Origin of the sequence: Blautia intestinihominis (genome assembly GCF_040096655.1) — a bacterium.
GTDB classification, from domain to species: domain Bacteria; phylum Bacillota; class Clostridia; order Lachnospirales; family Lachnospiraceae; genus Blautia_A; species Blautia_A intestinihominis.
This window is the reverse complement of the sequence record NZ_JBBMEI010000030.1, coordinates 1-47,465: the sequence shown is the minus strand read 5'-3', so window position 1 is coordinate 47,465 and position 47,465 is coordinate 1. Positions and strand designations below refer to the sequence as shown.

Annotated in this window: 43 protein-coding genes, 1 other RNA gene and 2 riboswitches; of the genes, 36 read left to right on the top strand and 8 right to left on the bottom strand. The window is 45.9% G+C overall.

From position 1 onward, the window contains the following. From WMO75_RS10690 to folE, 4 genes are all read right to left on the bottom strand, one after another. On the bottom strand, positions 1–135 hold a 135-nt coding region (locus tag WMO75_RS10690), incomplete at its 3' end, for a dihydroneopterin aldolase (protein ID WP_349078011.1). Continuing rightward, complete coding sequence (gene folP / locus WMO75_RS10685) at positions 135–950, bottom strand: dihydropteroate synthase (RefSeq protein WP_118698337.1); 816 nt, start codon at positions 948–950, stop codon at positions 135–137. The genes WMO75_RS10690 and folP, both read right to left, overlap by 1 nt. A gap of 13 nt (positions 951–963) precedes the next feature. Continuing rightward, the gene (locus WMO75_RS10680; RefSeq protein WP_022215590.1) at positions 964–1,443 is read right to left on the bottom strand and encodes an HD domain-containing protein; all 480 of its coding nucleotides are present in this window, start codon (positions 1,441–1,443) and stop codon (positions 964–966) included. 11 nt (positions 1,444–1,454) lie between these two features. After that, positions 1,455–2,012, bottom strand: a complete 558-nt coding sequence (folE, locus tag WMO75_RS10675; RefSeq protein ID WP_022215591.1) for a GTP cyclohydrolase I FolE — start codon at positions 2,010–2,012, stop codon at positions 1,455–1,457. A gap of 174 nt (positions 2,013–2,186) precedes the next feature. Beyond that, positions 2,187–2,283, bottom strand: a riboswitch (THF riboswitch). 284 nt (positions 2,284–2,567) lie between these two features. Between folE and WMO75_RS10670 the strand changes: the two genes are divergently transcribed. The 10 genes from WMO75_RS10670 (at position 2,568) to pap (ending at position 15,354) form a co-directional block, all read left to right on the top strand. After that, positions 2,568–3,143: an anthranilate synthase component II gene (locus WMO75_RS10670; RefSeq protein ID WP_118698335.1), complete on the top strand. Its 576-nt coding sequence runs from the start codon at positions 2,568–2,570 to the stop codon at positions 3,141–3,143. Positions 3,144–3,202: 59 nt separating this feature from the next. After that, positions 3,203–4,564 (top strand): aminodeoxychorismate synthase component I, encoded by a 1,362-nt coding sequence (gene pabB, locus WMO75_RS10665; RefSeq protein WP_118698334.1) that lies wholly within the window; start codon positions 3,203–3,205, stop codon positions 4,562–4,564. Between the two features lie 19 nt (positions 4,565–4,583). Then, the gene (locus WMO75_RS10660; RefSeq protein WP_118698333.1) at positions 4,584–5,330 is read left to right on the top strand and encodes an aminotransferase class IV; all 747 of its coding nucleotides are present in this window, start codon (positions 4,584–4,586) and stop codon (positions 5,328–5,330) included. Between the two features lie 144 nt (positions 5,331–5,474). Beyond that, entirely contained in the window at positions 5,475–5,963 is a 489-nt protein-coding gene (locus WMO75_RS10655; RefSeq protein ID WP_022215595.1) for a MarR family winged helix-turn-helix transcriptional regulator, read from the top strand. Further along, complete coding sequence (locus WMO75_RS10650) at positions 5,956–7,689, top strand: ABC transporter ATP-binding protein (protein ID WP_118698332.1); 1,734 nt, start codon at positions 5,956–5,958, stop codon at positions 7,687–7,689. Before WMO75_RS10655 ends, WMO75_RS10650 begins: the two co-directional genes overlap by 8 nt. Next, positions 7,682–9,580, top strand: a complete 1,899-nt coding sequence (locus WMO75_RS10645; protein ID WP_118698331.1) for an ABC transporter ATP-binding protein — start codon at positions 7,682–7,684, stop codon at positions 9,578–9,580. Before WMO75_RS10650 ends, WMO75_RS10645 begins: the two co-directional genes overlap by 8 nt. 239 nt (positions 9,581–9,819) lie before the next feature. Beyond that, complete coding sequence (locus WMO75_RS10640; protein WP_118698330.1) at positions 9,820–10,647, top strand: HAD family hydrolase; 828 nt, start codon at positions 9,820–9,822, stop codon at positions 10,645–10,647. A 194-nt stretch (positions 10,648–10,841) separates the two neighbouring features. Beyond that, positions 10,842–12,758 (top strand): PTS sucrose transporter subunit IIABC, encoded by a 1,917-nt coding sequence (locus WMO75_RS10635; protein ID WP_349078010.1) that lies wholly within the window; start codon positions 10,842–10,844, stop codon positions 12,756–12,758. A 129-nt stretch (positions 12,759–12,887) separates the two neighbouring features. Next, positions 12,888–13,859 carry a LacI family DNA-binding transcriptional regulator gene (locus WMO75_RS10630; protein ID WP_022215600.1) on the top strand — a complete coding sequence of 324 codons (972 nt, stop codon included), beginning with the start codon at positions 12,888–12,890 and terminating at the stop codon, positions 13,857–13,859. Between the two features lie 22 nt (positions 13,860–13,881). Then, on the top strand, positions 13,882–15,354 hold the full coding sequence (pap, locus tag WMO75_RS10625) for a polyphosphate:AMP phosphotransferase (RefSeq protein WP_227221760.1): 1,473 nt from the start codon (positions 13,882–13,884) through the stop codon (positions 15,352–15,354). 351 nt (positions 15,355–15,705) lie between these two features. Here pap and nrdR read toward each other — a convergent pair whose 3' ends face one another. After that, positions 15,706–16,158: a transcriptional regulator NrdR gene (gene nrdR / locus WMO75_RS10620; protein WP_022215602.1), complete on the bottom strand. Its 453-nt coding sequence runs from the start codon at positions 16,156–16,158 to the stop codon at positions 15,706–15,708. Between the two features lie 123 nt (positions 16,159–16,281). Here nrdR and WMO75_RS10615 point away from each other — a divergent pair, with 123 nt between their 5' ends. Continuing rightward, a complete protein-coding gene (locus tag WMO75_RS10615) occupies positions 16,282–16,533 on the top strand; it encodes a YlmC/YmxH family sporulation protein (protein ID WP_118251486.1) in 252 nt (83 codons plus the stop codon). A 116-nt stretch (positions 16,534–16,649) separates the two neighbouring features. Next, positions 16,650–17,429: an RNA polymerase sporulation sigma factor SigG gene (gene sigG, locus WMO75_RS10610; RefSeq protein WP_022215603.1), complete on the top strand. Its 780-nt coding sequence runs from the start codon at positions 16,650–16,652 to the stop codon at positions 17,427–17,429. Positions 17,430–17,494: 65 nt separating this feature from the next. On the opposite strand, the gene gdhA is transcribed toward sigG, so the two are convergent. Further along, the gene (gene gdhA, locus WMO75_RS10605) at positions 17,495–18,829 is read right to left on the bottom strand and encodes an NADP-specific glutamate dehydrogenase (RefSeq protein ID WP_022215604.1); all 1,335 of its coding nucleotides are present in this window, start codon (positions 18,827–18,829) and stop codon (positions 17,495–17,497) included. Positions 18,830–19,073: 244 nt separating this feature from the next. On the opposite strand from gdhA, the gene WMO75_RS10600 reads away from it, so the two are divergent. The 9 genes from WMO75_RS10600 (at position 19,074) to WMO75_RS10560 (ending at position 26,574) form a co-directional block, all read left to right on the top strand. Further along, positions 19,074–20,294, top strand: a complete 1,221-nt coding sequence (locus WMO75_RS10600; RefSeq protein WP_022215605.1) for an aminotransferase class I/II-fold pyridoxal phosphate-dependent enzyme — start codon at positions 19,074–19,076, stop codon at positions 20,292–20,294. Positions 20,295–20,468: 174 nt separating this feature from the next. Further along, positions 20,469–21,830, top strand: coding sequence for a citrate/2-methylcitrate synthase (locus tag WMO75_RS10595; RefSeq protein ID WP_022215606.1), 1,362 nt, complete (start codon positions 20,469–20,471; stop codon positions 21,828–21,830). Positions 21,831–21,843: 13 nt separating this feature from the next. Continuing rightward, on the top strand, positions 21,844–22,347 hold the full coding sequence (locus tag WMO75_RS10590; RefSeq protein ID WP_022215607.1) for a YqeG family HAD IIIA-type phosphatase: 504 nt from the start codon (positions 21,844–21,846) through the stop codon (positions 22,345–22,347). Further along, complete coding sequence (locus tag WMO75_RS10585; protein ID WP_022215608.1) at positions 22,344–22,856, top strand: shikimate kinase; 513 nt, start codon at positions 22,344–22,346, stop codon at positions 22,854–22,856. Before WMO75_RS10590 ends, WMO75_RS10585 begins: the two co-directional genes overlap by 4 nt. Before the next feature lie 74 nt (positions 22,857–22,930). Then, positions 22,931–23,488, top strand: a complete 558-nt coding sequence (efp, locus tag WMO75_RS10580) for an elongation factor P (protein ID WP_022215609.1) — start codon at positions 22,931–22,933, stop codon at positions 23,486–23,488. Positions 23,489–23,561: 73 nt separating this feature from the next. Beyond that, on the top strand, positions 23,562–24,569 hold the full coding sequence (locus tag WMO75_RS10575) for an aldo/keto reductase (RefSeq protein ID WP_022215610.1): 1,008 nt from the start codon (positions 23,562–23,564) through the stop codon (positions 24,567–24,569). Between the two features lie 39 nt (positions 24,570–24,608). Continuing rightward, a complete protein-coding gene (locus WMO75_RS10570) occupies positions 24,609–25,190 on the top strand; it encodes a nitroreductase family protein (protein WP_118251349.1) in 582 nt (193 codons plus the stop codon). A gap of 333 nt (positions 25,191–25,523) precedes the next feature. Next, positions 25,524–25,880 carry a CidA/LrgA family protein gene (locus WMO75_RS10565; RefSeq protein WP_022215612.1) on the top strand — a complete coding sequence of 119 codons (357 nt, stop codon included), beginning with the start codon at positions 25,524–25,526 and terminating at the stop codon, positions 25,878–25,880. Position 25,881: 1 nt separating this feature from the next. Continuing rightward, a complete protein-coding gene (locus tag WMO75_RS10560; RefSeq protein ID WP_022215613.1) occupies positions 25,882–26,574 on the top strand; it encodes an LrgB family protein in 693 nt (230 codons plus the stop codon). Positions 26,575–26,824: 250 nt separating this feature from the next. On the opposite strand, the gene putP is transcribed toward WMO75_RS10560, so the two are convergent. After that, positions 26,825–28,363, bottom strand: a complete 1,539-nt coding sequence (gene putP, locus WMO75_RS10555) for a sodium/proline symporter PutP (protein ID WP_118251350.1) — start codon at positions 28,361–28,363, stop codon at positions 26,825–26,827. A gap of 310 nt (positions 28,364–28,673) precedes the next feature. Between putP and WMO75_RS10550 the strand changes: the two genes are divergently transcribed. Then, positions 28,674–28,991 carry a hypothetical protein gene (locus WMO75_RS10550; protein WP_022215615.1) on the top strand — a complete coding sequence of 106 codons (318 nt, stop codon included), beginning with the start codon at positions 28,674–28,676 and terminating at the stop codon, positions 28,989–28,991. A 46-nt stretch (positions 28,992–29,037) separates the two neighbouring features. Then, a riboswitch (cyclic di-GMP riboswitch) is annotated at positions 29,038–29,127 on the top strand. Positions 29,128–29,257: 130 nt separating this feature from the next. On the opposite strand, the gene ssrA is transcribed toward WMO75_RS10550, so the two are convergent. Then, positions 29,258–29,606, bottom strand: a transfer-messenger RNA (tmRNA) gene (gene ssrA / locus WMO75_RS10545). A 225-nt stretch (positions 29,607–29,831) separates the two neighbouring features. On the opposite strand from ssrA, the gene WMO75_RS10540 reads away from it, so the two are divergent. The 14 genes from WMO75_RS10540 to WMO75_RS10475 form a co-directional block, all read left to right on the top strand. Then, positions 29,832–30,314, top strand: a complete 483-nt coding sequence (locus WMO75_RS10540) for a transcriptional repressor (protein WP_118251351.1) — start codon at positions 29,832–29,834, stop codon at positions 30,312–30,314. A gap of 236 nt (positions 30,315–30,550) precedes the next feature. Further along, the gene (locus tag WMO75_RS10535) at positions 30,551–30,865 is read left to right on the top strand and encodes a DUF6110 family protein (protein ID WP_118251352.1); all 315 of its coding nucleotides are present in this window, start codon (positions 30,551–30,553) and stop codon (positions 30,863–30,865) included. 74 nt (positions 30,866–30,939) lie between these two features. Next, positions 30,940–33,012 carry a heavy metal translocating P-type ATPase gene (locus tag WMO75_RS10530; RefSeq protein WP_022214553.1) on the top strand — a complete coding sequence of 691 codons (2,073 nt, stop codon included), beginning with the start codon at positions 30,940–30,942 and terminating at the stop codon, positions 33,010–33,012. Between the two features lie 245 nt (positions 33,013–33,257). Beyond that, positions 33,258–33,809, top strand: coding sequence for a DUF3793 family protein (locus WMO75_RS10525; protein WP_118251353.1), 552 nt, complete (start codon positions 33,258–33,260; stop codon positions 33,807–33,809). Between the two features lie 24 nt (positions 33,810–33,833). Beyond that, positions 33,834–34,256, top strand: coding sequence for a flavodoxin (locus WMO75_RS10520; protein WP_022214555.1), 423 nt, complete (start codon positions 33,834–33,836; stop codon positions 34,254–34,256). 27 nt (positions 34,257–34,283) lie between these two features. Continuing rightward, complete coding sequence (gene eno, locus WMO75_RS10515; protein WP_022214556.1) at positions 34,284–35,579, top strand: phosphopyruvate hydratase; 1,296 nt, start codon at positions 34,284–34,286, stop codon at positions 35,577–35,579. Positions 35,580–35,876: 297 nt separating this feature from the next. Beyond that, positions 35,877–37,532: a putative bifunctional diguanylate cyclase/phosphodiesterase gene (locus WMO75_RS10510; RefSeq protein ID WP_118251355.1), complete on the top strand. Its 1,656-nt coding sequence runs from the start codon at positions 35,877–35,879 to the stop codon at positions 37,530–37,532. 87 nt (positions 37,533–37,619) lie between these two features. Beyond that, positions 37,620–38,303 carry a response regulator transcription factor gene (locus WMO75_RS10505; RefSeq protein WP_022214558.1) on the top strand — a complete coding sequence of 228 codons (684 nt, stop codon included), beginning with the start codon at positions 37,620–37,622 and terminating at the stop codon, positions 38,301–38,303. Then, positions 38,300–39,832, top strand: coding sequence for a sensor histidine kinase (locus WMO75_RS10500; RefSeq protein WP_022214559.1), 1,533 nt, complete (start codon positions 38,300–38,302; stop codon positions 39,830–39,832). Before WMO75_RS10505 ends, WMO75_RS10500 begins: the two co-directional genes overlap by 4 nt. A gap of 100 nt (positions 39,833–39,932) precedes the next feature. Beyond that, positions 39,933–40,553, top strand: coding sequence for an imidazole glycerol phosphate synthase subunit HisH (gene hisH / locus WMO75_RS10495; RefSeq protein ID WP_022214560.1), 621 nt, complete (start codon positions 39,933–39,935; stop codon positions 40,551–40,553). 1 nt (position 40,554) lies between these two features. Next, positions 40,555–41,313: an imidazole glycerol phosphate synthase subunit HisF gene (gene hisF / locus WMO75_RS10490; protein WP_118698324.1), complete on the top strand. Its 759-nt coding sequence runs from the start codon at positions 40,555–40,557 to the stop codon at positions 41,311–41,313. 13 nt (positions 41,314–41,326) lie between these two features. Further along, positions 41,327–42,022, top strand: coding sequence for a uracil-DNA glycosylase (ung, locus tag WMO75_RS10485; RefSeq protein ID WP_022214562.1), 696 nt, complete (start codon positions 41,327–41,329; stop codon positions 42,020–42,022). A gap of 2 nt (positions 42,023–42,024) precedes the next feature. After that, a complete protein-coding gene (locus WMO75_RS10480; protein ID WP_173905004.1) occupies positions 42,025–43,641 on the top strand; it encodes a putative polysaccharide biosynthesis protein in 1,617 nt (538 codons plus the stop codon). Positions 43,642–43,885: 244 nt separating this feature from the next. Beyond that, positions 43,886–47,465 (top strand): acyl-CoA dehydratase activase-related protein (locus WMO75_RS10475; protein WP_349078009.1); only part of this gene is annotated, 3,580 nt, incomplete at its 3' end.

Here is a 47,465-nt window from a genome sequence, read left to right as displayed (position 1 = left end):
TCTGGTCAGGCCGGCCTTTCGGGTATCTGTGTAAAGAGTCGCAGATACGACAAATTTCTGTCCGAGTACATTTTCCTCCGGAAATACTCCGTGGTTTGCAAAAATCTCAAGGTTTCTGATCTCGATCTTATCCATTATTTTATGTTCCTTCCAAGAATTGCTTCAGTCATCAGTACGGCACGTTTGTTTTCTTTGACATCGTGGACGCGGATGAAAGCACAGCCCTTCATAACGCCGATGACGGAAGTGGCAATGGTACCTTCTACACGCTGGTCAACCGGGAGATCCAGAGCAAGACCGATCATGGACTTGCGGGAAGTTCCGAGCAGTACCGGGAATCCAAGGTGCTGGAAAAGTTCCAGATGGTTCATGGTCTCCAGGTTCATCTCGTAAGTTTTGCCGAAGCCTACACCCGGGTCGAGGATGATGCGCTCATCTTTGATGCCGGCTTTTCTTGCGATGTTGACACATTCCTGTGTCTCTGCAAGCATATCAATAAGGAAGTTATTGTATTCTGTGTTTGCCTTATTGTGCATCAGGCAGCAGGCAGCGTCGTGCTTTGCGATGACACCGGCCATTTCCGGGTCGTATTTGAGTCCCCAGACATCGTTTACAAGGTCTGCGCCTGCCTGAACAGCGACATCAGCAACGCTTCCTTTGTAAGTGTCAACGGAGATCGGCACGTCGAAATGCTTGCGGAGTGCCTCGATGACTGGAACGACACGGGCAGCTTCTTCCTCTGCACTGACCGGTGTATGGCCCGGACGGGTAGACTCGCCGCCGACATCCAGAATATCCGCACCGTCAGCGATCATGGCTTCTGCGTGCTTGAGGGCGTGATCCATGGTGTTCCATTTGCCGCCGTCTGAGAAGGAATCCGGTGTTACGTTGAGGATTCCCATGATATATGTTCTGTTAGTTACATCGAATTCACGATTTCCTATTTTCATGACAGGTTCTCCTTTAGTATTGAATTGTCATATTTTTTTTCTGCGGGGACCAGTAGCATTCTGGTTCTGCCACACAGAGAAAACAATTCCTGGATTTTTTGTCAGCTTCGTAGATGAGCTGGCTGAGCACTGGAACCTCATCACTGGAAGAACGGTGCTCGCGGATCGCAGAGAGGATCGCTTCTTTTTCTTCGGAAGAGAAGTCAAGGTCAGAAAGGATCGTTTCTGCAATGCGGGCACCTGCCTCGTCGTGAGGTGTCCCGACAGTATACTGTTCTGCACGGCCGATATCATGGAGAAGGGCAGTGCAGTAAATAAGTTCACGGGGACAGGAAATTCCACGTTCCAGTGAAAATATGTAAGCAAGACGTGCTACATCAAGGAAATGCTCCGGGGTGTGCCGGCAGAATATACGGTCTGCCTCAAGTTGGGTCAGTTCCTTAAGATTCTGCTGATAGAGGGGGTGTTCCCAGATTTCCTGGACTCTTTTCATCGCTGGCTCCATCAGTCTTTTACCATGGCGAGGAACTGTTTCTGGAGTTCGATATTATTCTTGAATTCGCCTCTGGTGATAACGGTCATGGTCTTGCTGCCTGGTTTCTTGATTCCGCGCATTGTCATGCAGGTGTGTTCTGCTTCAAGCATGACCATAACTCCCTTTGGTTCAAGAACACGATCCAGGGCATCTGCGATCTGAACAGTCAGTCGTTCCTGGATCTGCGGTCTTCTTGCATAAACGTCTACAGTACGGGCGAGCTTGCTGAGACCGGTTACTTTGCCATTCGGGATATAGGCAATGTGTGCCTTGCCGTAAAATGGCATCAGATGATGTTCGCACATGGAATAAAAAGTGATGTCCTTTTCGAGAACCATCTCGTTGTTCTCTACCTGGAACTGTTTCAGAAGATGCTGGTCAGCTTCTTCGTCCAGACCACCGTAGATTTCGGTGCACATACGTGCGATACGGTCTGGTGTATCTTTAAGTCCTTCACGGTCAGGATTTTCACCGATCCCTTCGAGAAGAAGACGGATCGCCTGTTCTACTTTTGCTTTGTCTACCATAAAAAATGACAACCTCCTTGAAATATAAATAAAAATTTACGATACCATGGAGATTGTCTTTTTTTTGTCGAGGTAATACTGTGATTTATAAAAGCAAAAAGATATCTCCAATTGTGATAGAACGTATGTCGAAAAACGTATCCCTACACAATATGAGATATCCTCTTATATTGTCGCAACGGGTGCGGACTCTATACCGTAAGACGTACTTTTCGTTTCAGCGACAACTCCCCATTCGCTGAACACTTGACGCATAAAGTCCTATTTTGCATATCATTCATTTCGAGTTTAGTATAGCATATATGCATGAGATATAAAAGATAAAATTTATCGAAAAAAGGCATCATTTTACAGCAAACTGATAAAAAAAAGACAATATTCGATGGAAAAAGATAAACCTTGACGGCAAGGGCTGGCTGTGGTAGCATAGAGTTACTTTATAGAAAAAAGAGATTCGCAGATTACGGACCGATCAGGGATAACGACTGTGTGCATTTTTTTGTGCGCGGTTGTTGTCCCTTTTTTTGTATGTTTTTAATGCAGGAGGGAACGCATATGTATTTGATGATCGATAATTATGATTCATTTGTATATAATCTCAAGGCTTACTTTGAGGAACTGGGACGAAAGATCCTGGTGCGGCGCAGTGACCAGATCACGATGGAGGAGATTGAGGAAATGAACCCGGAGGGGATCATCCTTTCCCCGGGACCGAAGCGTCCGTGGGATGCGGCTGTGTGTGTGGAGGCAGTCAGGAGATTTCAGGGAAGGATTCCGATCCTCGGAGTCTGCCTTGGACATCAGGTGCTTGGATTCTGCAGCGGTGCGTCTGTCCACAAGGGGGAGCGTCCGATGCATGGTAAGGTTACACCGCTCCACAACCAGGGAACGGGAGTTTTTGGCGGGCTTCCTGAGAAGTTTCGTGTGACGAGATATCATTCTCTGATCGTAGATAAGGAAAGTGTTCCATCAGAATGGCAGGTGGACGCTGTGGCAGAGGATGGAACTGTTATGGGAATCTCTCATAAGACACTGCCTTTGTACGGCGTGCAGTTCCACCCGGAGGCAGTTCTTACGGAGTATGGACATGAGATCCTTGAGAATTTCTGCCAGATCGCGGAGAGCGTGTGAGGATAGTATTATTATAAGAAATAACGGGATCGTGGTGATCGAATAGAAGGAGAAAAAATATGTACCATAAACAACGACAGATCAAAAAATTAACTACATATATACCGGCGGCAGAAACTTTCCGCGCGCTGGCATCGGAGCAGGATTGTGTATTCCTGGATTCTTCTCTGGTCAATGACCTTGGAAGATTTTCCATTATTGGAGCCTGCCCGTACCTCAAACTGGTGAAGGACGGGGAGAAATTTTTTATCAATGAAAAAGAAGAGACAGGGATCACCTTTGAAGATTATCTGCGAAACTACCTGAGAGATCATGTCGATCAGAATGAGAGTGAGCTTCCGCTGGTCTCCGGCGCAGTGGGATATTTTTCTTATGATTATGGGCGCAAACTGCAGGGCGTTCCGTCCGGGGAAAAAGCTCTCGTGAAGATCCCGGATGCCGTGCTGACCTTTTATGATGTTTATCTCATTGAGGACTGTCATCAGAAAGAAACATATCTGGTCGCAAATGGGATTACAGCGGATGCTTCTGAGAAGATCCGGGAAATGGAGCAGAAAATCCGGCAGCGGACAGAGAGAAAAGAAGAACAGAGAGTTCCTCACAATATCATCGTAACACCGAACTTCGAAAAAGAAGAATACAAAAAAGCCGTGGACGACATGATCCACTATATTATAGAAGGAGATATCTACATTACAAACATGACGCAGCAGCTTACCATCGAGAGTGATAAGGCTCCGCTGGATGTTTTTTATGACCTTCGCAAAAATAATCCGTCACCGTTCGGCGGATACATGGATTATGGCGATTTCCAGATCGTCTGCGCTTCCCCGGAACGTTTTCTCAAGATGAAAAAAGGTCACGTCAACACAAGACCGATCAAAGGTACACGAAAAAGAGGCGCGACTCTGGAAGAAGACCTTCTGATGCGTACCGAACTGGAAAACTCTGAGAAGGACAAGAGTGAACTCCTGATGATCGTCGATCTGGAACGAAATGACCTGAATCGGGTGTGTAAACCGGGCAGCGTGAAGGTGACAGAACTTTTTACAGTAGAAGAATACGCGACTGTTTTTCACCTCGTCTCTGACATCGAGGGAGCTCTGGAAGAGGGCAAAAACTTTGTAGACCTTCTGGAAGCAGCATTTCCAGGCGGGTCGATCACAGGGGCTCCGAAATATCGTGCGATGGAGATCATAGATGAACTTGAACATGGGAAGAGAAATCTGTATACTGGATCTATAGGATATCTGACCCTGGATGGAGACTGTGATTTCAATATCGTGATCCGCACTGCCCTTCACAAAGACGGGAAATATTTCCTCGGCGCAGGCGGCGGCATCACAGCGGAATCTGATCTGGAGTTTGAGTATGAGGAGACGCTCCAGAAAGCGAAGGCGATTCTGGAAGCGTTAAGATAAAAAAGTATGGGGGAACGGTATGGACATTAAATTAGATGAGGGGTTCCAGTTCGGACTGGGTGCATTTGAGACGATTGCAGTAGAAGAGGGAAGACCGATCCTGCTTGACCGTCATCTGAGGAGACTTGAGAGGGCGGCAGCGTTTTTTGGATTTGGCCCGGCTTCTGTGCGGGGTGTCACAGAAGAAGCGGTTCACAAATTTATCGCAGATCAGAGTGAAGAGGAAACACGGCACGGAGCGGTAAAGGTCGTTCTTTCCGGCGAAAACGTGCTCTTTCAGATGCGAGGCAATCCATATACAGAAGAAAAATATCTCCGGGGATTCGTAGCTGATATCAGTAAGGTGAAACGAAATGAAACCTCTCAGCTTGTGTACCACAAGACCCTGAACTATGGCGACTGCATCCTCGAAAAAAGAGCCGCCACAGCAGCCGGGATCCAGGAGAGAGTTTTTCTGAACACCAAAGGGCAGATCTGCGAGGGCGCGGTCAGCAATATTTTCTTTGTCCGCAAAAACAAAATCTACACTCCGCAGCTGAACTGTGGGCTTCTCCCGGGAATCCTGCGGGAGTACGTTCGTGAGAAGTTTGAAGTAAACGAAACAGTGATCTACCCGGAAGAACTGATGTATTATGACGAATGTTTTGTGACAAATTCCCTTATGGGAGTCATGCCTGTCTGCCAGCTTGGAAGCATCTGTTTCCCACACAGAACCCGGACCGACGAAGTCCGAACTCTATACGAAAGTCAGAAAATGTCCCTGTAAGGAGGGGCATTTTTTTGTGTACAAAAGTTCACACAAAAAAATAGATAAAACAACTTGACATTAAAAAATCATATTTGTATAATATCAAAAGTTAGGATGCGAACTAATTTAAGGAATCGGTGAAAGGGGGAACTCGCTGTTTCGATGAAAGAAACGGAAGAAAAACTGACAAATATGCACGTGGGAAGGCTGATCCATATGATGTCGCATCAGATGAAGCGGGATTCCAACAGTGTGGCATCGGCGATCGAGAACGATGAGCTGACGATCATGCAGAAACATGTGCTGAAATTTGTTCTTCTGGAGTCTCTCCACAGAGACCTTTATCAGAAGGATATTGAAGAAGAATTTCAGATCAGGAAATCCACAGTCACAGGGATCCTCAAACTCATGGAGAAACATGGGTATATTTACAGAGAAAGTGTAAAGAAGGATGCCAGGCTGAAACGGATCGTTCCGACTGCGAAAGCAGAAGAGATGCGGCCGAAGATCCTGGAACATATCCAGAAAACAGAGGCAAGGCTGATCGAAGGGATAGCCCCGGAGGATGTTCTGATCTGCAAAAAAGCATTGGGACAGATGCTGTGTAATCTGTCAGAAATGAATAAGGAGGAAAATCAAAAAGATGAATAAGACACTTTTTAAATCCATCAGAGAATACAAGAAGCAGTCCATGCTGGCTCCGATCCTTGTCATCCTCGAAGTACTGATGGAAGTGCTCATTCCTCTGGAGATGGCAAAGATCATCGACGTTGGTATCGCCAACGGTGATCTGGGATACATCGTACAGAGGGGGATCATCCTGGTCGCAATGGCGATGCTCGCGCTGTTTTTTGGCGTGCAGGCCGGAAATATGGCAGCAGTTGCAGCGGCAGGATATGCGAAAAATCTTCGTCACGATATTTTTTATAAGGTACAGGATTTTTCATTCAAAAACATTGACCATTTTTCCACATCCGGTCTGGTCACACGAATGACGACCGATATCACAAACGTACAGATGGCATACATGATGAGTATCCGTCTTCTGGCGAGAGCTCCGATCATGGTGATCTTATCCTGGGTCATGACACTTTTGATCAATGTCAAGATCGCACTTCTGTTCCTGGTCGTGATCCCGGTTCTCGGCGGCGCACTGATGTACATTGCAAAAAAAGCACATCCGCATTTTATCAAAGTATTTGACGAGTACGATGAGCTGAACAATTCCGTTCAGGAAAACGTCAACGCTGCCCGTGTAGTGAAAGCTTTTGTAAGAGAAGATTATGAGGTAAATAAATTCCATGGGGTATCCAAATACGTTTATACCCTGTTCACAAAGGCTGAAAAGATCGTTGCATGGAATGCGCCGACCATGCAGTTTATGATGTATGCGGTCGTTCTTCTGATCGCTGTGATCGGTGGACGCAGTATTGTGTTTGGAACCATGGAGACAGGTGAGCTGACAAGTGTGATCGTCTATGCACTGCAGATCCTGATGTCTCTGAATATGGTAACTTTTGTATTTGTCATGATCATGATCGCAGAGGCTTCTACAGACCGTATCACAGAGGTTCTTAATGAAGTGCCTGAGATGCAGGACAGATCTGATGCAGTCAGAGAAGTCCCGAGCGGCGATATCGTTTTTGACCATGTAAACTTCAGCTATGCCGGAGAGGGCGGAAATCTTTCGCTGAAAGATGTAAACCTTCATATTAAATCCGGACAGACAGTCGGAATCATCGGTGGAACAGGAAGTGCCAAATCCACACTGGTTCAGATGATCCCGAGACTTTACGATGTCACCGGCGGTGCAGTCAAAGTTGGCGGGATCGATGTAAGAGACTACAACCTGGAAGTGCTCCGTGATCAGGTATCCATGGTGCTCCAGAAAAACGTCCTTTTCTCTGGTTCCATCTACGAAAACATCCGTTGGGGTGATGAGCATGCTTCTGACGAAGAAGTAAGACGTGTATGTAAGCTGGCGCAGGCAGATGGTTTCGTTACAGAATTCCCGAATGGCTACGATACCATGATCGTTCAGGGTGGAAATAACGTTTCCGGTGGCCAGAAACAGCGACTCTGTATCGCACGTGCTCTTCTGAAAAAACCGAAGATCCTGATCCTTGACGATTCTACCAGTGCGGTAGATACCAAGACAGATGCCCTGATCCGTAAAGCTTTCCGCGAGGAGATCCCGGATACGACCAAGATCATCATTGCACAGCGTGTTTCTTCTATAGAAGATGCGGACCAGATCATTGTTCTGGATGGCGGCCAGATTGTCGGAGTGGGAACTTCCGAAGAACTTCTGAAGACAAATGAAATTTACAGAGAAGTATACGAATCTCAGGTGAAGGGAGGCGAAGAGGATGAGTAATAACAGCAAAAATAAAAAACCGCGAATGACAAAGAAAGATCTGCAGACAGCAAAGCGTCTTATGAAATATATGACAGGAAAATACAAATTTCAGTTTATCCTTGTATTTTTCTGTATCCTGATCAGTGCGGTGGCAACAACAGCAGTTTCTCTTTCTCTGAGATATCTTCTGGATGATTTTATCCTTCCTCTGATTGGACAGAAGAGCCCGGATTTCGCCGGACTTTATAAGGCGCTGACGGTTCTTGGATGTGTCTTCCTGGCAGGTGTTGCTGCGACTTTTATCTATACAAGGATGATGGTATATATCGGACAGGGCGTCTTAAAGAGAGTGCGAGACGATATGTTTGAACATATGCAGACTCTGCCGATCCGCTATTTTGACCAGAATACAAACGGTTCGATCATGAGTCTTTATACGAATGATACGGATACCCTGAGACAGATGATCAGCCAGGCGATCCCGCAGGCGCTGATGGCACTGTTTACGATTGTCGTTACCTTTATTTCCATGCTGGTTCTGAGCCCGCTGCTCACGATCCTGGCGGTTTTGATCATTTTCCTGATGCTGTTTGTCACAGGAAAGATCGGTGCAAAGAGTGGAAAATACTTCGTTCGACAGCAGATGTCCCTCGCAGATGTGACAGGTTTTGTCGAAGAGCGTATGAACGGACAGCGTGTTGTCAAAGTTTTTAACCATGAAAAGAAATCCGAAGAGGAATTTGACAAACTGAACGAGGCTCTTTTTGAGAGTGCGGCACAGGCGAACAAATACGGTAACATGATGGGACCGGTCATCGGAAACATCGGAAACCTGCAGTTTGTCCTGACAGCAGTTCTCGGCGGGATCCTTTCCGTTGCAGGAGTTGGGGGGATCACACTTGGTGTCATGGCTTCCTACCTGCAGTTTACCAAGAGCTTTACACAGCCGTTCATGCAGGTGGCACAGCAGTTTAACTCCATCGTCATGGCACTTGCCGGTGCAGAGCGTATCTTTAACCTGATCGATGAGAAGCCGGAGGATGACGAAGGTTATGTAACTCTCGTCAATGCGAAAAAAGATGCCAACGGAAACATCACAGAGTGCAAGGAGAGAACGGGCATGTGGGCATGGAAACATCCGCATTCCGCAGACGGTTCTGTATCTTACACAGAGCTCAAAGGTGATGTAAGGTTCGAAGATGTAACTTTTGGCTACAATGAGGACAAAACCATCCTCCACGACATCAGCCTCTATGCAAAACCGGGTCAGAAACTTGCATTCGTAGGTTCTACCGGAGCAGGAAAAACAACGATCACCAACCTGATCAACCGTTTCTACGATATCCAGGATGGAAAGATCCGTTATGATGGAATCAATATCACAAAGATCAAAAAAGACGACCTGAGACATTCCCTCGGTATCGTTCTTCAGGATACACACCTGTTTACCGGAACGATTCGTGACAACATCCGTTACGGTAAGCTGGATGCGACAGATGAGGAAATCTATGCAGCAGCCAAACTTGCCCATGCAGATCAGTTTATCCAGATGCTTCCGAAGGGATATGATACCATGTTAAGTGGTGACGGCGAGGAATTATCCCAGGGGCAGAGACAGCTTCTCTCCATTGCCAGGGCAGCCGTTGCAGACCCGCCGGTACTCATTCTTGATGAGGCAACTTCAAGCATCGATACCCGTACAGAGAACATTGTTCAGCAGGGTATGGACAACCTGATGAAAGGCCGTACCGTATTTGTTATCGCCCACAGACTTTCTACAATTCGAAACAGCGATGCGATCATTGTTCTGGAACACGGAAAGATCATCGAGAGAGGTGACCATAAGGACCTGATCAAGCAGAAAGGTACTTATTATCAGCTTTACACAGGAAAGCTGGAACTTTCATAAAAAAAATAAAAGATCATCCTACGACAAAGAGAAATGGCAGACGTTCTGTTCACGCAGGGCCAATGCCATTTCTTTTTTTGTTTTTATGAAACAGAAACGAAAACGATTTCATATATTACGCACAAAAAGATATTGAAAATATTATATAAAACGCCAGTTTACAAATATATCGACAAGAAATATAATGAAATTAATGAAAATGATTACATATTAATATAAAAGGGAGAAATGAAAGATCTATGAAACCAAAAGCTATTTTTCTGGATATTGATGGAACACTGACAGAGCCGGGAACCAATGTGCCTCCGGCTTCTGCCCTGGAAGCGATCAGGAGAGCACAGGAAGCAGGAAATTATGTTTTTCTCTGCACAGGACGCAATTATGCAATGCTGTCACCGCTTCTGAAATATGGATTTGACGGAGTTGTGGCAAGCTCCGGCGGATATGTGGTGTGCAGAGATGAAGTGATCTATGACAGCCCGATGACAGACGAAGAACGTGACCGCATGAGTCAGCTCCTGAAAGAAAACGGGATCTTTCGGACGATCGAGTGTGTGGAGGGAGCTTTTACAGATGACGGCTTCAAGAACTTCCTCAGAGAACACGCAAATGAAGGTGGAAACAGTGAAATGCTCCGCTGGCAGGAACAGATCGAGAAGGATCTGAATATCTTACCAATGGAAGCCTATAAGGGGCAGGCGGTATACAAGATGGTCGTTATGAGCCCGTCTATGGAAAGCCTTGAGATCTGCCGGGAAGAACTGAAGGATGATTTTTCCTTCTGTATCCAGGAGCCGAGAGGCGGGTTTGTAAACGGCGAGATCATAAGCCGCAGATTTGACAAAGGAACCGGTGTGCTGAAAGTATGTGAGCATCTGGGAATTTCCCTGGAAGATTCGGTCGGCTTCGGCGACAGTATGAATGACAAGGAAATGCTGGAAGTCGCAGGATTAAGTGTCTGCATGGAAAACGGCAGTGAGGAGATGAAGAAAATTGCTGACGTGATCTGCCCGTCCGTGACAGAAGATGGAATAAAAAAAGCATTTGAAAAATATCATTTAATGTAGTGCTTTTATGCGGTCCTTCAAAGACTGCATACAGGAGGTGAAAACGATTACAGAAATATGCACAAAAATGACCTTTGATGTTTGGCTGAAATGCCAGTTTACAAATGAAACAAAAAGGGTTATATTAAAAATACGAAATGTAAACGATTTCACACAAGAGCGCAAAGCAAAAACAAAGGAAAGAGGGAGAGAAAATGGCAATGGATTATGCAAAGTGTGCAAAAGAAATCTTTGATGCCGTTGGCGGCAGATCCAATCTTGTAAGTGCGGCACATTGTGCAACGAGACTGCGTCTGGTAACGGTAGACAACAGCAAGATCGATATGAAGAAACTTGAGAACATCGATGGTGTGAAAGGTGTTTTCAGTAACAACGGACAGCTTCAGCTCATCATCGGAACCGGCACAGTAAATAAGGTATACGATGAATTCCTCAAGGTCAGCGGAATGACCGCAGCGACCAAAGAAGAAGTGAAGGCAGCAGCGGTAGCGAAACAGCCGGTATTCAAACGAATGATCAAGGCACTGGGAGATGTTTTCGTGCCGATCCTTCCGGCGATCGTAGCATCTGGTCTTATGATGGGACTGGTAGAGGCACTTGGTAAGGCAATGCCTGCATTTGCAGGAAGCGACTGGTACGGGATCCTCGACCTGTTTTCAAACACAGCATTTACCTTCCTGCCGATCCTGATCGCAGTATCTGCGGCAAGAGTATTCGGCGGAAATATTTTCCTGGGTGCAGTCATCGGTATGATCATGATCCACCCGAACCTTATCAACGCATGGTCTGTAGCATCTATGGATGCAGCTGATATCCCGGTATGGCATCTGTTTGGATTTTCCATCAGACAGGTTGGATATCAGGGTCATGTAATTCCTGTTATCATCGCAGTATGGATCATGTGCAAGCTGGAGAACTGGCTGCATAAACATGTTCCGGAGATGATTGACCTTTTTGTAACGCCACTTTGTACCGTACTGATCACAGGTTTCCTTACCATCGGACTGATCGGACCGGTATTCTCCACAGCAGAAACTTATGTACTTGAGTTTGCATCATGGATCATCACAGTAGGACACGGAATCGGTGCAATGATCATGGGCGCGATCTATCCGCTTACTGTAGTCTGCGGTATCCACCACATGTACAACGTGATCGAAGCAGGTATGCTTGCTTCTGACGGCGTAAATATCTGGATGCCGATCGCATCCGCAGCAAACTTCGCACAGGGAGCTGCCTGCCTCGCAGTCGGCCTCAAAGCAAGAAACTACAAGACAAAATCAATCTCCATCCCGTCTGCATTATCCGCAGCACTTGGAATTACAGAACCGGCGATCTTCGGTGTAAACCTTCGTTTCATGAAACCTCTTGTATGTGGTATGGCAGGTGGTGCCGTTGGAGCCCTGCTTGGATCCATTTTCCACATTGGAGCAACTTCTTACGGAGTTACAGGAATCCCGGGATTCCTTACCACACTGGATTATTCCGCGCAGTATGCGATCATGCTGGCAGTTTCCTTCGCAGTAGCATTCGCACTGACCTGGTTCACCTGGAAAGAAGACCCGGAAGATGCCAAAGTGACAGCAGCAAAAACAGATGACGCTCCGACAGCAGAGCCGACAGCAACAGAAGAGACAGCAGAAGAAGTAACGGTAGACGGTACAGCAAAGAAACTGTATGCACCGATCCAGGGAACTATTGTTCCGAGAAATGAGATCCCGGATGATACGTTTGCAGCAGGCGTTCTCGGTAACGGTGTCGGAATCGACCCGGAAGAAGGCGTTGTCGTGGCTCCGTTTGACGGCGAGATCTCTTCTGTAACAGATACAAAACATGCAATCGGTATCACAGGACCGGCAGATATGGAAGTCCTGATCCATGTAGGTGTTGATACCGTAAACATGAAAGGTGACGGATTTGAGCTTCTGGTAGAAGAAGGACAGAAAGTCAAAGCAGGCCAGAAGCTGATGACTTTTGACATCGCAAAGATCAAAGCAGCCGGATACAGCCCGGTAGCGGCAGTGCTTCTGACAAACAGTGATGATTATCCGGAATTTAAAGTAGTAAAAACAGGAAAGACCCAGAGACTGGAAGAAGTCTTTACCGTATAAAATTAAATAATAAGTAAGAGAAGGCACTGTCAGATTCCTGGATTAGATCCGTATTTGACAGTGCCTTTTTTTTATGAAACGTGGTAACAAAAGCAAAATTGTGTTATACTACAGCAAAGGGGAAAAAGCATGAATATAAGTGAAATAGCAAAATTAGCAGGTGTGTCCAGTGCGGCAGTTTCTCGTTACTTTAACAACGGATATATTTCAGAAGAGAAGAAAGAGGCGATCCGCAAAGTTGTAGAGCAGACAGGCTATCGCCCTTCCATCCAGGCACAGACACTCCGTACCAAAAAAACAAAAATGATCGGTGTGATCGTACCAAAGATCGCATCCGCATCCATAGGCAAGATCGTAGAAGGAGTTCTCTCTGTACTGAATGAGAGCGGTTATCAGATGCTCCTCGCGGTGACACAGAACGATCCGAAGAAAGAACTGGAATATCTTTCTGCTTTTAACGACAAGCAGGTGGACGGCGTGATCCTCGCTGCGACAGTAGTGACCGCCGAGCATAAGAAGATCCTTAAGAACCTGTCTGTACCGGTGATCCTGGTAGGACAGCAGTATTCCGGCCATTGCTGTGTGTATCATGATGATTATCACGCTACCAGAGATCTCACAGAAGCCGTTCTCGATATGGGAAGGAAAAATCCGGGATATATCGGCGCGATCATGCAGGACAAGGCAGTTGGCGCAGAACGTTTTGGCGGTTATGAAGATGCTGTAAAAAAAGCCGGCATAGAGAAGGCGGCACAGCAGACGGTGATTTCTGCATTTACTTCTGATTCCGGTTATGAGAAGGCGGGAGAACTGCTTGCGAAGTATCCGGAGCTTGATGCAGTCATCTGTGCGACAGATACCATGGCTGCCGGAGCCGTCCGTTATCTGAGAGAGCATGGAAAGAAAGTCCCGGAGGATATTCTGGTTGCGGGACATGGAGATTCTGAGATCGCGAGAGTGATCACACCGCCGATCCCTACCGTGCATTTTTCTTATGAGAAGAGCGGTGAGATGGCAGTGGAGATGCTGATCGAAATGATGGGACAGGGTGAAACAGCGGTCAGAGAGGTGAAGCTTGGCTATTCTCTGATCAATATATAATAAAAGAAATGGGGTGCGTTTTTTGCTGAAAACATGGATACCGGGAGAAGCTCCCGAGAAAGAGGAACTGAAACAGCAGCTCGATGAGGCAAGAAAGAAACTTTATGATCTTCAGATGAAGATCAAGGAGCACAAACTTCCGGTGCTGGTGCTTTTTGAGGGATGGAGTGCCGCCGGCAAGGGCAGTATGATCGGCAAGGTGATCAAGAATATCGACCCGAGATTTTTTAAGGTGGCGACGATGTCAGCTCCGTCTGAGGAGGAACTGCGCAGACCATTTCTTTACCGCTACATGTGCCAGATCCCGGAGCAGGGCAAATTTACTTTTCTGGATTCCGGATGGATGGAGCAGACGACGCAGGAAGTGCTCCGTAAGGAACTGACCGGAGAGGATTATGAGAAGCGGATCGAGAGCATCCGCCGGTTTGAGCGTCAGCTTACGGATAATGGTTATCTGGTGCTCAAGTTCTTTATGCAGATCGACAAAGAAGAGCAGAAATTCCGCATGGATAAACTCTGTTCCAGTCAGGATACACGCTGGAGAGTGTCAGAATTCGACAAATGGCAGCAGGAACATTACCGCAAATGCGAGAAAGTCTATGACCGCTATCTCAAGGATACGAATGCATCAACCTCTCCATGGTATATCATAGACGCCAGGGACAAGAAATGGGCAGAATTACAGGTGATGGATACACTGGTGAGCAGCATTGAGGTTGCCCTCCAGAACCAGAGCCATTCCGTTCCGATCCTTCAGAATATCTTCCCTTTGGTAAAGATGCCGAAACTGGCAGATGTTGAGCTTGCCGGCAAGACGATCGACGATGAGGAATATGAGAAGGAACTTAAGAAACTCCAGAGTAAATTAAGTGAACTCCATAACCGTCTCTACCGCAAACGGATCCCGGTGATCATCACATACGAAGGATGGGATGCTGCCGGCAAGGGTGGAAATATCAAGAGAATCACAGGTGCACTTGATCCACGCGGATACGAGGTGCATCCGATCGCCAGCCCGGAACCACACGAAAAAGCCCGCCATTATCTGTGGCGTTTCTGGACGAGACTTCCAAAGGACGGTCATATCGCAATTTTTGACCGCACCTGGTATGGCCGTGTCATGGTGGAACGTCTGGAAGGATTCTGCAGCGAAAACGACTGGAAACGTGCGTACAATGAAATGAACGAATTTGAGAAAGAACTGTCCGACTGGGGAGCTGTGATCATCAAATTCTGGGTTCAGATCGACAAGGATACACAGCTTGCGCGGTTTAATGACCGTCAGAACAATCCTGAGAAACAATGGAAGATCACGGATGAGGACTGGAGAAACCGTGAGAAATGGGATCAGTATGAGGAGGCGGTCAATGAGATGCTCAAGAAGACTAGTACGGCTTATGCGCCGTGGCATATTCTTGAGTCGGTGGATAAGAAGTATGCGCGGATCAAGGCGTTGAAGATTGTGATTAAAGAGTTGGAAAAAGCCCTGAAATAAGGGCTTTTTATTATTTTCTTTAATCCTGGGGATTTGGATGCTTGGGAGCAGAGCAAACCGCGAAGGGACGTCGCCCATCCCCTCGCCACCCCTCGGCTGGGTGTTTGACGGAAATTTTGTCGTGTGGGATGCCCTTTGAAAAATTCTCCTGGTGCAACAAGTCGGGAAACTTTCGTATAAATGGATTCGAAATTTGCACTGTGTCTCAGGGTGCCTGCGTCTGCATTTTCTAAGGCTCCCCCACAAGACAAAATTCCCGTCAAACATTCAGGAGGGCACTGAAAAAGTCTACAAGGTAACCGCCTTAACAAAAAAGTGTCGATACAAATCGACGGGTCCCAGGGCAGTACCCTACGGCTCCATAAACTTTTTTAGTTCATCCATAAAAGTACTAACATCCTTAAACTCACGATACACCGACGCAAACCGCACATATGCAACAGCATCGAGATCCTTCAAATGCTCCATAACGATCTCGCCGATGCGAGTACTGGAAATCTCCTTATCCGCGCTCTCAAAAATAGACCCCTCGATGGAGTCAATCATAGACTCAATCTTCTCGATCGGGATCGGGCGTTTGTAGCACGCACGAAGAACACCGTCCTGGATCTTAGAACGGTGATAAGCTTCTCTTGTCTGATCCTTCTTGATGACACTTAATGGAATAGTCTCAACCTTCTCATAAGTGGTAAATCTCTTGCCGCAGGATTCACACATCCTTCTCCTGCGGATCGCATTGGTATCTTCGACAGGTCTGGAATCAACAACCTTGGTATTATCCTGATTACAAAATGGGCATCTCACGGTATTATCCCTCTTTTCCCTTTTATGGGCTAATTATACTGTATTTTTTTGGGTAATGTCAATAAATTACAGTGTATATTTCCGGCATTTTATGCATATATTTTTGAAAAAAATGGTGTCTGTATGCGTCTTTGCGAATTAAGACAAAAAGAGATCATAAATATCCGCACCTGCAGAAGTCTTGGCTGTCCGATCGATCTGGAATTTGATGAAAGAAGCGGAAAGATCACAGCACTGATCGTTCCCGGACCTGGCAGATTCTGCTGTTTCTGGGGACGGGAAAGTGAATTTATCATCCCATGGAGCAGCGTCCGTCAGATCGGAGGAGATATCATCCTGGTGGAACTCCCGGAAGAAAAATGTCCTCACAGATAGTACCTTTTGCAAAACTGTCAAGGACTTATATTTTTTATATTTTTCGCAAAAAAGAATATTTCATATCCTCCCTGAGAATCATCTTTAGTACCAACTGAAATAAGGAGGATATTTCGATGGCACTAAACAAAGTTGAGATCTGCGGAGTGAACACAGCCAGTCTTCCAGTTCTGGCTCCGGAGGAGAAGGAGGAACTTTTTGAAAAGATAAAAGCCGGTGATAAGGAAGCGAGAGAGCGTTACATCAAGGGAAATCTGCGGCTTGTCTTAAGTGTGATCAAACGATTTCAGAACAGCAGTGAAAATGCGGATGATCTTTTTCAGATCGGCTGTATCGGACTTATGAAGGCCATTGATAATTTTGACACGACTTTGATGGTCAAGTTTTCTACTTATGCAGTGCCAATGATCATAGGGGAGATCCGGAGGTATCTGCGGGACAACAGCAGTATCCGTGTCAGCCGTTCGCTTCGTGACATTGCGTACAAGGCAATCTATGCCAAAGAAAGTTACATGAAAAAGAACCTGCGGGAACCGACGATCGCGGAGATCGCAGAAGAGATTGGGATTGAAAAAGAGATGATCGTGTACGCCCTCGATGCGATCCAGAACCCGGTCAGTCTCTTTGAACCGGTATATTCTGAAGGGGGAGACACCCTGTATGTGATGGATCAGATCAGTGACAAGAAAAACAAAGAAGATCACTGGCTGGAAAATCTTTCGCTCAGAGAGGCGATGAACCGCCTCGGGGAGAGGGAGAGACACATCATTGATATGCGGTTTTATGAGGGAAAAACGCAGATGGAAGTGGCAGAAGAGATCGGGATCTCCCAGGCGCAGGTCAGCCGTCTGGAAAAAACTGCCCTTCGAAATATGAGAAATTATCTTCGTCCATAACAAAAAGCTCCGGCATGAAAACCGGAGCTTTTTGAATATCAATGATTCGCAGAGGAGGAAATTAATTAAACAAGGCCCTGAGCGATCATTGCGTCTACAACTTTTTCGAAGCCGGCGATGTTAGCACCTGCAACGAAGTTATCTGGCATGTCATAACGTTTTGCAGCGTCATCGATCTTAGCGTAGATGTCTTTCATGATCTGATGAAGTTTGGCATCAACTTCTTCTGCTGTCCAGGAAAGTCTCTGGGAGTTCTGGCTCATTTCCAGTGCGGAAGTAGCAACACCACCGGCGTTGGATGCTTTTCCAGGAAGGAAGAGAACGCCGTTTGCCATAGCGTATTCTGTAGCTTCTCTTGTAGTAGGCATGTTAGCACCTTCTACGATATATTTGCAGCCGTTTGCTATCAGAGTCTTAACGCCGTCAACATCAAGTTCGTTCTGAGTTGCGCATGGAAGGTAAACATCACATTTGATGTTCCAGATTCCAGTACCTTCTGTGTAGGTAGCACCTTCTACACGGTCAGCATATTCTTTGATACGTCCACGTTTTACTTCTTTGATGTCTTTGACAACGTCGAGATTGATTCCGTTTGGATCATATACATATCCGTTAGAGTCACACAGAGCAACAACTTTGGCACCAAGCTGAGTAGCTTTCTGGATTGCATAGATTGCAACGTTTCCGGAACCTGTAACAACGACTGTCTTTCCTTCGAGAGAATCGTTGTGAGCCTGCATCAGCTCGTTGAGGATATATACAACACCGTATCCTGTTGCTTCTGTACGGATGAGGGATCCGCCGTAGGTAAGTCCTTTACCTGTCAGAACGCCTTCATAGAGGCCACGGATACGTTTGTACTGTCCGAACAGGAATCCGATCTCACGTCCGCCAACACCGATATCACCAGCCGGTACGTCTGTGTCAGCACCGATATATTTGGAAAGCTCTGTCATAAAGCTCTGGCAGAATGCCATAACTTCTCTGTCGGATTTGCCTTTAGGATCGAAGTTGGAACCACCTTTACCACCACCGATCGGAAGACCTGTCAGAGAGTTCTTGAATACCTGCTCGAAACCAAGGAATTTAAGAATGCTCTGGTTTACTGTAGGATGGAAACGAAGACCTCCCTTGTAAGGTCCGATTGCACTGTTGAACTGTACACGGTATCCTTTGTTGATCTGTACGTTCCCGTTGTCATCGATCCACGGAACACGGAAAGAGATGATTCTTTCTGGCTCTACCAGACGCTCCAGGATGGAAAGGCTGCGGTATTTCTCCTCGTTACGGTCGATAACAACCTTAAGGGAATCCAGAACTTCTTTTACTGCCTGATGAAATTCCGGTTCACCAGGATTCTGTGCAACGACTCTTTCATAAACTTCTTCTGTGTAAGACATGACGATTTTCCTCCTCGTTTGTTTGCGTATAAAATAATAACGTCTTTGTGGGGCTTACAAATGCCCAGACACTATTATACACGAAAGTGGTAAAGTTGAAAAGGGGAATATTAATTTTTTTTATATCTTACTAAATTTGTATGAATATGACAATAATATCCGAAATTTTTTCATCTTGATAAAATGACCTGAATATGAGATTATAGTAAAAACTATGTAAAATCTCAGAGAGGAGTTGATAAAAATGAGAACATTTGACAAATCTGCCAAGCTAGATAATGTACTGTATGATGTAAGAGGACCGGTGGTTGACGAGGCGGCGAAGATGGAGGAAGAGGGTAAGGAGATCCTGAAGCTTAATATCGGAAATCCATATCCTTTTGGTTTCTCAGCTCCTCAGGAAGTGATCCTGGACATGCTGAGTAATATCCGCACTTCACAGGGCTATTCTGATTCCAAGGGTATTTTTTCTGCCCGCAAGGCGATCATGCAGTATGCACAGCTTCGCGGGATCCCGAATGTGACCATGAATGATATCTATACAGGAAATGGTGTCAGTGAACTTATCAGCCTGTGTATGCAGGCACTTCTGGATAATGGAGATGAGATTTTGATCCCGGCACCGGATTATCCGCTGTGGACGGCGACTGCGACACTGGCAGGAGGCAAGGTCGTACATTATATCTGTGACGAGCAGTCTGACTGGTATCCAGATATCGAGGATATCAGAAGCAAGATCACGGACAGGACCAAAGCGATCGTTATCATCAACCCGAATAACCCGACAGGTGCTGTCTATCCGAAGGAGATCCTGGAGCAGATCGCGCAGATCGCCAGAGAGAAGGAACTGATCATTTTTTCTGATGAGATCTATGACCGTCTTGTCATGGACGGATATCAGCATACTTCGATCGCATCTCTTGCACCGGATGTATTCTGCGTGACATTTTCCGGACTTTCCAAATCCCATATGATCGCAGGATTCCGTATCGGCTGGATGATCTTAAGCGGAGCCAAGGAGCGTGCGAAGGGTTATATAGAAGGAATCAAGATGCTTTCTTCCATGCGTCTCTGTTCCAATGTGCCGGCGCAGGCGATAGTACAGACTGCCCTTGGCGGTTACCAGAGCGTTGCAGAGTATGTGAAACCGGGCGGAAGAGTTTATGAGCAGAGAGAGTGCATTTACAATGCCTTAAAGGATATCCCGGGAATCAGCGTTGTGAAGCCGCATGCGGCATTTTATATTTTCCCGAAACTGGATGTGGAGAAATTTAATATCACGGATGACGAGCAGTTTGCACTGGATTTCCTGCATGAGAAGCAGGTGCTTCTTGTACCGGGCAAAGGCTTCAACTGGGGTGCACCGGATCATTTCCGTGTGGTTTATCTGCCGAATACAAGGCAGCTTGAGACTGCTTCACAGAAACTTAAAGAATTTTTGAGCACCTACCGTCAGGGCAGATAAAGGAAAGCCTGGCAAAGGCAGTGTGCATTTTTGGGATAGACCAAAATGAGTTTTGATGGTATACTGTATCTACTGTGTTGTAAACGATTACTGCGAACAGTAACGTAAAACTACGGTAACAACGGGGAGGGAGTTTGATCGAGAAAAAGCAAAGGACTTGAAAGGAGACTTACAATGGCAGGATTTAATATGAAGGTAACACCGGAGATCGAACAGCTTACAGAGGCATGTAAGGACCACACTACGATGGATCTTTCTTTATATGGTAAGTATGATGTCAAGCGTGGTCTGCGTGATATCAATGGTAAGGGTGTTCTCGCCGGACTGACCCAGGTGTCCAATGTACAGGCGGTCAAGGTTGTAGACGGTAAGGAGGTTCCATGTGCAGGAAGCCTTTATTACAGAGGTTACAATATCAAAGATCTCACGAACGGTTTTGTCAAGGATAACCGTTTTGGTTTCGAAGAGACTACATATCTTCTTCTGTTCGGTACTCTGCCGAATGAGAAGCAGCTTGAGGATTTTAAGGAACTTCTGGCAAATCAGCGGTCACTTCCGCGAAATTTTGTCAGGGATGTCATCATGAAGGCACCGGGACGTGATATCATGAATGCTCTGTCAAGAAGTGTCCTTACTTTGTATTCTTATGACAATAATCCGGATGATATTTCCTTACCGAATGTTCTGAGACAGTGCCTGAATCTGATCAGTATTTTTCCACTGTTGTCAGTTTATGGTTATCAGGCGTATAATCATTATGTGAGAGGCAAGAGTCTTTATATCCACAATCCGAAGAAGGAACTTTCCACAGCGGAAAATATCCTCCGTATGCTGCGCCCGGATAAGCAATACACAGATCTGGAAGCGAAGATCCTGGATCTTGCCCTGATCCTTCACATGGAGCATGGCGGTGGTAACAACTCTACATTTACCACACATGTTGTGTCTTCATCCGGAACAGATACCTATTCCGCGATCGCGGCATCACTTGGTTCTCTCAAAGGACCAAAGCACGGCGGTGCCAACATCAAGGTTGTCCAGATGTTCCAGGATATGAAGAAGGAAGTCAAGAACTGGGAAGATGAGGATGCGGTGAGAGCATATCTCAAGCGTCTCCTTCATAAAGAAGCCTTTGATAAGAGAGGTCTGATCTATGGTATGGGTCATGCGATCTATTCTGTTTCCGATCCGAGAGCAGAAGTCCTTCGAGGTTTTGTAGAAAGCCTCGCGAAAGAAAAGGGACGCATGAAGGATTACAGACTGTACTCCATGGTTGAGTGGATGGCTCCTGAAGTTATCGCAGAGGAACGACGCATCTACAAGGGTGTCAGCGCGAACGTGGACTTTTACAGCGGCTTTGTATACAGCATGCTGGATCTGCCGCTTGAGCTGTACACACCAATGTTTGCGGTTGCCCGTATCGTAGGATGGAGCGCGCATCGTATGGAAGAGCTGATCAATACAGACAAGATCATCCGTCCTGCATACAAGAACGTGCTTCCGGCAGCGGAGTATGTACCGCTTAAAGAAAGATAGACAGGAGAAGAAAATGTTTCGATGTTTTTTTCCGGATGAATATGTGGATTCCACATATGTGATCGATTTTGAAAAACTGTATCAGGAAGGATACAGAGGTTTGATCTTTGATATTGATAATACACTTGTGCCGCATGGGGCACCGGCAGATACACGTGCGATCGCACTGTTTCGGCGTCTTAAGAAGCTGGGATTTGGCTGCTGCCTTTTATCCAACAATCAGAAGAAGAGAGTGGCTTCTTTTAATGATGCGGTCCAGGTGAATTATATTGAGAACGCACACAAGCCTTCTGTGAGAAATTATAACAGGGCAATGGAGATTCTGGGTACGAATACTGAGAATACCATTTTTATAGGAGATCAGCTTTTTACCGATGTATACGGAGCCAAGAGAGCCGGCATCCGCAATATTCTGGTCAAGCCGATCGATCCGAAAGAAGAAATCCAGATCGTGCTCAAGCGCTATCTGGAAAAAATAGTACTATACTTTTATGAGAAAGAGGAGGGGATTTCATGAACCATGTGGTGATCATCGGGTTTATGGGTTCAGGTAAAACAAGAGTAGGAAAACAGCTGTCCAAGGATCTGGGGTTATCATTTGTCGATCTGGAGAGACTGATCACAAGAAAGATGAACATGTCTGCCAGAGAGATCTTTCAGCGGTTTGGTGAACCGTATTACCGTGCACTGGAGACAGTTGCACTCAAACAGTTTATTCAGGACAATGAACGCAGAGTCATTTCTCTGGGAGCAGGACTTCCGCTTCAGGAGCAGAATGAGAAATATCTCAAGGAGCTCGGCACAGTCGTTTATCTGAAGGGTTCACTGGCAACTCTCAAGAAACGTCTGGAAGGTTCCAGCAAGGATCCGATGCTTGACGGTGATGACCGCGATGAGAAGATCAAGAAGCTTCTGAAACAGAGAGATCCGGTTTATCAGAAGTTTGCAGACGTTACGGTTGTTACCGGAGAGAAGCCATTTGAAGAGCTGATCAAAGAAATTGAAGAGAAATTAGCTGCACAATAAAAAAAGTAGTTGAAAAATCTTCATGTGTATTATAAAATAATTGATAGCGACAACATAAGAAGGAGGAAATTAAAATGATTTCAGCAGGTGATTTCAGAAACGGTGTCACAATTGAAATTGAAGGAAATGTATGTCAGATCGTTGAGTTCCAGCATGTAAAACCTGGAAAGGGCGCTGCATTCGTAAGAACAAAATATAAAAATATCATTACAGGAGCTGTACTGGAGAAATCTTTCCGTCCAACAGAGAAGTTCCCGCAGGCACGTATCGACCGTGTAGACATGAGCTATCTGTACAACGATGGAGATCTTTACAACTTCATGAATGTTGAGACTTATGACCAGGTTGCACTTACCAAAGAGCAGGTTGGAGATTCTCTCAAATTCGTTAAGGAGAACGAAGTTGTTAAAGTTTGCTCCTGGAACGGAAACGTATATGCAATCGAGCCGCCTCTGTTCGTAGAGCTTGAGGTTATCGAGACTGAGCCAGGATTCGCTGGAAACACAGCACAGGGTGCTACCAAACCGGCAACTGTTGAGACTGGCGCACAGGTAATGGTTCCTCTGTTTGTAAACCAGGGCGACAAACTGAAAATCGATACAAGAACAGGTGAATATCTGTCTCGTGTATAATTAATAGGAAATGATAGGATACCACCGGAGAGATTCGGTGGTATTTTTTTATAAAAAAGGAAGAGGGTGTATTATGGAATACAGAATACTTGGAAAAACAGGACTTAAGATCTCGCGTATGGGATTTGGAGGAATTCCGATCCAGAAGATTGACGAGGAAGGCACCAGAAAACTGCTTCACGAGATGATGGAGATGGGAGTCAACTATATTGATTCTGCAAGAGGATATACCGTCAGTGAGCAGTACATCGGATATGGTCTGGAGGGAATCCGTGATAAATTTGTGCTTGCGACCAAATCCATGTCCAGAACAAAAGAAGCAATGGCAGCGGATATTGAGACAAGTCTTGGAAATTTCCGCACAGACTATATCGACCTTTATCAGGTACACAACCCAAGCATGGAACAGCTTGATCAGGTGATCGGCGAGGGCGGTGCATTGGAAGCTCTGATGGAAGCGAAGGCAGCGGGCAAGATCGGACATATCGGACTGACTGCACATTCTACAGCTGTTTTTGAGCGTGCACTGGGACTTGACTGGGTGGAAACGATCATGTTCCCATACAATATCGTAGAACAGCAGGGTGCAGAACTCATCCATAAATGCGCAGAGAAAAACATCGGCTTTATCGATATGAAACCATTGGCAGGCGGTGCGATCGAGGATGCGACCCTGGCACTTCGCTATGTCTGTTCCAATCCTGATGTGACCGTCGTGATCCCGGGAATGGCAGAAGTCCGTGAACTGGAGCAGAACCTTGCCGCATGTTCCAACACAGAACCACTCGCCGACGAAGAATTAAAAGCAATGGACAAAGTCCGCGAACAGCTCGGTACCGATTTCTGCCGCAGATGCAACTACTGCGCGCCATGTACCGTTGGAATCAACATTCCAAGCGTGTTCCTGTTCGCAGGCTACCTTCAGAGATACGACCTCGCAGACTGGGCAAAAGACCGTTACAGCACACTGAAAGTAAAAGCTTCTGCCTGCATCGGCTGCGGCAAATGCGAGCCAAGATGCCCGTACCATCTGCCGATCCGCGAGAAACTCAAGAAGTGTGCGCAGGATATGGGAGAATAAATCTGTTTTTTACAGAAGAAAATCAAGGGAGATACACAAATGTTCAAAGATATTGTAAAAGCAAGCAGAAGCTACAGAGGTTATGACGAATCCTATCGTTTCAGAAGAGAAGAACTGGAGGATTTCGTGGACTGTGCACGTTTTGCACCATCCAGTGTGAATGCGCAGCCGTTTCGGTATTATCTGGCGTGGGAGAAGGAGGAGGTTGACCGTATCCAGAAACTGACAAACTGGGCGAGAGCACTCCCTGAGATGCAGCTTCCACATCCGGGAAAATGCCCGACCGGATTTATCATCATCTGTCAGGATCTGAATCTCGGAGCTTCTATCCCGAGATACCAGAAGGATGTTGGAATCGTTGCACAGACCATGCTTCTCGCAGCAGCTGAGAAAGGGCTCGGCGGTTGTATGATCGGAAATTACAATGCAGATTCCGTCAAAAAAGAACTGAGTCTGGCAGAAAATCTTGCCCCGGTACTGATCGTAGCGTTTGGCAAACCGGCAGAAGAGATCGTGATCAAAGAGATTGAGGAAGGTGAAAGTATCGCCTACTATCGCGCCGAAAACGATGTACACTACGTACCAAAACGCAAACTGTCAGATATCCTCATAAAGAAATAAATTACAAGAGATGAAAGAATAACCCATTCCAGAGCTGCTACAGTACCGGGATGGGTTATATTATTGGAATCATTTATATCTTTGGATATAAAGTTTGTGCAGTAGTGGAGGAAGCAAGAATCCCTGAGGTTTGATTGTGGGGAATGCCAAAACAGCATTCTTTTTGAAAGATCACTGATGTAGCTTTTATACAGACCAAAAATTGACATTTTTCAAACTGTTACATAAAAAACTGCCGATATAACGGCAGTTTTTTGTACTTTTTTTGACTTGTTATGACAAAAAAGGATGTGCTATAATAGACAGCAGTGAATTTTTTAGGAGGCGAAAAAAGTGAAATATCTGAGACAGTTTGGAATCATCCTTGCTGTGACCTGTGCGGGGGAGATCATGAAGTATTTTATCCCGCTTCCGATACCGGGCAGTATCTATGGACTGATTCTGATGTTTGTGCTTCTTTTGACAAAGGTGATCAAAGTAGAGCACGTAAAGGAGACCGGTGAATTTCTGATCGAGATCATGCCGCTTATGTTCATTCCGGCAGGCGTTGGTCTGATCACATCCTGGAGCCAGCTGCAGTCTTTTCTGGTGCCGCTCCTGGTAATCACAGTCGTATCGACGTTTGTAGTCATGATCGTTACAGGAAAGGTTACAGATTTTTTAATATCCAGAAAAGAGGGAAAGAAGTAAGATGGACAATTTAATCATGAGTTCGGCAACGGTAGGGATCGTGATCAGCCTTCTGGCATATGAGATCGGGCTTGCAGCACAGCGTAAATGGAAGCTGGCGTTATTAAATCCGCTTCTGATCTCTATTGCGATCGTGATCGCGTTTCTGGTAGTTTTTCATGTGGATTATGAAAGCTACAATATGAGTGCAAAATACCTGAGCTACCTTCTGACACCTGCGACGGTAAGCCTGGCGATCCCTCTGTATCTGCAGCTTGATCTGCTGAAAAAGAATATCGGGGCGATCTTTGGCGGAGTTATTTCAGGCGTTATCGCAAGTCTTGGAACGGTACTTGTAATGTCGATCGTATTCGGTCTGAGCCACAAAGAATATGTGACCATGCTTCCGAAGTCTATTACGACAGCAATCGGTATGGGCATTTCTGAGGAGCTTGGCGGATATGTGACAATTTCTGTTGCAGTGATCATCATTACAGGTGTTCTTGGAAACATGTTTGCAGAATACATCTGCAAACTGTTCCGCATCAAGAGTCCGATCTCCAGAGGACTTGCGATCGGTACAGCATCTCATGCGGTAGGTACAGCAAGAGCAATGGAGCTTGGAGAAGTAGAGGGAGCGATGAGCAGTCTGGCGATCGTTGTGTGCGGTCTGTGCACTGTCATTGGAGCTTCGATCTTTTCCTATCTCTGGTAAAATAAAAAGTAAAAGACATCGTAACTGTTCAGTATCCTCACAGTTACGAGTCAAAATGAATTCCAAATCACCTTCGGTGATGGCATTTTGACTTGTATGTCTCGGGATTTTGGCAAAAACATGCCAAAACACCTCGCGGGATATTACCTACTGAATAGTTTCAAGACATCAAAAAAAGAAACCGTGGAATCCAGTTAAAAAGGATTCTGCGGTTTCTTTTTTTGTTGTTTTGAAATGATTGCTGAAATTTTTATTCAGCCATTTTTTTCTGAACCAGTTCGAACTCGTCTGTGATCTCTTTGGATGGAGCTTTGGTAGCAAGGCTTACTACAATGATCATCACACTGGAGATCAGGAATGCCGGAAGGAGTTCATAGAAGTTCAGGAAGGAAACGTTTGGACGGACCAGATATTTCCATACGAATACCATAACACCGCCGGAAACCATTCCTGCGAGAGCTCCCTGCCAGTTGGTACGCTTCCAGAACAGTGCAAAGAGCACGACCGGACCGAATACAGCACCGAAACCTGCCCATGCAAAAGATACGATGTTGAATACAGAACTGTCCGGGTTGCGGGCAATGATAACTGCGATCACAGCAATCAAAAGCAGGGTAACACGGTCAGTGAGCATGGTCTCCTGTTTCTTCTTATTCTTCAGGACTGCACCGAAAAGGTCGGAAGAAACAGCAGAAGAAGCAGCCAGAAGCTGTGAATCTGCGGTGGACATCGTAGATGCCAGGATTCCTGCAAGGATCGTACCGCCGAGCAGTGCCGGAAGTACACCGTGTGTGCTCAAGAGGTCTGCAATCTTGACGATAATGGTTTCTGAATTAGCTCCATGAAGCATTTCCAGTTCGCCGGCTTCTGTCATTCCAAGACCGATGACACCGATCATAACGGCAACTGCGAGGGAAATCACAACCCAGGTAGTAGCCACTCTTCTGGATAAGGAAAGTTTCTTCTCATCTTCGATCGCCATGAAACGAAGAAGGATGTGAGGCATTCCGAAATATCCAAGTCCCCATGCCAGCATAGAAACGATGTTGATGAGCGGATAAGCTGCTTCTGTGCCTGTTTCCGGGTTGTAAGTGGTCATCATGGTAAGGTATCCAGGCAGTGACTTTGCGTGGCTGATAACTGCGTCAGGACCGCCTGCAACAGATACTCCGAAGCCAAATACAATGATCAGTGCGATGGACATGATGATGCTCTGGATAAAGTCTGTGGTGGATGCCGCAAGGAATCCTCCAAGAGTCGTATATCCGACGATGATCAGTGCACTGATGATCATGGCAGTCAGATATTTTACTCCGAACAGACTGGAGAACAGTTTTCCGCAGGCAGCGAAACCGGAAGCTGTATATGGAATAAAGAAGATCACAATAAAAATAGCTCCGATCGACTGCAGGATCCTGCGGTCGTCCCTGAAACGATTGCTGAAAAAGGACGGTAAAGTAATAGAGTTTCCTGCTACATGAGTGTAGAGACGGATTCTCTTAGCTACGATTTTCCAGTTAAGGTATGTACCGATTGCGAGTCCGATCGCGGTCCAGCCTGCGTCTGCGATACCGGAAAGATATGCAAGACCAGGAAGTCCCATAAGGAGCCAGCTGCTCATATCGGAGGCTTCTGCACTCATTGCGGTTACCAGAGGACCAAGCTTACGACCGCCCAGATAAAAGTCTGAGGTATCGTTGTTCTGCTTGGAACAGAGATAGCCGACAAAGAGCATTGCACCAAGATAGATAATGATCGCAATCATGATACAGATGTGTGCTGTTGTCATAAATTCCTCTCCCTTCTGAAGTTGAAATGTATATTTATACATCGTTGATATGCATATACATACAATATTATTAGAAAATCCGTCAAAAGTAAAGAAATTTCTTCTCAATAAAAGATCAGGTTTTCTGAAAAAAACAAAAATCCCTAAAATCGCCGCAAACCCTCATAAAATAAGGCTGAAATTGAACAGGAATGAAAAAGATTTGTCGAATTTTTCAATAAATTGTCAGACGAATTTTGTTGACGTTTGGCGGGATTCTTTATAGAATAAGGGTGAAACCTATAGTATTGCACAAACGGAGGATAGAAAATTGGAAAAAATGACCGAAGTTGCAATTGTGAATTGCATCGAAAAAATGATGACGGAAAGGAGAGAAAAAATACTCGAATCTGATGAATACATCAGACAGGACGTAGACGATCTGAAAGAGCTGGAAGAAAGATACGCCGGCATGAATCTTCCTTACATGTTCAGAAGGGTGATCGATGATTATATCGCCTGCCTGGAATCAAAGAGTGAAAGATATGCAGATCTGTCTTATGTCAGGGGTATGGGTGATGCGATCTTCCTGCTCAAAAACATCGGTGCTCTCGGAAGCCCGGAAGCACTCAGCGTAAATGCAGAATAACTAATGAAACAATATCGTTTATGCAATAAAAGAGTATATTTATTTTATATTTAAAAGGCATAGCCGGGGAAATCCGGTGACGCAAAACTATAGGGTCTAAGCAAATGAAACAAATGTATGACAGCCAGTTGCACCTACAAGATATATATAGATCTTTTAAGAATCAGGAAAAAAGAATTACATATTCAGTAATACAAAAGATAACAAAAAGCTGACGCACATCTCCGTAGGTTTCGAAAGATGTGCGTCAGCTTTTTGATGCCATAAAATGGACCTGAGGGGAATCGAACCCCTGTCCGAAAGCCTATCCCTTGCGGTATCTCCCATCACAGTCGCTGATTTGACATTCCCTTGGCAGTACGCCCACCGACAGGCTTACTGCTTTGGTAGCTTCATGATACATCTACCGGGGCAAAGCTTACCCGGCAAGGTTTCTCACATAGTCGACACCAGATTCCTGATGTGTGAGTGCATCAGGGCTGATGAGCAGCGCTTAGGCTGCTAACGCGTACTGTTCGTCTGCGTTTATATTTAGTTTCCCGGTTGATACGCAGTCCAGGAGTCTGCGGATGGCTGCCTCAACTTCAAAACCCCCGTCGAAACCAGTACAAGCCCCAAACGTTTGGTGAAGGCTGAGCCTCCTTAGAAATACTGGTAAACAGACGATGCTCTTGTTTTGACTGTTTCTTATTATATGCAATAAAAGTTCCAGTTGTCAAGGGGAAGACAAAATTTCCGATTAAATTTCTTTCTGATAAAAAATAATCTTGACAGAAAAGGTTAGGTGATGTAAACTTTTGATAGTTGAATCGAACTAACTGAACGGACGGGAGTGATAGAATGGAAGCACTGAGAGAGATAATCTTTGAAGACGAAATGGAAACGGAAGTGAATTCCTGCCGTGATCAGCAGTATCAGCGGAGTAATATGCAGAGAAGTGCGATCATGAACAGACTTCGCCAGGCTGGCTGCAGAATTACAAAACAGAGAAAAATCATACTTGATATTATCCTGCAGGAGGAATGCACCTGCTGTAAGGAAATTTATTTTCTGGCATCAAAGAGAGATCCTAACATCGGAATGGCTACGATATACCGCATGATCAATCTCCTGGAAGAGATCGGTGCCCTCAAGAGGAAACGCGCTTACCGCATCTGCAATGAGGAATCCCCGGTACATATCTGCAGTGTCAAGCTGGATGACTACACCAGCATCCGCCTGGACGGTGAGAAACTGCGCCAGGTGATCGAGAAAGGCATGGAATCTTTTGGCTATCTGCACGACAGACGGGTACGCAGTATTTCAATGGAGAGCGGCGAATAACCGCTTTCCATGCACCTTTTCATAGGAAAGTATATAAAAATCCATCAAAAAATCCCTTATATTTTTATACATAAATGAGAAAATTTCTCAGAAGTGCAAGTTAGGCTGGACTTTTATTTGACGCATATTATAATGGTTGTAATGTCAAGGGACGGAACAGAAACCTATCATCCCGATGACAATAAAATACACTACATTAATTAGTAAATAATTTTACAACAGGAGGTATAAGTATAATGATCAAATTTAACACAAAACACAGCGGACTTTTTGCAGCAGGAGTAGTATTCGGAACAGCAGGTATCAAAGTACTTTCCAGCAAGGATGCAAAGAAACTTTATACCAACTGCACAGCAGCCGTTCTTCGTGCTAAAGACTGCGTTATGAAGACAGTATCCAAGGTTCAGGAAAACGCAGAGGATATCTATGCAGAAGCTAAGCAGATCAACGAAGACCGTGCCGCAGCAGAGGAAGCTTTTGAAGATGCAGCAGAGGAAGAAACTGTAGAAGAGACCACAGAAGAAACTGTAGAGACTGCAGAAGAAGAGTAAGAAATATCAAAAAAGAACACCTGTGGTAATCACTGCAGGTGTTTTTTATTAACAAACATGCGAGGAAAGATTATATGAAATTCAAAATAGAGCATCAGATCAAAGGCAGAGTCAGGATCCATATCTGCCAGAAGAGAATGACCTGCCGCCAGGCAGATCAGCTCGAATATTTTCTCAGCGGCCTGGAAGGCGTAACGGCTGTCAAAGTAGTAGAGCGTAATCAGGATGCGGTCATCTGCTACAATGGAGATAAACTGGCAATTCTGAAAGCGGTACAGAAGTTTTCATACGGTGCTTCCGAGGCTCCGGAGAGCTATCTCCAGAACTCCGGCCGTGAGATGAACAGCGAATACTGGGAAAAAATGGTAAATCATGTTGTGGTTCATTACGGCAAGAAGCTGTTCCTTCCAATGCCGGTCAGAACTGTACTTACCACATTACATTCTATGAAATATATTTGGAAGGGTATCCGCACTCTTGCAAAACGCAAGATCGAAGTATCCGTACTTGATGCAACAGCGATCGGAGTATCCATTTTCCGTGGAGATTTCTCGACAGCATCTTCCGTTATGTTCCTGTTAGGCTTCGGTGAGATCCTTGAGGACTGGACACATAAGAAATCTGTAGACGACCTGGCAAGAAGCATGTCCCTCAATGTAAGCAAAGTATGGCTTGTGACAGAGGGCGGAGAAGTCCTTGTAAATTCTGACCAGATCAAACCTGGCGATGAAGTCAAGATCCATATGGGAACCGTGATCCCATTCGACGGTATCGTTACAGCCGGAGAGGGAATGGTCAACCAGGCATCTCTTACAGGAGAATCCATGCCGGTTGTAAAACGCGAAGCAAGCTATGCATATGCAGGAACTGTTGTTGAGGAAGGTGAGATCACCATCCGTGTCAAAGAAACATCCGGTTCCACCAAGTTTGAGAAGATCGTTACCATGATCGAAGAAACCGAGAAACTTAAATCAGCAGTAGAGAGCAAGGCAGAACATCTTGCAGACAGCCTTGTGCCGTACACACTTGCAGGAACAGGACTTACCTACCTGCTCACCAGAAACGTGACCAAGGCACTGTCTATCCTTATGGTAGACTTCTCCTGCGCTCTGAAACTTGCAATGCCGATCTCCGTGCTTGCAGCGATCCGCGAAGCAAATGCACACAAGATCACAGTCAAGGGCGGCAAATTCCTGGAGGCAGTTGCTGAGGCAGACACCATCGTATTTGATAAGACAGGAACATTGACTAAGGCAAAACCGACGGTAGTAGACGTTGTTTCCTTTAACGGCGAGTCCAAGGATGATCTTCTTCGTCTTGCAGCCTGCATGGAAGAGCATTTCCCACATTCTATGGCAAAAGCAGTCATGGATGCGGCTAAGGACCGCGGCCTGACTCATGAAGAAATGCACTCTAAAGTAGAATATATCGTAGCACACGGAATCTCCACGACTGTAGATGGAAGAAAAGCCATCATCGGAAGCCATCACTTCGTATTCGAAGATGAGAAGTGCACGATCCCGGAGGGCAAAGAAGAAGAATTTGCAAGTCTTCCGCCGGAATACTCTCACCTGTATCTTGGCATCGAGGGTGAGCTGGCAGCTGTTATCTGCATCGAAGATCCGCTGCGTCCGGAGGCACCGGAAGTGATCCGCAAACTGCATGAAGCAGGATTTACACAGATCGTCATGATGACAGGCGACAGCGACCGTACAGCCAAAGCGATCGCAGCCAGAGTCGGTGTAGACAAATATTATTCTGAAGTACTTCCGGAAGACAAGGCAAGATTTATCGAGGAAGCAAGAGAAAGCGGACACAAAGTCCTGATGGTCGGCGATGGGATCAACGATTCACCGGCACTTTCCGCTGCAGATGTCGGAATCGCGATCAGTGATGGTGCAGAACTTGCAAGAGAGATCTCCGATATCACGATCGGCGCAGATGATCTGTCTGTTATGGTCACACTCAAAGAGATCAGCAACGGTCTGATGACCAAGATCCACAAGAACTACAGACGTATCATGGGTATCAACGGAACCCTGATCGCACTCGGTGTGACAGGCGTGATCCAGCCGACAATGTCTGCACTTCTTCACAATACATCCACACTGCTGATCGGTATGGATTCCATGAAATCTGTCCTTTAAAAAATAGCTGAAAAAATAAAAAAGTTAAATGCAAAAAACTCTTGACAGCACAGGTGAAATATAGTACTATCATCTCAGTTAGTTAGTTCTAACCAAGAGCGTAATATTTTACGGGTATGGAGACATATCCGTAAAATTTAAAAGCTAAGTTAGTTAAAACTAATCTATTTCCTGCGCGCAAAAGCGAGAATCAGTAAATCCTTTTTCCTTGCAGGAAGCATCATGAGCGAGATGGAGGTAACCAAATGTTAGAATCAGGTATTGTTGCGCATTGCGCTCCGACGCTTGCAGGGATAAAAACGGCAAATATGTTTAACTATCTGCCGGATGATATGGAGGATCTGCCAAGAGAGGTACAGGAAGAAAACCGTAAGCTGAATGGAAAAGGGGTTTATGTGGAAATACTGAGAACAGGCGAGAAGAGAGCACTGATCTACGTCTACCGGAAAAACAAGCTGGAAGCTGATCTGAACAGGGAAGGAGCCGAGAACATCCTTCAGACCTGTGGATACGAATGCCGGGGAACGGACTGCTGTCTTCGCAAACTTCAGGACCGCTTTTTTCAGTATGAATGCTTCCCTCATGAGGTGGGACTGTTCCTGGGATATCCTCTGGATGATGTGACAGGATTTATTGAACAGAAGGGAAAAAATTACAAGTGCTGTGGGATCTGGAAGGTTTACGGAGATGAGCAGAAGACCCAGGTGATCTTCCGGAAACTGAAGAAATGTTCAGAAATCTATCAGAAATTATTTGCCGATGGCAGAAGCATCCTTCAGCTCACCGTCGCAGCATGATCAAGAAAGGACAGGTAAAAGAATATGAGTAAAGTAGCAGTTGTATATTGGAGTTCTACAGGAAACACAGAGAGCATGGCAAATGCAGTAGCAGACGGAGCAAAAGAAGCAGGCGCAGAAGTTACTGTATTTGAGACAGCAGACTTTGAGGCAGCAAAAGTAGACGAATTTGATGCAATCGCATTCGGATGCCCGGCTATGGGAGATGAAGTACTGGAAGAAGATGAGTTCGAGCCAATGTTCAGCTCCTGTGAAGAAAAACTCTCCGGCAAAAAGATCGGTCTTTTCGGATCCTACGGATGGGGCGATGGAGACTGGATGCACAACTGGGAAGCTAAATGCAAAGAGGACGGAGCTGTTCTTGTAGCAGACGGTGTGATCTGTCAGGAAGAACCAGACGATGAAGCAGTAGAAAACTGCAAAGCATTAGGAAAAGCACTGGCATAAATCTACAGATCAAGGAGTAAAAAGATCATGAACTATTTGGAAATTGAAAAAGTCATCGGCCGTGAGATCATGGATTCCAGAGGAAATCCGACAGTAGAAGCAGAAGTAACCCTGATCGACGGTACCGTAGGAAGAGGAACAGCACCAAGCGGCGCATCTACAGGTGAATTTGAGGCACTGGAACTCCGCGACGGTGACAAAGCAAGATATCTCGGAAAAGGTGTTTTGAAAGCAGTAGAAAACATCAACACAAAGATCAGCGAAGCGATCGTTGGCCTGGATGCATCTGATATCTATGCAGTAGACAAGGCAATGATCGAGGCAGACGGCACAAAAGACAAATCAAATCTTGGAGCCAATGCGATCCTTGCAGTTTCTATCGCAACAGCAAGAGCAGCTTCCCTTGCACTGGAGATCCCGCTGTATCGTTTGCTTGGAGGAATTTCCGGAAACCGTCTTCCTGTTCCGATGATGAATATCTTAAACGGTGGAGCTCATGCAGCAAATACTGTTGACGTGCAGGAGTTTATGGTCATGCCTGTAGGAGCACCTACATTCCGTGAAGCACTGCGCTGGTGTGCAGAAGTTTTCCATGCACTTGCTGCACTTCTTAAAGCAGAAGGACTTGCTACTTCCGTAGGAGATGAAGGTGGTTTTGCACCGAACCTCGCAAGTGATGAAGAAGCGATCCAGTACATCCTCAAAGCGATCGAAAAAGCAGGATACGAGCCAGGCAAAGATTTCATGCTTGCCATGGACGCAGCTTCCAGCGAATGGAAAGGTGAGAAGAAGGGCGAGTACATCCTTCCGAAAGCAGGCACCAAATTTACTTCTGAAAGTCTGATCCAGCACTGGAAACAGCTTGTAGAGAAATATCCGATCATTTCTATCGAAGATGCCCTGGATGAAGAAGATTGGGAAGGCTGGCAGCTTCTGACCAAAGAACTTGGCGGAAAAGTACAGCTTGTAGGTGACGATTTATTCGTAACCAATACAGAGCGTCTGAAGAAAGGTATTGATCTTGGATGCGGAAACTCTATTCTGATCAAACTCAACCAGATCGGTTCTGTTTCTGAAACTCTTGAAGCGATCAAGATGGCACATAAAGCAGGATATACAGCAATTTCTTCTCATCGTTCCGGTGAGACAGAAGATACAACGATCGCAGATCTTGCAGTTGCACTGAATACCTGCCAGATCAAGACAGGAGCACCAAGCCGTACAGAGCGCGTGGCAAAATACAACCAGCTTCTCCGTATTGAAGAAGAACTTGGAAGTGCTGCTGTATATCCGGGAATGGGAGCTTTTAACGTAAAACGCTGAGCATTCAGAATATAACCTGGATCTTTTGGAAGTTTTTTATAAGAATCAAGAATACTGTCGTGAGAAAATGTTGATTTTTGTGGATACTTTTTCTCTGCGGCAGTATTTTTTTTGTGATAATAGTTACTATTTGTTGGATAATCAGTGGGGAAAGCAACAAAAACGGAAAAATTTGTTGATTTAGGAATTTTCAGATATTGCAATCAAACCATCATTATATTATACTGTACGTATAAAATTGGATAATAATGTATATGAGGTGATTCTATCAGTTACCAATGGGAAGGAATTTATAGAATGAGTAGAACATATCATCAGCGTGCCAGGATTCTGGTAGTAGATAATTCAGAGATCAACAGAGAAATGCTGAACGATATTCTGGGAGAGACTTATGAGATAAGGCTGGCTGGAAGCGGTCGCGAAGCTCTCGAGATTCTTGAGAAGGAACACTGGAATCTGGAACTGGTGCTGCTGAAGCTGGAAATGCCGGATATTGACGGCTATGAGCTTCTGGAGATCATGAGAGAGAAGATGTGGCTGGAGGAATTTGCCGTGATCGCCGTGATCGCGAGCCTGACTGCCGATGTCAAGAGAGCATACAGACTTGGGGTCTGCGACTGTTTCAGACTTCCTTATGTGACAAGCATCTTAAGTCATCGTATCGAGAATGCGATCGTCACACATGAGAAGGAGTACAGAGACTATCTGACGGGAGCCTATAACCGCCGCGGCTTTATTTATATGGTAGAGAAATTCCTGAATCACTGTGAGGACAGATCCAAATACGCGATCGTATTTTTTAATATCAAGAGTTTCAAGGCGACCAATGAACTACTTGGAATCAAGGAAGGCGACCATATCCTGGACAGCCTCTATGATGAGATAGAGCAGTCTTTCCTGAAACCGATCTATGTGGGCAGGATCGAAGCAGACCACTTTGTGAGCTTTGTAGAGCGTGACCGGATTTCCGGAGAGAAGCTGGCAGATTTCTGTGATCAGGTTTTTGATGTCAGCAATAAGAAGATCCGTGTGCACTGCAGATGCGGTATCTTTTATCTTAAGGACGAGCCGATGCCGGTTTCCGGAATGATCGACCGTGCCAAACTTGCGAAGCAGTACATTGTGGATGAATATCTCAAGCCATATGCGGTTTTTGACCATAATATGGATATGGCATATATTGACAATGCAGAGATCACAACAGAATTTGAGGAAGCGATCGCAAACGAAGAACTGGAAGTCTACTATCAGCCGATCGTAGATTCTGTGACAGGCAAGATCATGTCTGCGGAGGCTCTGATCCGCTGGATCCATCCGAAGAAGGGATTTATCTCCCCGGGGATCTTTGTGCCGAAGCTGGAGGAGGATGGTTCCATTTCCAAACTTGACCGTTATGTATTCCAGAAGGTACGTGCCTATATCCGCGGCAGATATGAGAAGGGACTGGAAGTCGTTCCTGTTTCCATGAACCTTTCCTGGATGGATTTTTATGATGAGACACTGATCGAGGAGATCATTGATTTCCTGGAGCATGCGGAATTCCCGTCCAGACTGATCCGTTTTGAGATCACCGAGACTTCTTATGCGGCACTCGAGGAGAATGTCGGCAATGTCCTCAACAAGATCAAGGAAAAGGGAGCCTGGATCCTTCTGGATGATTTTGGAAGCGGTTATTCTTCCTTTAATATGTTGCAGAAATTTTCCTTCGATATTCTCAAGATCGACATGTCCTTTACAAGAGAGATCGAAGCGAACTCAAGAGCAAGGAAACTGATCCCGCTGATCATAGAAGCAGCTCATGCACTGGATGCCAGAACAGTGGCTGAGGGTGCGGAGACCAAAGAGCAGGTAGAGTTCCTTAAGGAACATGGATGTGATTATATTCAGGGATATTATTTCTACCGTCCAATGAAAAAAGACGAATTTTCTGAGAAACTGGACCAGAATTCCTGAAATCGTTCACAAAACAAACATAAATCTCTGATAAGATGATAGCATTGAAATACAACAAAAGAAATTTTTTGATTGGAGGAATCAGAGATGGAAGCCCCGAAAATTCTTGTAGTAGATGATGAAAGCCGTATGAGGAAGCTGGTGAGAGATTTCCTGGAGAAGAAGAATTTCCAGGTACTTGAGGCAGGCGACGGCGAAGAAGCAATGGATATTTTCTACGAGGAAAAGGATATCGCCCTCATCCTTCTGGATGTCATGATGCCAAAGATGGATGGATGGGAAGTGTGCAGGGAGATCCGTAAGAATTCCAAGGTGCCGATCATCATGCTGACAGCGAGAGGTGATGAGAGGGACGAGCTCCTTGGATTTGACCTCGGAGTAGATGAATACATTTCAAAACCATTCAGTCCGAAGATCCTGGTCGCCAGAGTGGAGGCGATCCTTCGAAGGACCGGACAGGACGTAGGAGGCGATGTCCTGTCGGCAGGAGGGATCGTGATCGACAAGGCGGCACATCAGGCATCTGTTGATGGTGAGCCGATGGAACTGAGCTTTAAGGAGTTTGAACTTCTGACTTATTTCCTTGAGAACCAGGGGATCGCTCTTTCCAGAGAGAAGATCTTGAATTCTGTATGGAATTATGATTATTTCGGCGATGCCAGAACGATTGATACGCACGTCAAGAAGCTGAGAAGCAAGATGGGTGCGAAGGGAGAATATATCAAGACTGTCTGGGGAATGGGTTACAAATTTGAGGTGGATGAACAATGAGATTTTTCCACAAAGATTCAGATAAGAAGCGGAAGAACAGGAAGTTCCATCCGCTGCGCCGACAGATAGCAGTCCTGTTTATTGGACTGCTTCTTCTTTCTATGGTCGTGATCACCCTGATCAATGGGTTATTCCTGGAACATTATTATATCAGCCGCAAGACAGAAGTGCTGAAGGAAGCGGTAGAGAAGCTGGAGAACCTTGAGGTTGAGACAGATTCCGATGGAAACAGCAGTGCGGAAGTCTCGGATGAGATGTTCAAGGACTGTTCTGAGAACAACCTTACCTGGGTCATGGTCACAGCAGACGGACAGACGATCTGTTCTGTTGGAAGCAATGAGGATCTTCTGCAGGCCAGACTGGTTGGATATGTATACGATCTTGATCAGAAGAAGAACAAGGAGAAAGTTCTCCAGAAAAATGACAATTATGTGATCCAGCAGGTCAGTGACCGCTTTGCCAGAATGGAATATGTGGAGAGCTGGGGAGAACTGGGGAATGGATGCTATTTCCTGATCCGTACTCCGCTTGAGAGTATCCGGGAGAGTGTCGCGATCTCCAACAGTTTTTATTTCTATGTGGGACTTGGGATTATTGCTCTCAGCGGACTGGTGGTTTGGGTGATCACGAAGCGTATCACAAAGCCGATCAGTGAACTGACACAGCTTTCTACCAAGATGAGTGAACTGGATTTTGATGCGAAATATCACAGCCAGGCGGGCAATGAGATCGATGAGCTTGGAGAGAACTTCAACCGCATGTCTGAACAGCTTGAGAAGACGATCTCCGAACTGAAATCGGCGAACAATCAGCTGCTCAAGGATATTGAGAATAAAGAAAAGATCGACCAGATGCGTCAGGAGTTCCTGAACAACGTCTCTCATGAACTCAAGACCCCGATCGCACTGGTACAGGGATATGCCGAGGGACTGAAGGAAAATATTTCCGATGACCCGGAGAGCAGGGAATTTTACTGCGATGTCATCATGGATGAAGCGGCCAAGATGAATAAGCTGGTTAAGAACCTTCTGACTCTGAACCAGCTGGAATCCGGCAGGGATGAAGTTTCCATGGAGAGATTTGATATCGTAAGTCTGATCCGCGGAGTACTGCAGTCCATGGATATCATGATCCAGCAGAAAGAAGCGAAGGTAAGTTTCGAGGCATCAGAGCCGGTCTATGTCTGGGCAGATGAGTTCAAGATCGAGGAAGTTGTGACGAACTATACCAGCAACGCACTGAATCATCTGAACGGTGAGAAGGAGATCGAGATCCGTGTGATCCCGGAGGATGACCGTGTCAGAGTGACTGTATTTAACACAGGAACACCGATCCCGGAGGAGGATGTTCCGAAACTGTGGAATAAATTTTACAAAGTGGACAAGGCAAGGACCAGAGAATACGGTGGAAGTGGTATCGGGCTTTCTATCGTAAAAGCCATCATGGAAGGCCTGCACCAGCAGTATGGTGTACAGAATTATGACAATGGCGTAGAGTTCTGGTTTACGCTCGACCGCAAAAATGATTAAAAAAGAAGCAGATGTAAAGAAACCACTTTGCATCTGCTTCTTTTTGCGGTATACTTGGACATGATGATCAACATGAATAAAGACAGGATGTGAGATACGAATGATAGGTATTATCGACTACGATGCAGGAAACATCAAAAGTGTGGAGAAAGCACTTGCCTACCTTGGCGAAGAAACCGTTGTATCCCGTGACCCGCAGGTGCTCCTTCGGGCAGACAAAGTGATCCTTCCGGGAGTTGGAAGCTTCGGCGAAGCAATGGAAAACTTACATAAATATGGTTTGGTTCCGGTGATCCAGGACATGATAAAGAAAGGAACCCCGTTTCTTGGGATTTGTCTTGGATTACAGCTTTTATTTGAAAGCAGCGAAGAGACACCGGGTGTAGAAGGACTTGGGATCCTTAAAGGCAAGATCTTGCGTATTCCGCCATCTCCGGGACTCAAGATCCCGCACATGGGATGGAATTCCCTGCACCTTCAGAATAACGGAAGACTGTTTAAGGATATCCCGGAAGATACCCATGTATATTTTGTACATTCCTATTATCTCCAGGCAGAAGATCCGCAGATCGTGAAGGCAGTGACTGAGTACAGCACAACGATCCATGCTTCTGTCGAGAAGGACAATGTATTTGCCTGCCAGTTCCATCCGGAAAAGAGCAGCAAGTACGGACTTAAGATCCTCGAAAACTTTGCGAAACTTGAGAAGGAGGGGAACTGATATGTTTACAAAGAGAATCATTCCCTGTCTGGATGTAAACAACGGACGTGTGGTAAAGGGCGTTAATTTTGTAGATCTCAAAGATGCGGGAGATCCTGTGGAGATCGCCAAAGCTTACGATGCAGCCGGTGCAGATGAGCTTGTTTTTCTGGATATCACAGCATCCTGTGAAGAACGTGACACGGTTGTGGATATGGTGCGTCAGGTTGCGGCAAATGTATTTATTCCGTTTACCGTCGGCGGCGGTATCCGTACGGTAGACGATTTCAAGAAACTTCTCCGTGAGGGTGCAGACAAGATCTCTGTCAATTCCGCAGCGATCGACCGTCCGGAGCTTATCACAGAGGCAGCAGAGAAGTTCGGAAGCCAGTGTGTTGTCGTGGCGATTGATGCCAAACGAAGAGAAGACGGCGGCTGGAACATCTACAAACACGGTGGACGTCTGGATACCGGCATTGATGCCATTGAATGGGCCAAAAAGGTCGAGCGTCTCGGTGCAGGTGAGATCCTTCTTACCAGCATGGACTGTGACGGGACCAAAGCAGGATACGATATTGAACTGACCAGAGCGATCGCAGACGCAGTTTCTATTCCGGTCATTGCATCTGGCGGTGCAGGAACTCTGGAACATTTTTATGATGCACTGACAGAGGGCGGTGCAGATGCCGCGCTGGCAGCATCTTTATTCCATTACAAAGAACTGGAGATCCGTCAGGTGAAGGATTATCTGGCAGAGAGAGGGATTTCCGTTCGAAGATAAGAGGTGATAATACATGGCTCCTTTATCGGGAGAATGGCTGGAAGCATTAAAGGATGAATTCCATCAGCCATATTATGCAAAATTATATAAGACAGTTATGCAGGAGTATCAGACACGGAAGATCTTTCCTCCGGCAGATGATATGTTCAATGCATTTCATTTTACACCGCTGAGCCAGGTGAAGGTCGTGATTCTTGGACAAGACCCGTACCACAATGACGGACAGGCGCACGGACTGTGCTTTTCTGTCAAAAGGGATGTCGAGGTTCCGCCGTCACTGGTGAATATTTATCAGGAATTACACGATGATCTGGGATGCTATATCCCGGACAATGGATATCTGGAAAAATGGGCAAAGCAGGGCGTGCTTATGCTGAACACCGTTTTGACTGTCCGCGCACATCAGGCAAATTCCCACCGTGGGATCGGATGGGAGCAGTTTACCGATGCTGCGATTCGGATCTTGAATGAGCAGGACCGTCCGATCGTTTTCCTTCTCTGGGGACGTCCGGCACAGATGAAGAAATCCATGCTCAACAATCCGAAGCATCTGATCCTGGAGGCACCGCACCCAAGCCCGCTGTCCGCGTACAGGGGATTTTTCGGATGCCATCATTTCAGTAAGACAAATGAATTTCTGGTTCAGAACGGACTGGACCCGATCGACTGGCAGATCGAAAATAAAGCAGAACAGGAAAATAAGGAGTAAAAATGAGTCAGAAGAACAATTTAGTCAAAAACGCGTCCTTTCTGATGATCGCGGCAATGATTTCCAAGGTCATCGGATTATTATATAAGAGCCCGCTTTCTTCTATTGTAGGAAATATGGGCATGGGCTATATCAGCCTTGCACAGAATGCCTACATGATCCTTCTGATGATCGCTTCTTTCAGTATCCCGCAGGCAGTTTCCAAACTGATCTCCGAGAGGATTGCTTTAAAAGATTACAAAAATGCACAGAAGATCTTTCGCGGATCCCTGATCTACGCTGCGATCATAGGCGGGATCGTGGCACTGGTATGCTTGTTTGGGGCGAGATTCATCATCCCGAGCAACCAGCCGAATGCCGTGCTGGCACTCCAGATCCTGTCTCCAACGATCTTCCTTTCCGGAATCCTTGGTGTGTACAGAGGATATTTCCAGGCATACCGAAATATGATGCCGACTTCCATCTCACAGATCCTGGAACAGATCTTTAATGCGGCAGTCAGCCTGATCGCTGCATGGATGTTTATCAAATATTTTGCAGACGGCAGTGATGGAAGTGTCGCAAAATGGGGAGCAGCCGGTTCTACTGTGGGAACGACTGCAGGTGTTGTAACTGCGCTGATCTTTATGCTCCTTGTATACGGAGTCAACCGCAGAGCTATCAAGAGAAGAGTGGCAGGAGATCATTACCATGAAGAGGAAACTTATGGTGAGATTCTGAAACTGATCATCCTGATCGTTTCTCCGATTATCCTGAGTTCTTTTATTTACAATATCAATGGTTATCTCAATGGTGTCCTGTATTCCGAGATCATGGGAAAACATGGCGTGGATTCCGATACGATCAGTATGCTTTATGCAGAATATGCGACTTATTTTATGAGTATCATCAACATCCCGCTGACACTTTCCAGTGCAGCTCCGACATCCATGATACCGGAGGTTTCTGCCCTGTATGCGACGGGTGACATTGACGAGACCAGAAGGAGAGTTGACCAGACAGTCCAGCTTTCTATGTTTATTTCCATTCCGTGTGCAGTCGGACTTGCCGTGCTTGCACAGCCGATCGTGTCTCTGCTTTTTGGCGGAACAAACGGTGTGGCAGGAAAACTCCTGCTGCTTGGATCCTTTACGATTCTTCTGAATGGAATGTCAAACATTTCCAATGGTGTCCTTCAGGGTATCGGCAAGCCGAAGATCCCGATGATGACTGCAGCAGTGGCGCTTTTGGTCGATGTGATCGTGGTCGTATTACTTTTGATGTTTACAGATCTTGGCATTTATGCGCTTCTGGTGGCGATGATCGTCTATGCGGTCGTTGTCTGCGTGATGAATGATTTCTTTATGAAAAAATATCTGGATTATAAGAATCCGTGGAAGGCAGCCTATGTAAGCCCGATCCTTGCATCGGTTGTCATGGGTGTTGTGGCAGGTGCTGTATACTACGGACTGCATGTGATCCTGCCGTCAAACTTTATCTGCCTTGGCGTATCCATCGTTCTGGCAGCGGCAGCGTATTTCCTGGCTTATATTCTGGTTGACAAGACTGCTTCCGAGCGCCTTTCCAGAATGCCGGGCGGCGCTTATCTGGTAAGGATCGCAAACAGATTCCACAGATAAAAGGATATGACATAAAATATAATATTCAGGATCAAAAGCATTTTCGGACATGGTTTCGGAGGTGCTTTTTTTCTGCTACTCGGGCAGGAGAGTAACAAATTCTTGAAGTTGGTCATTGTCATTTGTAAAACTTTGTCGTATAATGTTACGGAATTCGATTTGAAAAAACACTTTTTAATAAGAAAGAACACGTTACACATTCATATCTGTATATATACAGTTTTATGACGAGGAGGTCGATTTATTGAATACATACACATTGGGAATTGATATCGGATCTACTACAGTAAAGATTGCGATTCTTGATGAAAACGATCAGCTTCTGTTTGCAGATTACGAACGTCATTTTGCAAACATCCAGGAAACACTGGCTGATCTGTTGGAGAAAGCCCATGCAAAACTTGGAGAGATGACACTCTGCCCGGTGATCACAGGTTCTGGTGGTCTGACACTTGCGAACCATCTGGAAATCCCGTTCGTGCAGGAGGTTATCGCGGTTTCTACTTCTTTGCAGAAGATCGCACCGCAGACAGATGTTGCGATTGAGCTTGGCGGTGAGGATGCCAAGATCATCTATTTTGAGGGTGGAAACATTGAACAGCGAATGAACGGTATCTGTGCCGGAGGTACAGGTTCCTTTATCGACCAGATGGCATCCCTGCTTCAGACAGATGCTACCGGTCTGAATGAATATGCAAAAAATTACAAAGCACTTTATCCGATCGCTGCCCGCTGCGGTGTATTTGCAAAGACGGATATCCAGCCGCTGATCAACGAGGGCGCAACGAAGGAAGACCTGTCTGCATCTATTTTCCAGGCAGTTGTAAACCAGACGATTTCCGGTCTTGCCTGCGGTAAACCGATCCGTGGTCATGTAGCATTCCTTGGCGGTCCTCTGCATTTCCTTTCCGAGCTCAAGACGGCGTTTATCAGAACTCTGAAACTGGATGATGAGCATACGATCGTTCCGGAGAATTCTCATCTTTTTGCTGCGATTGGTTCTGCACTGAATGCGAAGAAAGATGTGACGGTTTCCCTGACAGATCTTAAAGACAGACTGCGTCATTCAATCAAGCTTGACTTCGAAGTAGAGCGTATGGAGCCGTTGTTTGCGACAGAGGAAGATTACGAAGCATTTAACAAACGCCAGTCTTCTTACAAAGTTGCAACAGGCGATCTGGCAAGCTATAAGGGTAACTGCTATCTTGGTATCGATGCCGGATCTACCACGACAAAGACTGCACTGGTAGGAGAGGATGGAAGCCTTCTTTATTCCTTCTACAGTAATAACAACGGAAGCCCGCTCAAGACAGCAATCCGTTCTATCCAGGAAATCTATTCCAAACTTCCGGAAGGCGCAAATATCGCCTATGCATGCTCTACCGGTTATGGTGAGGCTCTTATAAAGGCAGCGCTTCTTCTGGATGAGGGAGAGGTTGAGACTGTATCTCATTACTATGCAGCAGCATTTTTTGATCCGGAAGTAGACTGTATCCTGGACATCGGTGGTCAGGATATGAAGTGTATCAAGATCAAGAACCAGACCGTAGACAGCGTACAGTTAAATGAGGCATGTTCTTCCGGCTGTGGTTCCTTTATCGAGACTTTTGCGAAATCTCTGAACTACAGTGTGCAGGATTTTGCGAAGGCAGCGCTTTTTGCACAGCATCCAATCGACCTTGGAACACGCTGTACCGTATTTATGAACTCCAAGGTAAAACAGGCGCAGAAAGAGGGCGCGGAGGTATCTGATATTTCCGCAGGTCTTGCGTACTCTGTTATCAAGAACGCGCTTTACAAGGTTATCAAGGTTTCTGATGCGACAGAACTTGGCAGGCATATCGTTGTACAGGGTGGTACTTTTTATAATGATGCGGTACTCCGAAGCTTTGAGAAGATCGCAAGCTGTGAAGCGATCCGTCCGGATATCGCAGGTATCATGGGTGCGTTTGGTGCGGCTCTGATCGCGAGAGAGCGTTATGAGACGGGCAAAAAGACAACAATGCTTTCCATTGACAAGATCAATGAGCTGAAATATACAACATCTATGGCAAACTGCCGCGGATGTACCAATAACTGCCGTCTGACCATCAATAAATTTACCGGCGGCCGTCAGTTCATCAGTGGAAACCGCTGTGAGAGAGGTATCGGCAAAGAGAAAAACAAGGATCATGTGCCGAACCTTTATGAATATAAATACAAGAGACTGTTTTCCTATGAGCCGTTAAGCCCGGATCAGGCAATCAGGGGACAGGTGGGTATCCCGCGTGTCCTGAACATGTTTGAGAATTATCCGTTCTGGTATACATTCTTTACCAAACTGAAATATGAAGTGGTGCTTTCGCCGACTTCTACCAGAAAGCTCTACGAGCTTGGCATTGAGTCCATCCCGAGTGAATCAGAGTGTTATCCGGCGAAGCTGGCACATGGTCATGTGAGCTGGCTGATCAAAAAAGGTGTGAAATTTATTTTCTATCCTTGTGTTCCGTATGAACGAAATGAGTTCCCGGATGCAGTCAACCATTATAACTGCCCGATCGTTACTTCTTATGCAGAAAACATCAAGAACAATGTGGATGAGCTCAAAGATCCGAGCATCAAGTTTATGAATCCGTTTATGGCATTTACGACCGAAGCGATCCTGACAGACCGTCTGGTACAGGTATTTAAGGATATTCCGGCAGAGGAAGTAAAGGCAGCAGCTCATGCGGCATGGGAAGAACTTGCCCAGGCACGTAAAGATGTGCAGAAAAAGGGCGAGGAGACTCTTCAGTACCTTAAGGATACCGGACGAAGAGGAATCGTCCTTGCAGGCCGTCCGTATCACATCGACCCTGAAATCCATCATGGTATCCCGGATCTGATCAACAGTTATGGTATTGCGGTATTTACAGAGGATTCTATTTCTCATCTTGCAGAAGTAGAGCGTCCAATCCGTGTCAATGACCAGTGGATGTATCATTCCCGTCTGTATGCGGCAGCAAACTTTGTCAAAAAACAGGATAATCTGGATCTGATCCAGCTCAATTCCTTTGGATGTGGTCTGGATGCGGTTACAACAGATGAGGTTTATGAGATCCTCGATGGCAGCGGCAAGATCTATACCTGCCTGAAGATCGATGAGGTGAATAACCTTGGAGCGGCAAGGATCCGTGTACGTTCCCTGCTGGCAGCACTCCGTGCAAAAGATGCACAGCATAAAGAGCGTGAGATCAAACCGTCTTCTATCGAGAAGGTTGTATTTACCAAGCAGATGCGTAAGGATTATACGATCCTCTGCCCGCAGATGTCACCGTTCCATTTCGGAATCCTGCAGGCTGCATTTAATACCTGTGGATATCATCTGGAAGTCCTTCCGAATGATAATAAGCATGCAGTCGATGTGGGACTGAAATATGTAAATAATGATGCCTGCTATCCGTCTCTGATGGTAGTCGGACAGGTTATGGATGCGCTTCTTTCCGGCAAGTATGACCTGAACAAAACGGCTGTCATCATGTCTCAGACAGGTGGTGGATGCCGTGCGTCCAACTATATCGCATTTATCCGCCGTGCACTCAAGAAGACCGGCATGGAGCAGGTTCCGGTTATTTCCATCAACTTAAGTGGTCTGGAAAGCAATCCGGGATTCAAGCTGACGCTTCCACTGATCAAGCGAGTATGCTATGGTGCAGTGTTTGGAGATATCCTGATGAAATGCGTTTACCGCATGCGTCCGTATGAGGTGGAAGAGGGAATCGTCAACCGTAAGCATAAGATCTGGGAGCAGAGGGTGATCTCCTTCCTGACGGGAAGCAGTGTCAGCCACAGCCAGTTCAAGAAGA

Excerpts from the sequence above, each read along its gene's own strand:
- folP (WP_118698337.1), bottom strand. The coding sequence starts at position 950 with ATGAAAATAGGAAATCGTGAATTCGATGTAACTAACAGAACATATATC.
- WMO75_RS10680 (WP_022215590.1), bottom strand. The coding sequence starts at position 1,443 with ATGAAAAGAGTCCAGGAAATCTGGGAACACCCCCTCTATCAGCAGAAT.
- folE (WP_022215591.1), bottom strand. The coding sequence starts at position 2,012 with ATGGTAGACAAAGCAAAAGTAGAACAGGCGATCCGTCTTCTTCTCGAA.
- WMO75_RS10670 (WP_118698335.1), top strand. The coding sequence starts at position 2,568 with ATGTATTTGATGATCGATAATTATGATTCATTTGTATATAATCTCAAG.
- pabB (WP_118698334.1), top strand. The coding sequence starts at position 3,203 with ATGTACCATAAACAACGACAGATCAAAAAATTAACTACATATATACCG.
- WMO75_RS10660 (WP_118698333.1), top strand. The coding sequence starts at position 4,584 with ATGGACATTAAATTAGATGAGGGGTTCCAGTTCGGACTGGGTGCATTT.
- WMO75_RS10655 (WP_022215595.1), top strand. The coding sequence starts at position 5,475 with ATGAAAGAAACGGAAGAAAAACTGACAAATATGCACGTGGGAAGGCTG.
- WMO75_RS10650 (WP_118698332.1), top strand. The coding sequence starts at position 5,956 with ATGAATAAGACACTTTTTAAATCCATCAGAGAATACAAGAAGCAGTCC.
- WMO75_RS10645 (WP_118698331.1), top strand. The coding sequence starts at position 7,682 with ATGAGTAATAACAGCAAAAATAAAAAACCGCGAATGACAAAGAAAGAT.
- WMO75_RS10640 (WP_118698330.1), top strand. The coding sequence starts at position 9,820 with ATGAAACCAAAAGCTATTTTTCTGGATATTGATGGAACACTGACAGAG.
- WMO75_RS10635 (WP_349078010.1), top strand. The coding sequence starts at position 10,842 with ATGGCAATGGATTATGCAAAGTGTGCAAAAGAAATCTTTGATGCCGTT.
- WMO75_RS10630 (WP_022215600.1), top strand. The coding sequence starts at position 12,888 with ATGAATATAAGTGAAATAGCAAAATTAGCAGGTGTGTCCAGTGCGGCA.
- WMO75_RS10615 (WP_118251486.1), top strand. The coding sequence starts at position 16,282 with ATGCGTCTTTGCGAATTAAGACAAAAAGAGATCATAAATATCCGCACC.
- sigG (WP_022215603.1), top strand. The coding sequence starts at position 16,650 with ATGGCACTAAACAAAGTTGAGATCTGCGGAGTGAACACAGCCAGTCTT.
- gdhA (WP_022215604.1), bottom strand. The coding sequence starts at position 18,829 with ATGTCTTACACAGAAGAAGTTTATGAAAGAGTCGTTGCACAGAATCCT.
- WMO75_RS10600 (WP_022215605.1), top strand. The coding sequence starts at position 19,074 with ATGAGAACATTTGACAAATCTGCCAAGCTAGATAATGTACTGTATGAT.
- WMO75_RS10595 (WP_022215606.1), top strand. The coding sequence starts at position 20,469 with ATGGCAGGATTTAATATGAAGGTAACACCGGAGATCGAACAGCTTACA.
- WMO75_RS10590 (WP_022215607.1), top strand. The coding sequence starts at position 21,844 with ATGTTTCGATGTTTTTTTCCGGATGAATATGTGGATTCCACATATGTG.
- WMO75_RS10585 (WP_022215608.1), top strand. The coding sequence starts at position 22,344 with ATGAACCATGTGGTGATCATCGGGTTTATGGGTTCAGGTAAAACAAGA.
- efp (WP_022215609.1), top strand. The coding sequence starts at position 22,931 with ATGATTTCAGCAGGTGATTTCAGAAACGGTGTCACAATTGAAATTGAA.
- WMO75_RS10575 (WP_022215610.1), top strand. The coding sequence starts at position 23,562 with ATGGAATACAGAATACTTGGAAAAACAGGACTTAAGATCTCGCGTATG.
- WMO75_RS10570 (WP_118251349.1), top strand. The coding sequence starts at position 24,609 with ATGTTCAAAGATATTGTAAAAGCAAGCAGAAGCTACAGAGGTTATGAC.
- WMO75_RS10560 (WP_022215613.1), top strand. The coding sequence starts at position 25,882 with ATGGACAATTTAATCATGAGTTCGGCAACGGTAGGGATCGTGATCAGC.
- putP (WP_118251350.1), bottom strand. The coding sequence starts at position 28,363 with ATGACAACAGCACACATCTGTATCATGATTGCGATCATTATCTATCTT.
- WMO75_RS10540 (WP_118251351.1), top strand. The coding sequence starts at position 29,832 with ATGGAAGCACTGAGAGAGATAATCTTTGAAGACGAAATGGAAACGGAA.
- WMO75_RS10535 (WP_118251352.1), top strand. The coding sequence starts at position 30,551 with ATGATCAAATTTAACACAAAACACAGCGGACTTTTTGCAGCAGGAGTA.
- WMO75_RS10530 (WP_022214553.1), top strand. The coding sequence starts at position 30,940 with ATGAAATTCAAAATAGAGCATCAGATCAAAGGCAGAGTCAGGATCCAT.
- WMO75_RS10525 (WP_118251353.1), top strand. The coding sequence starts at position 33,258 with ATGTTAGAATCAGGTATTGTTGCGCATTGCGCTCCGACGCTTGCAGGG.
- WMO75_RS10520 (WP_022214555.1), top strand. The coding sequence starts at position 33,834 with ATGAGTAAAGTAGCAGTTGTATATTGGAGTTCTACAGGAAACACAGAG.
- eno (WP_022214556.1), top strand. The coding sequence starts at position 34,284 with ATGAACTATTTGGAAATTGAAAAAGTCATCGGCCGTGAGATCATGGAT.
- WMO75_RS10510 (WP_118251355.1), top strand. The coding sequence starts at position 35,877 with ATGAGTAGAACATATCATCAGCGTGCCAGGATTCTGGTAGTAGATAAT.
- WMO75_RS10505 (WP_022214558.1), top strand. The coding sequence starts at position 37,620 with ATGGAAGCCCCGAAAATTCTTGTAGTAGATGATGAAAGCCGTATGAGG.
- WMO75_RS10500 (WP_022214559.1), top strand. The coding sequence starts at position 38,300 with ATGAGATTTTTCCACAAAGATTCAGATAAGAAGCGGAAGAACAGGAAG.
- hisH (WP_022214560.1), top strand. The coding sequence starts at position 39,933 with ATGATAGGTATTATCGACTACGATGCAGGAAACATCAAAAGTGTGGAG.
- hisF (WP_118698324.1), top strand. The coding sequence starts at position 40,555 with ATGTTTACAAAGAGAATCATTCCCTGTCTGGATGTAAACAACGGACGT.
- ung (WP_022214562.1), top strand. The coding sequence starts at position 41,327 with ATGGCTCCTTTATCGGGAGAATGGCTGGAAGCATTAAAGGATGAATTC.
- WMO75_RS10480 (WP_173905004.1), top strand. The coding sequence starts at position 42,025 with ATGAGTCAGAAGAACAATTTAGTCAAAAACGCGTCCTTTCTGATGATC.